Annotated in this window: 43 protein-coding genes and 1 pseudogene (1 of these 44 running past the window's edge); 16 read left to right on the top strand and 28 right to left on the bottom strand. The window is 42.9% G+C overall.

From position 1 onward, the window contains the following. Nucleotides 1-99: 99 nt before the first annotated feature. Nucleotides 100-456 carry a hypothetical protein gene (locus VEZ01S_RS07600; protein ID WP_021713437.1) on the bottom strand — a complete coding sequence of 119 codons (357 nt, stop codon included), beginning with the start codon at nt 454-456 and terminating at the stop codon, nt 100-102. A gap of 550 nt (nt 457-1,006) precedes the next feature. Between VEZ01S_RS07600 and VEZ01S_RS07595 the strand changes: the two genes are divergently transcribed. Together VEZ01S_RS07595 and VEZ01S_RS07590 are read left to right on the top strand one after the other, a co-directional pair. Continuing rightward, complete coding sequence (locus VEZ01S_RS07595; RefSeq protein ID WP_021713436.1) at nt 1,007-2,239, top strand: L-lactate MFS transporter; 1,233 nt, start codon at nt 1,007-1,009, stop codon at nt 2,237-2,239. A gap of 311 nt (nt 2,240-2,550) precedes the next feature. After that, complete coding sequence (locus VEZ01S_RS07590) at nt 2,551-2,787, top strand: hypothetical protein (protein WP_021713435.1); 237 nt, start codon at nt 2,551-2,553, stop codon at nt 2,785-2,787. A gap of 117 nt (nt 2,788-2,904) precedes the next feature. Here VEZ01S_RS07590 and VEZ01S_RS16890 read toward each other — a convergent pair whose 3' ends face one another. Continuing rightward, a complete protein-coding gene (locus VEZ01S_RS16890; protein WP_174371949.1) occupies nt 2,905-3,372 on the bottom strand; it encodes a zinc ribbon domain-containing protein in 468 nt (155 codons plus the stop codon). A gap of 317 nt (nt 3,373-3,689) precedes the next feature. Between VEZ01S_RS16890 and VEZ01S_RS07580 the strand changes: the two genes are divergently transcribed. Further along, the gene (locus VEZ01S_RS07580; protein ID WP_021713433.1) at nt 3,690-5,093 is read left to right on the top strand and encodes a hypothetical protein; all 1,404 of its coding nucleotides are present in this window, start codon (nt 3,690-3,692) and stop codon (nt 5,091-5,093) included. Between the two features lie 235 nt (nt 5,094-5,328). On the opposite strand, the gene dbpA is transcribed toward VEZ01S_RS07580, so the two are convergent. Further along, nucleotides 5,329-6,708 carry an ATP-dependent RNA helicase DbpA gene (dbpA, locus tag VEZ01S_RS07575; protein WP_021713432.1) on the bottom strand — a complete coding sequence of 460 codons (1,380 nt, stop codon included), beginning with the start codon at nt 6,706-6,708 and terminating at the stop codon, nt 5,329-5,331. Between the two features lie 728 nt (nt 6,709-7,436). On the opposite strand from dbpA, the gene VEZ01S_RS07565 reads away from it, so the two are divergent. Together VEZ01S_RS07565 and VEZ01S_RS07560 are read left to right on the top strand one after the other, a co-directional pair. After that, nucleotides 7,437-8,360: a porin gene (locus VEZ01S_RS07565; RefSeq protein WP_021713430.1), complete on the top strand. Its 924-nt coding sequence runs from the start codon at nt 7,437-7,439 to the stop codon at nt 8,358-8,360. Between the two features lie 192 nt (nt 8,361-8,552). Further along, nucleotides 8,553-9,173 carry a glutaredoxin domain-containing protein gene (locus VEZ01S_RS07560; RefSeq protein ID WP_021713429.1) on the top strand — a complete coding sequence of 207 codons (621 nt, stop codon included), beginning with the start codon at nt 8,553-8,555 and terminating at the stop codon, nt 9,171-9,173. A 74-nt stretch (nt 9,174-9,247) separates the two neighbouring features. On the opposite strand, the gene VEZ01S_RS07555 is transcribed toward VEZ01S_RS07560, so the two are convergent. The 3 genes from VEZ01S_RS07555 to VEZ01S_RS07545 all read right to left on the bottom strand — a co-directional run bounded on the left by VEZ01S_RS07555 (nt 9,248) and on the right by VEZ01S_RS07545 (nt 11,736). After that, nucleotides 9,248-9,595, bottom strand: coding sequence for a hypothetical protein (locus tag VEZ01S_RS07555; RefSeq protein ID WP_021713428.1), 348 nt, complete (start codon nt 9,593-9,595; stop codon nt 9,248-9,250). A gap of 16 nt (nt 9,596-9,611) precedes the next feature. Next, complete coding sequence (locus tag VEZ01S_RS07550) at nt 9,612-10,934, bottom strand: peptidoglycan DD-metalloendopeptidase family protein (protein ID WP_021713427.1); 1,323 nt, start codon at nt 10,932-10,934, stop codon at nt 9,612-9,614. 172 nt (nt 10,935-11,106) lie between these two features. Continuing rightward, entirely contained in the window at nt 11,107-11,736 is a 630-nt protein-coding gene (locus VEZ01S_RS07545; RefSeq protein WP_040890404.1) for a hypothetical protein, read from the bottom strand. Nucleotides 11,737-12,216: 480 nt separating this feature from the next. Between VEZ01S_RS07545 and VEZ01S_RS07540 the strand changes: the two genes are divergently transcribed. Next, a complete protein-coding gene (locus tag VEZ01S_RS07540) occupies nt 12,217-12,459 on the top strand; it encodes a hypothetical protein (protein WP_021713425.1) in 243 nt (80 codons plus the stop codon). Nucleotides 12,460-12,777: 318 nt separating this feature from the next. Here the strand turns inward: VEZ01S_RS07540 and VEZ01S_RS07535 are convergent, their stop codons facing one another. From VEZ01S_RS07535 to malE, 4 genes are all read right to left on the bottom strand, one after another. Then, the gene (locus VEZ01S_RS07535) at nt 12,778-13,440 is read right to left on the bottom strand and encodes a hypothetical protein (protein ID WP_021713424.1); all 663 of its coding nucleotides are present in this window, start codon (nt 13,438-13,440) and stop codon (nt 12,778-12,780) included. A gap of 585 nt (nt 13,441-14,025) precedes the next feature. Then, the gene (gene malG / locus VEZ01S_RS07530) at nt 14,026-14,916 is read right to left on the bottom strand and encodes a maltose ABC transporter permease MalG (RefSeq protein ID WP_021713423.1); all 891 of its coding nucleotides are present in this window, start codon (nt 14,914-14,916) and stop codon (nt 14,026-14,028) included. A 12-nt stretch (nt 14,917-14,928) separates the two neighbouring features. After that, the gene (gene malF, locus VEZ01S_RS07525; RefSeq protein ID WP_021713422.1) at nt 14,929-16,521 is read right to left on the bottom strand and encodes a maltose ABC transporter permease MalF; all 1,593 of its coding nucleotides are present in this window, start codon (nt 16,519-16,521) and stop codon (nt 14,929-14,931) included. Between the two features lie 67 nt (nt 16,522-16,588). After that, nucleotides 16,589-17,767, bottom strand: a complete 1,179-nt coding sequence (gene malE, locus VEZ01S_RS07520) for a maltose/maltodextrin ABC transporter substrate-binding protein MalE (RefSeq protein ID WP_021713421.1) — start codon at nt 17,765-17,767, stop codon at nt 16,589-16,591. Between the two features lie 667 nt (nt 17,768-18,434). On the opposite strand from malE, the gene malK reads away from it, so the two are divergent. Next, complete coding sequence (gene malK / locus VEZ01S_RS07515) at nt 18,435-19,559, top strand: maltose/maltodextrin ABC transporter ATP-binding protein MalK (protein ID WP_021713420.1); 1,125 nt, start codon at nt 18,435-18,437, stop codon at nt 19,557-19,559. A gap of 62 nt (nt 19,560-19,621) precedes the next feature. On the opposite strand, the gene VEZ01S_RS07510 is transcribed toward malK, so the two are convergent. The 6 genes from VEZ01S_RS07510 to VEZ01S_RS07485 all read right to left on the bottom strand — a co-directional run bounded on the left by VEZ01S_RS07510 (nt 19,622) and on the right by VEZ01S_RS07485 (nt 25,473). Beyond that, nucleotides 19,622-19,822, bottom strand: coding sequence for a hypothetical protein (locus tag VEZ01S_RS07510; RefSeq protein ID WP_021713419.1), 201 nt, complete (start codon nt 19,820-19,822; stop codon nt 19,622-19,624). Between the two features lie 309 nt (nt 19,823-20,131). Then, nucleotides 20,132-20,881 (bottom strand): phosphate ABC transporter ATP-binding protein PstB, encoded by a 750-nt coding sequence (gene pstB, locus VEZ01S_RS07505; protein ID WP_021713418.1) that lies wholly within the window; start codon nt 20,879-20,881, stop codon nt 20,132-20,134. 41 nt (nt 20,882-20,922) lie between these two features. Further along, nucleotides 20,923-21,786 carry a phosphate ABC transporter permease PstA gene (gene pstA / locus VEZ01S_RS07500; protein WP_021713417.1) on the bottom strand — a complete coding sequence of 288 codons (864 nt, stop codon included), beginning with the start codon at nt 21,784-21,786 and terminating at the stop codon, nt 20,923-20,925. Between the two features lie 5 nt (nt 21,787-21,791). Further along, entirely contained in the window at nt 21,792-22,703 is a 912-nt protein-coding gene (gene pstC, locus VEZ01S_RS07495; protein WP_021713416.1) for a phosphate ABC transporter permease subunit PstC, read from the bottom strand. A 102-nt stretch (nt 22,704-22,805) separates the two neighbouring features. Then, complete coding sequence (locus tag VEZ01S_RS07490; protein ID WP_021713415.1) at nt 22,806-23,627, bottom strand: phosphate ABC transporter substrate-binding protein; 822 nt, start codon at nt 23,625-23,627, stop codon at nt 22,806-22,808. A gap of 517 nt (nt 23,628-24,144) precedes the next feature. After that, on the bottom strand, nt 24,145-25,473 hold the full coding sequence (locus VEZ01S_RS07485) for a DEAD/DEAH box helicase (RefSeq protein WP_021713414.1): 1,329 nt from the start codon (nt 25,471-25,473) through the stop codon (nt 24,145-24,147). 265 nt (nt 25,474-25,738) lie between these two features. On the opposite strand from VEZ01S_RS07485, the gene VEZ01S_RS07480 reads away from it, so the two are divergent. Then, complete coding sequence (locus tag VEZ01S_RS07480; RefSeq protein WP_021713413.1) at nt 25,739-26,023, top strand: Lpp/OprI family alanine-zipper lipoprotein; 285 nt, start codon at nt 25,739-25,741, stop codon at nt 26,021-26,023. 69 nt (nt 26,024-26,092) lie between these two features. Here the strand turns inward: VEZ01S_RS07480 and VEZ01S_RS07475 are convergent, their stop codons facing one another. From VEZ01S_RS07475 to VEZ01S_RS07465, 3 genes are read right to left on the bottom strand one after another with little or no spacing between them, the layout of a single operon-like run. Next, complete coding sequence (locus VEZ01S_RS07475) at nt 26,093-27,043, bottom strand: L,D-transpeptidase family protein (protein WP_021713412.1); 951 nt, start codon at nt 27,041-27,043, stop codon at nt 26,093-26,095. After that, nucleotides 27,033-28,487, bottom strand: coding sequence for a deoxyribodipyrimidine photo-lyase (gene phrB / locus VEZ01S_RS07470; protein ID WP_021713411.1), 1,455 nt, complete (start codon nt 28,485-28,487; stop codon nt 27,033-27,035). The genes VEZ01S_RS07475 and phrB overlap by 11 nt, the downstream gene beginning before the upstream one ends. Nucleotides 28,488-28,499: 12 nt before the next feature. Continuing rightward, a complete protein-coding gene (locus VEZ01S_RS07465; RefSeq protein WP_021713410.1) occupies nt 28,500-29,474 on the bottom strand; it encodes a YbgA family protein in 975 nt (324 codons plus the stop codon). Between the two features lie 146 nt (nt 29,475-29,620). Here VEZ01S_RS07465 and VEZ01S_RS07460 point away from each other — a divergent pair, with 146 nt between their 5' ends. Further along, on the top strand, nt 29,621-31,066 hold the full coding sequence (locus tag VEZ01S_RS07460) for a hypothetical protein (protein ID WP_040890403.1): 1,446 nt from the start codon (nt 29,621-29,623) through the stop codon (nt 31,064-31,066). Nucleotides 31,067-31,125: 59 nt separating this feature from the next. Here the strand turns inward: VEZ01S_RS07460 and VEZ01S_RS07455 are convergent, their stop codons facing one another. Continuing rightward, a complete protein-coding gene (locus VEZ01S_RS07455) occupies nt 31,126-32,016 on the bottom strand; it encodes an EamA family transporter (RefSeq protein ID WP_021713408.1) in 891 nt (296 codons plus the stop codon). 266 nt (nt 32,017-32,282) lie between these two features. Between VEZ01S_RS07455 and VEZ01S_RS07450 the strand changes: the two genes are divergently transcribed. Then, complete coding sequence (locus VEZ01S_RS07450) at nt 32,283-32,684, top strand: DUF3302 domain-containing protein (RefSeq protein WP_021713407.1); 402 nt, start codon at nt 32,283-32,285, stop codon at nt 32,682-32,684. Further along, a complete protein-coding gene (locus tag VEZ01S_RS07445) occupies nt 32,684-33,814 on the top strand; it encodes an HlyD family secretion protein (RefSeq protein ID WP_021713406.1) in 1,131 nt (376 codons plus the stop codon). The genes VEZ01S_RS07450 and VEZ01S_RS07445 overlap by 1 nt, the downstream gene beginning before the upstream one ends. Nucleotides 33,815-34,003: 189 nt before the next feature. Here the strand turns inward: VEZ01S_RS07445 and VEZ01S_RS07440 are convergent, their stop codons facing one another. Both VEZ01S_RS07440 and VEZ01S_RS07435 read right to left on the bottom strand, forming a co-directional pair. Then, nucleotides 34,004-34,735 carry a DUF3307 domain-containing protein gene (locus VEZ01S_RS07440; protein ID WP_021713405.1) on the bottom strand — a complete coding sequence of 244 codons (732 nt, stop codon included), beginning with the start codon at nt 34,733-34,735 and terminating at the stop codon, nt 34,004-34,006. Next, nucleotides 34,732-35,394, bottom strand: coding sequence for a MarR family transcriptional regulator (locus VEZ01S_RS07435; protein ID WP_021713404.1), 663 nt, complete (start codon nt 35,392-35,394; stop codon nt 34,732-34,734). The genes VEZ01S_RS07440 and VEZ01S_RS07435 overlap by 4 nt, the downstream gene beginning before the upstream one ends. A gap of 993 nt (nt 35,395-36,387) precedes the next feature. Here VEZ01S_RS07435 and VEZ01S_RS07430 point away from each other — a divergent pair. From VEZ01S_RS07430 to VEZ01S_RS07420, 3 genes and pseudogenes are all read left to right on the top strand, one after another. Next, a complete protein-coding gene (locus tag VEZ01S_RS07430; RefSeq protein ID WP_021713403.1) occupies nt 36,388-36,849 on the top strand; it encodes a hypothetical protein in 462 nt (153 codons plus the stop codon). Nucleotides 36,850-37,030: 181 nt separating this feature from the next. Beyond that, nucleotides 37,031-37,288, top strand: a complete 258-nt coding sequence (locus VEZ01S_RS07425) for a type II toxin-antitoxin system Phd/YefM family antitoxin (RefSeq protein ID WP_021713402.1) — start codon at nt 37,031-37,033, stop codon at nt 37,286-37,288. Further along, nucleotides 37,276-37,577, top strand: a pseudogene (locus VEZ01S_RS07420) (type II toxin-antitoxin system RelE/ParE family toxin). The gene VEZ01S_RS07425 and the pseudogene VEZ01S_RS07420 overlap by 13 nt, the downstream one beginning before the upstream one ends. A 118-nt stretch (nt 37,578-37,695) precedes the next feature. Here VEZ01S_RS07420 and VEZ01S_RS07415 read toward each other — a convergent pair. The 3 genes from VEZ01S_RS07415 to VEZ01S_RS07405 are packed head-to-tail and all read right to left on the bottom strand — an operon-like array spanning nt 37,696 to nt 41,485. After that, nucleotides 37,696-38,880: an MFS transporter gene (locus VEZ01S_RS07415; protein WP_021713401.1), complete on the bottom strand. Its 1,185-nt coding sequence runs from the start codon at nt 38,878-38,880 to the stop codon at nt 37,696-37,698. Further along, nucleotides 38,877-40,802, bottom strand: a complete 1,926-nt coding sequence (locus tag VEZ01S_RS07410) for a monovalent cation:proton antiporter-2 (CPA2) family protein (RefSeq protein ID WP_021713400.1) — start codon at nt 40,800-40,802, stop codon at nt 38,877-38,879. The genes VEZ01S_RS07415 and VEZ01S_RS07410 overlap by 4 nt, the downstream gene beginning before the upstream one ends. Continuing rightward, complete coding sequence (locus VEZ01S_RS07405; protein WP_021713399.1) at nt 40,802-41,485, bottom strand: NAD(P)H-dependent oxidoreductase; 684 nt, start codon at nt 41,483-41,485, stop codon at nt 40,802-40,804. Before VEZ01S_RS07405 ends, VEZ01S_RS07410 begins: the two co-directional genes overlap by 1 nt. Before the next feature lie 339 nt (nt 41,486-41,824). Here VEZ01S_RS07405 and nhaD point away from each other — a divergent pair, with 339 nt between their 5' ends. Next, on the top strand, nt 41,825-43,237 hold the full coding sequence (gene nhaD, locus VEZ01S_RS07400) for a sodium:proton antiporter NhaD (protein WP_439654005.1): 1,413 nt from the start codon (nt 41,825-41,827) through the stop codon (nt 43,235-43,237). A gap of 88 nt (nt 43,238-43,325) precedes the next feature. Beyond that, a complete protein-coding gene (locus VEZ01S_RS07395; RefSeq protein WP_021713397.1) occupies nt 43,326-44,432 on the top strand; it encodes a M20/M25/M40 family metallo-hydrolase in 1,107 nt (368 codons plus the stop codon). A 73-nt stretch (nt 44,433-44,505) separates the two neighbouring features. On the opposite strand, the gene VEZ01S_RS07390 is transcribed toward VEZ01S_RS07395, so the two are convergent. The 3 genes in view from VEZ01S_RS07390 to VEZ01S_RS07380 are tightly spaced (at most 9 nt apart) and all read right to left on the bottom strand, a layout consistent with a single transcriptional unit that may run on beyond the window. Continuing rightward, complete coding sequence (locus VEZ01S_RS07390) at nt 44,506-45,648, bottom strand: ABC transporter ATP-binding protein (protein ID WP_021713396.1); 1,143 nt, start codon at nt 45,646-45,648, stop codon at nt 44,506-44,508. Between the two features lie 9 nt (nt 45,649-45,657). Continuing rightward, nucleotides 45,658-46,395, bottom strand: coding sequence for an HAD family hydrolase (locus VEZ01S_RS07385; RefSeq protein WP_021713395.1), 738 nt, complete (start codon nt 46,393-46,395; stop codon nt 45,658-45,660). Then, nucleotides 46,382-46,789, bottom strand: partial view of a CehA/McbA family metallohydrolase gene (locus VEZ01S_RS07380; protein ID WP_021713394.1) — the 3' portion only. 1,110 nt of this gene lie beyond the right edge of the window; the window shows 408 of its 1,518 coding nt (coding positions 1,111-1,518); the start codon falls outside the window, past its right edge — the gene reads right to left on this strand; the stop codon is at nt 46,382-46,384. Before VEZ01S_RS07380 ends, VEZ01S_RS07385 begins: the two co-directional genes overlap by 14 nt.

The raw sequence follows: 46,789 nt of genomic DNA, 5'->3' as shown, positions 1-46,789 counted from the left end.
TCAACTCATGTCATTTTTGGATCAAAAAAACCGCTAGTGCTGAATTGCATTAGCGGCTTCCATGTTAAGTCGACAACTATATTGAAAATAGACGTGCGGTTACTTTTGCCCAAGACCTAACTTTCGGTTGGTGCTCTTATCTTTGAAATAGAAATAAACGTACGTCGTTGCGATAGCAAAAAAGAGGTATGAAAGAGAGAAAATTAACGGAGAGGTAATCAGACCCGCTTTAACACCCATAATCGTTGAAACGACTGTTATGGTCAATTTGCACAACATTCCCATGAGTAGCAAAAACACCGCCAGTTGTGGCCAACGTGATGAACGAAATGCAAGCCAAAAGCAAACGCCCACAGCCAATGATGCGGTACTCAAACCATACAAAAATGATGTTAAGTGCTCAGCCGAGGCAGCACCTGCCGAAACAGAAATAAAAAGTAGTAAAAATATTTTCATACAAACCCTCACTCAACCTTAGCAAAGCGACCTTTCATATATGGAATCTAAGTTTTCAGTGTATTTTGACGGAAAAACAGTCGATTGCAACGGTTTATTTCTTGGCAAATTGTGTTCAACTCTCTGAAATATACGGTTATTTTACAATTCATTAACATACAGGCTTTGTCCTAAATCAAAAAAACACCTAACTCAAACAAAAACCGCTAGCTAGCCAAAGAAAATGACGTGGGATGTTAGTGTTTTGTTACTAAAAACAATTTCCAATAAATACCTCTTACCTCACATTCCGGGTGAATTTCAAGCCTACTAATGCGCACTAGATCAATAAAACGTAAGCAAATCTTTCTGTAATTGATGGAAATACAACGACAAAAATTGGATTGAAAAATAATTTTCCATTTTTGGTAAAAAGAGATTTAAATCAAAAATAACTTGTGTACAATTCGCGCATCTCATACTTGGGAATTTTGATAAAGCCAAAGTATTTTTTAATATTTCCAATTATTCACCTACATTGACCCAGCCATAAGGCACAGAGAAAAAAACGATGAAAAAGATCGATAAAGCGATGCGCATCCTGATAGCAGGATTCTGTATCAACCTTTGTTTAGGCATTCTTTATGCTTGGAGTATTTTCAACAAGGCTCTGGTAACAGATCATGGATGGAATGCAGCTGATGCATCACAACCGTATGCAATTGCAACGATCACTTTCTCTATCGCCCTTTTAGTTGCAGGCATATTGCAAGATAGAATGGGCCCAAGAAACATTCTAATGTTAGGGGCAACCTTAACGGGTTTAGGTATGATTGGCTCAAGCTTTGCAAGCACTCCAGCCATGCTAAGTATGACATTTGGCGTTGTTGCGGGCGCGGGTATCGGTTTTGGCTATGCGTGTCTTTCACCTGCCGCAATGAAGTGGTTCCACTCATCGAAAAAAGGGCTAGTTAATGGTCTTATTGCTGCTGGATTTGGTCTTGCAGCTGTTTATCTCGCCCCTTTAACCTCAGCATTAATTACCCATTACGGCATTGACCAAAGCTTTATGATCTTAGGGATTGCGGTTCTTGTCATTGCTGTGCCACTGGCAGCAACAATCAATAACCCACCTGCTGACTATGTACCACAGGCACCGAAGGTAAAAGCAGGTAAGGCTCCAGTAGAAGCGAAGAAAAACAACGATATTTCATGGAAAGTGATGCTGAAAACGCCACAATTCTACTCTTTGTGGATCATGTACGCGTTTGCATCGGCGACCGGTCTTATGATCATCGGCAACATCACGACCATTGCTAGTGTGCAAGCTAACCTACCCAACGCAGTCTACCTAGCCTCTATTTTGGCTATATTTAACTCAGGTGGCCGTATTGGTGCGGGTATTTTATCTGACAAGATTGGCGGCCTACGCACTTTATTCATCGCTTTTGCACTGCAAGGCATCAATATGGCTATGTTCGCAACGTTCAAATCTGAAGCCGCACTTATTGTAGGCACTGCAATTGCTGCCGTTGGCTACGGTACGCTGCTTGCGGTGTTCCCATCCATTACGGCTGAATTTTATGGTCTGAAAAACTACGGTACAAACTACGGCGTACTTTATACCGCATGGGGTATTGGTGGTGCGATTGGCGCAGCGATTGTTGGCTTCTCAATGACACATGGAGAAGGCTATACGTTGGCCTACACTATCACCGCGGTCATGATGGCAGCGTGTGTTGTTCTCTCTCTGGTCACTCGCCCTATTTCAGAAGAGAAGTCTCTTCAACTGGCTGCGGCTTAATAGATTAATTTGAAAAATACGAAAGGCTCGCAAATGCGAGCCTTTCGTCTATTGGCTGTGTAATACCGCTATTTTTATCACGTTTACCGCCTCATCGATCGTAAGCTTTCGGAAAATCTCACTTTTTCTTTCAGTCTCCTACAACAAATATTGACTTACCTCACAAACAATAAGTGCATTTGCTTGCGTATATTGATCGCGATCAAAGATGCATTCATTAAACGTAAGTATGTGATTTTAATCTATAAAAAACCTAAAAATATCAGCCATAGTAAAGGCAGGAAATCGTTGCAATTCTTCAAGGAGTGAAGATGGAAGTTATTATTTACAATTGCAATCGGGGTGACGAAATAGACAGATTTCAGCTATCCCCTTATAAAATGGAAATGTTTTTGGAGCAAATGCATTGCGAAAGTCAGTGTGATATTTGCGATAACGGTGTATTAATCGAACTCTATTATGCTGGACGTTTAACGGTCGCGAAAAAAACACGTTTCTCTGATTCTTTAAAACGTATGCTTAATGCCAATAAGGAGGCATTTGCATAGTGATGATGGTATTTAGTCTATAGAAGAGAGCTCTCTCTCCCTTCTATAGACTGATGATGTACGATGTATTGTCACTCGCTATAGCCTACTGGCTCATTAATATACTTAGCGGTGATTTTACGATGCTGAATATATTTTAATGGCGTCGATTGCGTTATCAGCAAATACAACGCCTTTTTCTGCAAAACCTTTTCTTTTGGCACTTTCTATATTATCTGGCGTACTCGATTTTGCGGTATCAAATGCGATAACGTCATCACCATTCGACATTATTTGAAACTGGTATCCTGCCTCTTCATCATCATCATTATTGATAGAACCCAGCTTTGAACCGCAGTGTTTACACAACTTTGCTTCGTATTTAACCAACTCAGCACACATCGGGCACTTCCGTAAATCTCCGCTGTTGATAGCCTGCTGCTCTATTTTGCTCTGAATAGGAGCCGCAATTAATGCTCCAATAAAACCAATGATAGGAGAAAGTAAAAACGCCAAGAAAAAGAAGCCAAAGCCTGAACGGCCTTTGCTTGAAGCATAGACACCGCAGAACACAGAAAGAACAAACCACCCTATAATTGTAAACACGACACCGCTCTCATAACTCATTAAATAAATGCTGATTCTATCAAAACATCTGACAATAGATCTTATTTTTATATCAATCACTCGTGAATGAGCACCACCTTTAGCACGTCTTCCTAGGTATTATTGTGACCACAATCAAATATGAGAACATAGCTTCAACCGCTCCCTATGCCCCTAGTTTTATTTATAATCTGTAGCAAATTATCCGCCTAAACGATTCCTTTTCCTGAAATAGCATTGCTACAACGGATGAATATCAATCACATAGGAATATACAAAGCGTCAGTTAGGCGGTTTTCATTATTTACGGGGTGTATATGAATCTATTCAAGACAACAGCAATCGTATCAAGTCTATTAATGTTGAGTGCGTGTAACAGCAGTAGCGATATTAAAGTAGACAAAACGGTAGCTAACTTATCGGCAAAAGAACAAAGCCAAATTAATCACTATGTCGATGGACACAATGCCAACCATCAACAGGTTGATACACAAGCTGGCTTCGAGTTCAATAACAACTCACCTCTATACACCGCTCTAGACAGCCTTTACGCGCTTTCAACTCAAAGTAAAGTAACGATACAAGACATCAATCCAGGTATCACGAACGGCCTAACCAAAGCACTGAAACCGGGTGCGTTTGCGCAATTACCGACGAAAGGGAGCCAAACAAGCCTAACATTCAACCCATCACGTGCGATTACATTGTCAGCTACCGGTGCACCAACAGTCGATCAAAATGAATGGCACTGCTACGGTTCGACACCAATGACGATTGACGTTGATAACCAAGGTATGACCATCAACGGTTCACTCACCGAATATGAATATCAAGGTGGCTGTAGTGCGAGTAATAAGCAAATCATCTCATACAACTTTAAAAACGCGCACCTAAATTCAAACTTTATCTTTGATGCAGGAAGCGTTGACGATCTTCTTACGCACAAAACACTTGCTGGGAATCAACTACTACTGACCAGCATCGAAAACAGTATTGCGCAAACCTTCGGTAAAGCTTGGCTTGCACAATGGCAAGCGGGGGCTTCTAGCTCAAGTAATGACTTCTTAAAACTGGTGAATGGTCGTATTCAATACCAGAACGTTCCTAGTAGCATGGTCGACTACCGTACGCTCGATAACGCTAAGTTACTAGCGGGTACCGTATTTGGCGGTCAACCAGGAAATGGCGCCGTAGCGAGCGCTAAATGGTGTCGTATTGTGAACATACCAAAGGGTTTAGATCTAGACAGCCAAAAAGTACAGACTATGATTGCGGTTAACTGTGCACGTTCAGTTAAGCGATACTGTGAAGGACACGACGCAAGTTTCCCAGCAGGAATGCAAGCGGCAACCTCCCCTGTTGCTTGGAGTGATGACGTGTATAACTTAGCGATGGACAACACCAAACTTCAGCAAAGTCACAACCAACAAGGTCACTTTGAAATACACGGTCAAGTTCAAAATGCCTTTACCATCACTCCACAAGGTGCCGACCCATTCACTGGTACACTAAAAGCCGTTTATGGTTATACTGATGTGAAAAATGCAGACACCACCAGCCCTTACTTCAATAATGCTGGTGCGAACAGCTTTACTGGTCACGCTGGACACTGCCAAAATGAAATGGCAAGCTGGGCAACAAAAACTGGCTTATCATTCATTAAACTTACCAATAACCAGGTCACTGGAATCGATTTCTTAACTCAGAACTTTTCTAAATAAGCCAACGGCTTAAAGACATCAAACCCCAATAACGTACTTGCCGTTATTGGGGTTTTTATTTGGGCGTTAATGATCACATTGACTTCATACCAATAACACTCAGTAAGCAATCAGAAATAGCGTAGCAGAAATGCTTGAAAACAAATGCATGGAAAGTAACAGCGTTAAACAAAAAAACGTCTGATGAAATACATCAGACGTTTTTAACACCATTGATTTATCGCCGTGAAGAACGCTAAGAAAGAATTCGAGCTCGGAACTTACGGCCTTTCATTTTGCCATTTTCCAATTTCTTATGCGCCATTTTCGCCACAGATTTATCTACTGCAACGTAAGCACGCATATCGAACAAATTAATTTTGCCCACTTTTTTACCATCGATGCCATCACCACCGGTCAACGCACCTAGAATGTCCCCAGCTCTGACCTTTTGCTTTTTACCACCAGAGATCTCTATAGTCACCATTGTTGGTTGTACAGCGCTAGTCACGCTAACTTGAGGTAAGGCTTCTGGCTTAATTTCAATGTCCATATACTCATCGATCACCGCCACACGGTAGTGCTCTTTATCACTAAAGAGGCTGCACGCGACTCCTTTACTACCCGCACGACCCGTACGACCAATGCGGTGTACGTGAACTTCTGGATCGCGTGATAGCTGATAGTTAATTACAGCATCAAGGTTTTCCACATCCAAACCGCGAGCGGCAACATCCGTCGCCACTAAGATAGAGATACTTTTGTTCGCAAACTGCACTAAGGTTTGGTTGCGCTCTCTTTGCTCCAGATCGCCGTGTAAATCAATCACACTAAAACCTTTATAGTGCAGCTCATCTGCCACTTCTTGAACTTCACGCTTAGTATTACAAAAAATCACGGCAGACTCTGGTTGGTAAGCCAATAAAAGAGTCTCTAAAGCTTGTAAGCGTTGATCGTTATTATCTACTTTATAAAAATGCTGAGTAATGCTGCTTTTATCATGGGTAGATTCAACTTTAACCAACTGTGGCTGTTGCATGATGCGAGACGCCACTTGTTGAATTTTTTCTGGGAACGTTGCACTAAATAGCAAAGTTTGACGCTGTTTCGGCGCTTCAGCGATGATCGCGTCTAACGCATCTTGGAAACCCATATCTAGCATGCGATCGGCTTCATCTAATACCAAAGTATTCAGCTCAGATAAATTGATGCGCCCTCTTTCTAAATGATCGAGAATACGGCCTGGAGTGCCCACCAAAATATGAGCGCCGTGCTCAAGCGAGCCAATTTGTGGTCCCATTGGCACGCCACCACATAAAGTTAGCACTTTAATATTATGGATAGTGCGGGCTAATCTACGGATCTCTTTCGCCACTTGGTCAGCCAGTTCACGTGTGGGGCATAACACTAAAGACTGAACACGAAATCGTTTCACGTTTAGGTTCGTCAATAAGCTCAAGCCAAAGGCGGCTGTTTTACCCGATCCCGTCTTACCCTGACCAATCACGTCTTTGCCCTTTAGCATCAGTGGTAGGCTTTGTGCTTGGATTTCGGTCATCTCGGAATACTCCATCGACGCCAAATTATCGAGCAAAGGCTGAGATAAAGGTAACTTAGAAAATTTATTGTCGCTCAAGGGAGATTCCTTTTGTAGATTAGAGGTTGGCACGTGTTGCAAGGTTGATGACCCTAAAGGGTAGCCCCATTAATTGCAAGGGAAAAGTACTCAGTAGAGCCCAAATTAAACCAAACCAGTTTAATCCCTCCAAGCATAAAGAAACACTGCCAATTTTGCTTTTCGGCAATACATTCAATAAATGCACTCAATAAACACAGTCTTGGTGCAAAAGTATCACCTCATCACACACTCGGCTACGTGCTCGGTTGCACCTTTGATTGCACACTTGGTTGCATAGAGTGTTTTGCATTTCATGGATACGTTAAATTCAATGAACTCAAAGAGGCCGATCCAGATCACACTTTCTATTAAAAAATTGAGCCAGATCGCAATCCATTTTGCTAGCCCCGATACCACACAATCGTTCTGACAAATCCATTCTTTACCAGGGCTATTCAAGAATCACACTTATTTACAAGCAGCACATAGCGACTATTTTTCAATAACTTACACAGTAAAAATGCCATTTCACATCACGTACCGCCCTAATTAACCCCTTATAAATCATATGGTTATTAACTTATCCCATTCATCATTTCGTCATCAAAGCGTCACTTCTCATTCATATATGAGTCATTAGACATTCATATTTCAACTCTAAATTAGCGGCAAATCAAACGGGCATGAGCTCGAAAAAATAACTCCTGAGTAAAAACTCATACTTTTATAAAATAGGAAATTTCAAAATGAAAAAGGCAGCACTAACTACCGCAATTTTAGCTGTAATGGCTTCAGGTTCTGCAGCAGCGGCAACAGTATACAAAGATGATGCTTCTGAGCTGAAAATTGGCGGTCGTGCGGAAGCTCGTTTCAACATTTCTGACAACAACGAATCAGTAGATAACAGCACTTTCAAAGATGAGTCTCGTGCTCGTTTAAACATCGTTGGCAAAACTCAAATCAATGAAGATTTTTATGGTTTTGGTAAATATGAAGCTCAGTTTGATACTGATGCAAAGATCACTAACCGCTACGTTTTCGCAGGTATCGGCACTAACATCGGTGATTTCTCTTACGGCAAGCAAGACACAGCTCAAGTTATGCTAACTGACATTACGGACGTAATGGCTACATTCGGTGGAGACGCAGCTGATATCGTTGTGGGTAACGAAGACAAGCTTACTAACAACTTCCTATACGCTGGTGAGTTCGGTGGCTTTGACATCCAAGCTAACTACCTAGCAAACGACGAAAAAGACACTGACAGCTACGGCGCTGCAGCAATGTACTCTTTTGACTTCGGTCTAGCTCTTGGCCTTGGTTACGTTGCTCAAGCAAACGGCAACGATGACAACAGCCAAATCAACTTTGCAGCTGAGTACTCAATTGCTGACTTCACTCTAGGCGGTTTCTACGCACTAGGCTCTGTTGCAGACCAAGACGTTAACGCATTTGAAGTATCTGCAGTTTACAAGCTAGACAAGTGGACATTCGCAGCGGTTTACAACTACCAAGACGTTGAAAATGTTGACGATGCTACTGTTGATAACGCAGCTATCGAAGCCGTTTACAAGTTCAACGGCAACCTTCGCACTTACGCTGGCTACAAGTTCGAGCAAGTTGAAGGTGAAGACGACCAAATCCAAGCGGGTATCCGTTACGATTTCTAATTTGGGATAATGGCTAATCCTTAGATTAGACACATTCCTTATTTGGAAGACCAAGTAGAAGACCGAGCCTATGCTCGGTCTTTTTGTTTCTGTCTAACGACTGATTTTTCAAACTAAATTTCATAAATATTGAAAGGTTTTTGCTGTAAGCATGTTCTACTCTATTAATAGGTGCACAAAAGGAATGGCAACATGAGCAAACCCATAAAAATCACACTGTATCGCTGGAGAGGAAGCTGGGGACCTTTTAAGGTTAATATCCCTTGTGGTGAATGTACTCTCACTAAAGATATCCTAAAAGATACCTTCGAAAATGAACTCAAAGATGTGCCTATCGAGCTCGAGATCAAAGACTGGTTATCTCACTGGTGGGAGCCACTAAAACTGGGCGCATGGCATGCTCCAATCTTAGTGGTCGAAGGCAAAGTCGTCAGTCAAGGGGAAGCACTTAATCGAGGTGTATTGGTGCAATCGGTGATTGCTCAATGGACTAAGATTGACGAGCTAAAAGGCAATATCGTTTTTGGCAAAGCCACCTGCCCTTATTGCGTCAAAGCGAAAGCGATGCTCGATAAAGCGGGAGTGTCGTACACCTATTTTGATGTGGTCAAAGACAGCGCCGCGTTGTACCGAATGATCCCAGAAGTAAAAGCACACATAGGCCAAAAAACACCGGTGACTGTGCCACAAATTTGGATGAACGGTAACTATATTGGGGGCGCCGATAATCTAGAAAAATGGCTACCTAGTGAGCACAATACCGTTGTGCCCGATAACGTTGTCGACATTCCAGCACGAACAGGCAGTGCTTAGCCTATGTCTGCCCTAAAACAAAAAAATCCGCCACAAAGGCGGATTTTTTCTGACGGTCAAATAAGCGAATACGCTTATTTTCTTTTTGGCTGTTGGTACGTTTTGCCTGCCATTTTATAGGTATCACTTTGCTTTACGTCAAAGTAGGCATCAAAGAACCACGCCACAAAACGAATAACATGCTCGTCAGTATTCATTATGTGTTCAACAAACTCCTGAAGATCATCGCCTTCTTGCTGAGTCGTCACGTGGTATACACGTTGCTCGCCTTCCACTTCAGCAACCGCAAATTGTCCTTTTAAAGACAGGGCCACTTCCGATACTTCTTCATACTCGCACTCTTGCAGTAATTGCAGGGCTTGTGGAAGATCGTCACACTGGCTTGCTAGCACGACTAATTGAGTAAATTCGCTTTGGTTCATTGACTCTATACCTAAATTAAAGAGATTCTTGAGGCTTATTATTCTGCGAATGATGCTGACTCGCAAGTAATACTTCCTCTTCTTTCATCATCTGAATCAAATTGTCACGACGAGTGGCAAACTTTGCCATCTCATTTTTAGGCACCGATTCCGCCATTGGAATATTTGCGGTCATTGGGTTGACCGGACGGTTACGAATCAAGAGTTCATAGTGTAAATGCGGCCCGGTAATACGTCCTGTCGCACCTGACAATGCGATACGTTGACCACGTTTCACTTGTTGTCCCTTCTTCACCAAAATACGGCTCAAGTGCAAATAACGCGTTTTATAAATAGAGCCATGCTCTAACACAACGTACTTACCTGCATAGGGGTGATTACGAATCATGATCACTTTACCATCACCGGTTGCCATAACCGGTGTTCCCACTGGCGCACGGAAATCGGTGCCGTTGTGAGGAGAAAGACGACCGGTTACTGGGTGACGTCGATTTGGGTTAAACGGCGAAGTCACATAGTGATTTTCTTCAGGGTAACGCATAAATGCACGTTGTAGGCTTTCCCCGTTTTCGTCATAAAACTGTCCATCAGTGTGTAAGAAAGCACTGATTGTGCGCCCGCGATTAAAGATTTTAACGGCTTCAATCTCGCGACTGCCTGTTTCAACACCATCAACCGATTGAACCTTATGGACAACTGAGAATTTATCCCCTGCACGTAAATCACGAGTGAAATTTAATTTGTCTTTCATCAAGGTAGTAATGGTGCGAATTTCATTGATGCTCAAGCCCAGTTTATGTGCTGATTTAGAAAAACTGCCATGCACCGAACCCACTAAAGCGCTGGTATCCCACTGTCCTTTTATTGAAATATCTTTAAATGCATAGCCGCCATGTTCAACACGAGAATATTGCACAATATCCGCTGGGTTAAACTTCAACTGCATTTTTTCGAGCACGCCCGATTGTTCATTAATCCAAAACAACAGTCTATTGCCCGGACGCAAAGTATCTAAAGAAAGGTGGTTCAAATCTTCTTCCATAATGCTTAATAAGCTTTTATATGAAATGCCTAACTTAGAAAAAATAACGCTCAAGCTATCACCATTTTTGATGGTGTAGCTGTAAGTGGGAACAGAAACAGACACAAGGTGAGTGACTTTAGCATCCGCGTCATCGGCAACAGCGGCACTTGAGGTTTCAATATTCAGTGGTACAAACTTTCGTTCATCTTTATTGTGCGATAACACAACAATGGCAATTAACACTAAAGGTAAAATCAACAAGCCTTTTTTTATTTTGGAGCGCGATTGTTGACTAAGTTGATTTAACTTTAACACCGAAATACCTACTAAAATGTATAACACGCCATTAAAATCATGCAGTTACGCATATTTTGGCCTGATAGTTTAAAAATTAATGAGCTAAAACAAGCTCGCGTTTACAGAATAACGTCCTTGAATGCTAGTGGCTGAAAAATGGTCGACAAGCCAAATAAGGCGCAGTCAACACTTAACGAGCACTTTCAACTAGTTGATTCCCTGAAAGGGTAAACCTTCTGGTTATTAATTGGTTGGGCTGTTCAGCCAAAGACTGGCTTAACGCATGCTGTTTAAAGCTCAGCTCAACGGTGTTATTTTTATAGATTAGCGACTCAATTTCAATGCGATCACCTAAAAACAGCTCTTGTGAGATGGAATAATGGCCATTTTCTTTTTGGTTTACATCTAAATAGTAAAATGCACCGCTGCCTGAGGTTCTAACAATAGAAGGAATCAACCATACCGCAGCGCGTGATTGCTGATTTCGCTGCTGAATTTCGCATAACCAATGGGTATTAAGTAACAGTTTACTCTTTACTTGATTGTAGACGTAGTCTGATTCATACAGATAAGGATCTACCCTGCCACGACGAAATTGTACGCTAGATTGGATAATCACATCTGTGAGTGCGCCCGGTTTTACGACTAAAGATGCTGGTAAATCAAATTGAGTCTGATCACAGTGACTGTCTAGAGAGACCGTAAGAGGCTCATTCAAGCTCGCCCCCTTTTTGAAACCATGCTTGGTATACGAACCTGCGTGTGCAACTCCAATCACCAATACGAAACTCATCAACATGATTTTCAAAATATTCAACATATGACTTAACCAACTTTTATTCTAAGCCATATGCATCTAGGCAAGGCTTTCGCGGCGCTTATTCTAACAAGCTATATCTATTTTTATAACAGAGTTTTGTCAATCTTTGATTGCATATACAACCAAATGAAATGCTGACGTGAATGTATTTATTTAACCTTTTGATTAATCAACAAATATTATCCCCTTCTCTCAGCGCCTCGTTAAATCGACAGATTCTCTTTCCCTCATTTACTGCCTACTATTCCGCCAAATTAACAATGCTACCCCGTGCATAGAAAAATAATCATATGAAAACACAGGAATGAAACTTAACTGTAATCATATTTTCATTTAAATCTGTTTAAATCTTCGGTCAGCATGGAAGTCAGTGAATTATCGTCCGTCGCTCAAGGCTAAAAAACACCGTCTTTGAGTGGCAGCAACACGCATTCATACCTCATCGATGACTTCCAACAAAGACATAAGCAAAGAGATAACATGCAAGAAGTAAAACTAGGAATTGATGTCATTAAGGATAAAAAGGCCGTCGAGTATCAGTGGGTCAGAACCATGTACGTCGAGGGGTATTCTGAAGAACGCATTGATCATTACATTAATGAATGCTTTGGGGGCGACCCTGTGTTCTCTCATTTATTTCGAAGAGTCGCTTTGCATCAAGAAAGTGTCTACGTGTTAATGCAGCACTTAGGACATGCACCTTCTAATATTGAAAATATCTAACTAATAAAAAAGGAAGCATCAGTGCTCAAGCCATCGCGCTTTCCTGTTGCTTTACCCTAGCAAATGCACTCAAACGCCTTAATGTATAGTCACTCCAGACACATTGAGGTGTTTTTTTTGGGACAGAAATTGGTTCTGTGACGTACTCTTCGGTACAAAGAGCCAACATGTTATTTGACAAAATCTTGTTTGTTATATTACTTAATTAGGATGTAACGGATTAGCCAATATATGGGAAAGTAACGGGCTAAAACGCTTGGCACAAAATTTCGCTTCAAAGCGATAATGCCGAACGTTTTAGTCCCTATTTAATTGTTTTCATGTCGTTTTTTCGTATGAACCAACAACAACTCTCGACCAGTATTTATCATCATTTTCCATGTTACATTGCAAATGCGTACTTTCACCTTCTAGCTGGAAAGGAATAATACGACCATCAGATGTATAAAAACCCTTTTCATTTAAGGGGTAAAAGATAGCGATTCTATACTCTGCTTCTGGTAAAAATAATTCTGGTTTATAAAATACTACTTGCTCTGAACTAACCCCAAGCAAATCATCATATTTAGCGTAATATGTTATTTCTGAATGCTGAAAAACAAGCCCTCGAATTTCATGTCCGAAAGTAGATTTAAGTGATTCTATAAGTATTGGAATATCAATGGCTAAACAGTAGTCAGCATTAAACCTTTCAAATAATTCATTGCTATTTTTCTTTGAAGATAAGCACAAGCAGTAACAATGTCTTGGTGGAACTTTCCAAATAGGATCAGATGCCAAAGATTCTCTTGATATGTGATGACCATTAATGAAAAGTTCACCTACATTTTTATCCCAAAGAAATTCTTTCTCGGTTTCTTTATCCCTCATAAGAGCATTTTCAAGTCGGCTATAATGACCCAAGTCACTAAATCTAGGACTTATTTCCCCTTTAGCTATAGGTTCAAGAAACTCTTTTTTTCCATATAAATACTTAATCATTGCAGCCTATTTCACCTAACGACATAATATTCTTAATAACAGGCCCACTCGTTTTCCGCTTGCCTAACTTTCATTCAAGCTATCATAAATCAATGAATTCAATGCATGTATTTCACATTTCGCATTCTGTCTTTACGTAAAAACGAGCGAGCGCGTCACCTTAGGTAAGGTAAACAATAATTCTTTGATTAACAATTACTTATTAAATTTTCCATCAGTAAAACGATGCTGGGTTCTCGGCAAAACAAGCAATTTTCATACTCAAACCGAGTTCAACCCCAATAAACTGTATAAATTCACAAGAGTTGTATTCTAGATCGCCTAGCAAATTTGGTCATATAGTTGGATGGTTTGGCATAAGAAAAAGTAAGTCAATTGCCAACTAGAATGTTGTGCAAAAAAACTAACTTAAAACATAAAGGGACAGAAGTAAGCCTGCCAACACTTCCTATCTGCAAATAATAACTACAAACTTTAAACCTAAGCCCTATGAAAAAGGAGCTCATAAGAGCCCCTTCAGTAATAGCACCACCAAAGCACAATGCCTTGGCTGCCGCCTTCATTTATAACAAGCGATAAATCTACTTACCCTTTCACACCACCGGATGTTAAACCGCCCACTAGCCAACGTTGCGCTAATAAGAACACAATCGTAATCGGCAGTGCTGACAATACCGCTGCTGCGGCAAAATCACCCCATAAGTAGTTTTGCGGATACAGATACTGCTGCATGCCCACCGCTAGGGTGTATGAGTTCACATCTGACAGTAACAAAGACGCCACAGGCACTTCACCCACAACGCCGATGAAAGATAAGATAAACACCACCGCTAAAATAGGCACCGACAATGGCAACAACACCAAACGGAATGCTTGCCAAGGGGTTGCGCCATCCAATGCCGCCGCCTCTTCCAAGGAGTTATCGATGGTTTCAAAGTAGCCTTTAATGGTCCATACGTGCAGCGCTATACCGCCAAGATAGGAGAAAATAAGACCGCCATGGGTATTTAGCCCCAAGAATGGGATGTACTGACCTAATTTATCAAACAGCGCATAGATAGCCACCAGCGCCAATACCGCTGGGAACATTTGGAAAATCATCATCGCTTTTAAGATGGTGTTTTTGCCTTTAAAGCGCATGCGAGCAAACGCGTACGCTGAGGTCGTAGACAGCGCCACAATCAAAATAGAGGTGATGCCTGCCACTTTCACTGAATTCCACAGCCATAACAACACAGGGAACGGAGGCGGCGTGACACTGCCATCCGCATGGGTCACCGATAAGCCAAGGGCTAACTTCCAATGCTCTAAGGAAGGATTGTCAGGAATCAAGCTACCTGTGGCAAAGTTACCTTCTCGAAATGAAATGGCGATCACCATCAACAAAGGGAAGATAATCAACGACAAGAAGATCCACAGCGCAATATGCGTTGCCCAAACACGGTATTTAAGGTTTTTGCCTTGTACCATAGCCATTGTTATTGCTCCTTAATCTTGAGATAGCTTAGTGAAACGAAGGTTCAGTAGCGCCATACCACCCACTAATAGGAAGATAAGCGTTGCGATAGCACTTGCTAGGCCAAAGTCTTGACCACCACTGCCCTCAAAGGCGATGCGGTAGGTGTAGCTCACCAACAAGTCGGTGTAACCGGCAGGCTCTGAGGTGCCTATCATGTTTGGACCGCCGTTGGTTAATAGCTGAATCATGACAAAGTTATTGAAGTTAAACGCAAAGCTGGCAATTAACAGCGGCGTCATGGGTTTAATCATTAAAGGTACGGTAATGTGGAAAAAGTTCTTAAATGGCCCTGCGCCATCAATTGCTGATGCCTCATACAAATCATCAGGGATGGCTTTTAATAGCCCCATACACAAGATCATCATGTATGGGAAACCAAGCCAAGTGTTTACTATCAACACCATGGTTTTGGCTAAGAAGGGATCAGAGAACCAGTTTGGTGAAATGCCAAATAGCTGACTGAGCACTAAGTTAATTTCACCAAAACTTTGGTTAAACAAACCTTTGAATATCAAGATAGAAATAAAAGCGGGGACGGCATAAGGCAAGATAAGCAACACACGGTAAATCGCGCGCCCTTTTAGCTCTTCCCATTGCACCACGCTTGCCAATACCAAGCCAATCACGAGTGTAAAGATAATCGTTAAGACCGAAAAAACCACCGTCCAGATAAAAATGGAGATAAATGGCTCTTTGATGCCGTCGTCTTTCCAAACACGTTCAAAGTTAGCCCCCCCAATACCGACAATAAAACCGGGCGAGACAGTCTGACCAACAAAATCACCATTGGCATCCACAGCTTGATAAAAACCCACGTCCATATTTGGCATGAAAGTTTCACCCGTTTCGTTATTAAGCAGGGTCTTCCCGTCTCCTTGCAATGTAAATAACGGCTCTACACCCGCAAATTTACGTAACCCGCTCATACGAACCGCTTCACCACTTGGCTTAATAAGATCAATCTTACTTAATACCGGGCGAGCTTTAATGATGCTTTTTATCGGTTCCTTGTCACCTTGTATTGAATTGGCATCCACCACCATCAATGACAAATCTTTGCCTGAGCTCTCTTTACCGAAGCTGTCTTTACTTAGATTAAATTCTCGCGTCACTAAAGTCTGCTCGCCATCTTGCAGGGCAATGATGTGTCCACCAGCGGTTTTTAGCAGTTGAAACGGATAGCTGTCGCCGCTTTGAAAAGTGCGATTCACCAACACTGACTGTGCTCGGTCAAGGGTCAGTTGATTCTTAGCGCTGTAATTGGTAAAGGCGAGGTTCACGGTATACGCGAGCGGAAAGAGAATGAATAGGATCATTCCCGCGATACCTGGGTAAATATAGCGATGCGCGTAGGTTTTCTTACTGCCAAAGATATACAGCGCTAACGCCGTTAAAATCAGCGTCAGAAGCGCAAATGCTACCTCTCCACGAGAGTACATTAATACGGTCGCATAACCGTTTATAATTCCGACTAAGCCAAGGGTTGCCCACTTCAATACTGATTTAGTATTTCCGGCAACGGAAGGAGTCTCAACAGAACCAGAAGATTGAACTGTCTGCATAAAAAGAACCTACTAGCGAATAATAAATAGAGAAAAGTAAGGAGGGGTTACCCCCTCCTTAAAGGGTTTACTTAAGCATTTGTTTTTTAGCGTCTTCTAGAGCGGCATCCACCGATTGACGACCATCAACCACATTGATGATGGCATTCTTCGCAGAGCTCCAATAAGTGTTCATTTGTGGAATGTTCGGCATAATTTCACCGTGCTCGGCGCTGGCCATTGTCGCGGCAATGCGAGGATCAGCAGCCAATTCTTTTTGGAACGATTTTAATGCAACTGCGCCCAGTGGCTTATCGTTATTCACATCGCGTAAGCCTTCGTTAGTCAGCAAGTAATTCTCTAGGAACTCAACCGCAAGATCTTTGTTTGGTGACGCAGTGCTGATACCCGCGGTTAGTACACCTACAAACGGTGAAGAAGCCTGACCTTTGAAGGTAGGTAGTGTTGTGACGCCATAGTTCACTTTGTTGTCATAGCCGCCCCATGCCCAAGGACCATTAATCGTCAGTGCCACATCACCCTTAGCAAAAGAAGAATCTGCGATAGAATAATCCATGTCCGCAGAAATCACTTTGCTGTCCACCAATGACTTGATGAAATTCATCGCGTCTTTCACGCCCGCCTTATCAATGCCCACGTTTTTAACATCATAACCAGCATCAGTGTGCTTGAACGCATAACCACCATCAGCAGCCATTAGTGGCCATGTGAAGTACGGTTCTTTTAGGTTCCACATGATCGCTTTTTTGCCTTCTTTGGCTAACTTAGCGTCAAGAGCCGCCACTTCTTCCCAAGTTTTAGGTGGGTTTGGCACAAGATCTTTATTGTAGATAAGAGCCAGAGCTTCGATAGCCACAGGGTAACCGATGGTTTTGCCTTGGAAGTTCACTGCATCCCATGCAAAATCTACGATACCGTCTTTGATTTCTTTAGACGGTTTAATTTCAGCGAGCAAACCTGCTTCGGCGTAACCCCCAAAACGATCGTGCGCCCAAAAGATAATATCAGGACCGTCACCTGTCGCGGCAACTTGAGGGAAGCGAGACTCTAAGCCATCAGGGTGCGCTACTGTCACTTTAATGCCAGTATCTTCCTCAAAGCGTTTACCTACTTCAGCAAGGCCGTTGTAACCTTTATCGCCATTGATCCAAATAGTCAGCTGACCTTCTTGAATTGCGGCGTGAGCCCCAAAAGAACCAAGCGCAACGAGTGTCCCAAGTGCAACTGTACTTAGAGCTTTTTTCATGTGTGTTATCCTTTTTTATTATTAGTGTAGGGCTATCAAAGTGTTCCCTGAAGCCAAATTTCAGGCTCTATCATCCGCTACTCCCTATGAATCATCATCATCCTGTTTACTACGCCCTATCATGACGACATCATTTTCGTGATCCGCCTCTCCCAGCGCCAGTGATCGGCTTCACAAAAACACCATTGTTGTGATTCAAATCATTAGAAAACCCCAGATAAAAGAGATATTGATCCATTTAACACTTGCCTTGCGACTGGCTACTCCTCCCCTGCTACTCCCCCTACAAAAAATCGAACCAGGAGGATGTTTAAGGTCATGAAATTGCACAAACTAACACCATCCGAGATATGGATAGTAAGAGCCCTTTCTAACTTAATGGTTAGAATTACATTTCAAACCTAGCCAGTAGTTACTTTGTCGGTAAGCTGATTAAAGTGCGGGGGATATTGGTTAGAATTGGAAATGGTCAGGTGATGTGACCAAAACAGTCTAAATTATTGACTCTTAGGGTGAGTGATTAATATTAGTGTTTTGTGTTCATCACCTTTTTTCTTTCCTGTTCTCTATACATTATATTGCACGATTTCTAATTGAACGTTCATGGCATAATTCATAACCATAAATGGGCGTTAATGGGTAAAATTAATATTGAGGATCCACTCAAATGACCAGTGTCACGTTAAAAAATGTATGTAAATCCTATGGTGACGTAAAGATCTCAAAGAACGTCGACCTAGAGATTAAAGAAGGTGAGTTTGTTGTCTTCGTTGGTCCATCGGGTTGTGGTAAGTCCACGCTGTTGCGTTGTATTGCTGGCCTAGAAGATATTACCTCTGGCGATCTTTACATTGGTGATCAACGAATGAACGATGTGGAACCATCCAAACGTGGCGTTGGCATGGTATTCCAGTCGTACGCGCTTTATCCGCATCTAAATTTATACGACAACATGTCTTTTGGCATGAAGCTAGCTAAAGCAGACAAAGCGGAAACTGAAAAGCGTGTTAAGCACGCCGCCGATATCTTACAACTGACACACCTTTTAGACCGACAACCTAAAGCCCTATCTGGCGGTCAACGTCAGCGCGTCGCCATTGGCCGAACGTTAGTCTCACAGCCACAAGTCTTCTTGCTCGATGAACCACTGTCGAATCTAGATGCAGCACTGCGCGTACAAATGCGCAGTGAAATCACCAAACTGCAACGCCAGCTGGGCTGCACTATGATCTACGTCACTCACGATCAAGTGGAAGCCATGACCATGGCCGATAAAATTGTGGTCTTAGATGGTGGTTATGTCTCTCAAGTTGGCCGACCACTGGATTTATATCACTATCCACAAAACCGCTTTGTTGCCGGTTTTATTGGCTCACCAAAAATGAACTTCATTAGCGTACACGCCATTGAGGCCTCTTCAACACAAGTCAAAGTTGAGCTAGAAAATAAGGTGGCGTTTACTATTCCAGTGGATGGCACCACTGTTGTTGTTGGTGAGCGTATGTCACTGGGCATTCGCCCTGAACATCTATTAATGTCGGATTCATCTGAAGCCACCATTGAAGGTGAAGTCACTATCGTTGAAAAACTCGGCCAAGAAACCCAAGTGTACCTATCGGTAGACAGTGCCGACACGGATATCAACTTTAGACAGCCAGATACCCTAGAAGTTGAACCTGGCGATCACTACGCGATCGGTATTGATCCTAAGCGCTGTCACCTATTCCACGATGACGGACGCGCATGTCGCCGTTTACATCAAGAAGTAGGAGCCACTATTTCACAGGCGTAAAACATCACGCATAAAAAAGCCGAGCTATTTAAGCTCGGCTTTTGTTTATCATCGTATTTTACTTAATGAACTGGCGTTTCTGATTCGGAGTAGAACTTACCAAAATACTGCTCTAGTATTTCTGGTGTCAGTTCCCCAGCTTCTTCCAGTTTTTTTAATTCTGCCGCTATCTTCTTTTGCTCTTCTATTGAAGGCAACTTCTGTTCTGGCTGATCTTCGGCCTCTTTGGCCATTGCTTCTAGCTCTTTTTCCAAATCACTCACGACTAATACCTCATATCGAATCTCAATTGAGTGTACTTAGACCTGAATAGAAGATCAATCTTACGCTCTTTGCTTATACCAATCGTACTAAATAATTGGTATTAGATCTGATGCCATGGATGCGACGTAATACCAATCCACATAAGTCATGCATATAAGTTAATTACTTAAATATATGATTATGAGTACCTATCCGGGTTGGTATAACGAAAAACTACCATTGCGTTGAATAAAAAAGCCCCTCAAAAATCGAGGGGCAATAGTCCATCGCTTTTTATTATAGTTAATTTTTCAGATTGAAACGGCGGGTTAACCAAAGTCGCCGTTCACGTAACCTTGAGTACGATCATCTCGTGGGTTACTAAATATTACAGGTGTTTCATCATGTTCAACCAACTCGCCCATCAAGAAGAAAGCGGTACGGTCTGAAATACGACGCGCTTGCTGCATTGAGTGAGTTACGATAACAATGGTGTAATCCTTTTTCAGATCTTCCATCAGTTCTTCGATCTTGTGCGTCGCAATAGGATCAAGTGCTGATGTTGGTTCATCCATCAAAATGACATCCGGTTCCATCGCGATAGTACGCGCAATACACAAACGTTGCTGCTGACCACCAGAAAGACCAAATGCGTGTGATTTTAAGCGATCTTTCACTTCATCCCACAACGCTGCACCGCGCAGTGATTTTTCAACCACTTTATCGATGTGCTTCTTGTCTTTGATACCTTGAGCACGCAGACCGTAAGCCACGTTTTCATAGATGCTCATCGGGAATGGGTTTGGCTTTTGGAATACCATACCCACTTTGATGCGCAGGTCAGCAACGTCGATGTTGCTATAGATATCTTGACCATCCATTTCCACAAGGCCAGTAATTTTTACGCCTTCAATCAAATCGTTCATGCGGTTTAGGCAGCGCAATAGCGTTGATTTACCACAACCCGAAGGGCCGATAAGCGCCGTTACTTGGCGAAGAGGAATTGGCAGATTGATGCTTTTTAGCGCTTTATTGTCGCCGTAGTAAAGATCTAGGTTTTCGATATTAAATTTGTTCATGTTCAGTATCTCTTAAATTCTTTGTGTCTATCTAACAACAATTAGTAAGTCGCTTTGTTGAAACGGCTAGCAATCAATTTGGTTAACATATTAATCAGAAGTACCACTACAATCAGCACCGTTGCGGTACCGTAGGCTTGGTTCCACTCATCGATAGTAAATAGCTCTGTTGTTAACTTATATAGGTGAACGGTTAGCGTACGGCCTGAATCAAGAAGCGTATCAGGAATACGTGCCACCATACCTGCTGTCAAAAATACCGGCGCTGATTCACCAATTACGCGACCAATACTCAAGATAACAGACGTCAAAATACCTGGCATTGCGCTTGGTAGGATTAAGCGCCAAATGGTGTAGATTTTTGACGAGCCTAAAGCATAAGAACCTTCACGGAAAGTTTGAGGAACCGCAATCAATGCTTCTTCCGTTGCACGGATAATCACTGGCAGAATCAAAATACTTAACGTTAGTGCACCCGATAGGATAGAGAAACCGAATCCCATAATGGTCACAAAGAAGGTCATACCAAATAGACCAAAGATAATCGACGGGATACCCGCCAGTGATTCAGTACAAAAACGAATCACTTTTACGAACTTACTACCTACTTGAGCATATTCAGTAAGGTAGATAGCCGTCATAATCCCCAATGGAGCCGCGACAGAAATCGACGCGATTACCATGTAGATCGTAGATACGATCATAGGGAAAATACCTTGAGAGTCTCCTGTGCGGCTATAGTCGCCTGTCACGAAGTCCCAGTTTACGAATTGCAAACCGTTCGACAAAATGTACCAGATAATCCAGAACAAAAAGCCGACAGTCAGTGCAGCTGACAGCCACACAAATGCGTTAAGCATGTTGTCTTTACGCAGACGAGCTTGTTTTAATTTTACTGTATCCATTACTCTTATCTCGCTTTCTGACGGTTAAGATACAAAAGAGCACCGTTTAGCATCATAATGAAGATCAACAGAACCACACCGGTCGCGTACAATGCATTGGCGTGAAGCCCACTTGCGTACGACATTTCAATCGCGATGTTGGCGGTCAGTGTACGCGCCGCGTCCAATAGTCCTTCAGGCATTGCCGGAGCATTACCCATAACCATGATGATCGCCATGGTTTCGCCAAGCGCACGACCAATCCCCAAAATAACGCCGGTCATAATGCCCGAACGAGCAGCGGGAACAAGAAGCTTAAATATGGTGTAAATCTTTGAAGCGCCTAACGCTAAAGAACCTTCTTTGTAAGTGCGTGGTACTGCGCGAATAGAGGTTTCAGATACGGTAATAACCGTCGGCAAAATCATAACGCCAAGTACAATAATACCGGCTAAGATAGTGTTACCAGCAGGTACATTAAAGATGTCTTGGATAAGCGGTACGATAATAACCAGGCCGAAGAAGCCGTATACCACCGAAGGAATACCCGCTAATAATTCGATAGCCGGGCGAATGATATTGCCCACGCGCTTTGGCGCGATTTCAGCAATAAAGATGGCAGTTAATACGCCAACAGGAACACCAAATAAGACCGCACCCAGTGTCGACACCAGTGAGGCAACAATCATAGTTGCAACACCGTACAACGCTGGTGGTAGCCAGTTTTGGCCTAGTACAATTCCGCCAAAACCAGCGGCTTGGAATGCTGGGATACTTTCTCTAACGATGAAATAAGCGATTATGGCTAGAGAAACAATACCGATAATGGCACTGGATAAGAACAATCCATGAAAGATTCTCTCTCTCCAGTCTATGCCACGGTCTTCCCTTAATGAAGAGCTAGGGAGCACCGAAGCTTGAACATTGTCATTTTTCATTGAAAAATTCACTATTAATTGCGATGGGAAAATCAAATACGCAAACAAAATGCGCAGAAAAAGCTCAGCCTTCACAGGCTGAGCAAAATAACTTATTAATTATTACTTAGCTGAGATGTAGCCTTTGCTTGCTACTAGCTTTTGTGCAGCTGAAGATTGCATCCACTCAAGGAATTTCTTAGTTTCAGCAGAAGTGTTTGCTTCTTTGTAAAGAACTAGGAAAGGACGAGCAACGTTGTAAGAACCGTTCTGAACGTTTGCTACAGAAGCAGCAGCGCCGTCGATTGCTACAGCGTGTACACTGCTGTCTACAGTACCAAGAGAGATGTAACCGATAGCGTATGGGTTAGAAGCAACTTGAGTTTTAAGTGCGCCGTTACCGTTTGCTACTTGAGCACGTTGAGAGATAGCAGATACTGTTACGTCGTTTACTTTCATTTTAAGACCCATGATGTCTTCGAAAGCGCCACGAGTACCAGAAGCTGTGTCACGTGTAACAGTTACGATTGGCTTGTCTGCGCCGCCAACTTGTTTCCAGTTTGAGATTTCGCCTTTGTAGATAGATTGAACTTGTGCAGAAGTTAGACCTTCTACAGAGTTCGCTGGGTTAACAACAACTGCGATACCGTCAAGTGCGATAGTCAATTCTGTAAGAGCTGGCTCTTTCTCAGAATCTTTAAGGTCACGAGAAGACATACCTAGGTTTGCAGTGCCAGATTTAGCAGCACGAACACCTGCAGAAGAACCAGGGCCTTGAACTTCGATAAATACGTTATTGTTCGACTTCATGTAAGTTTCAGAGAAAACTTCCATAAGAGGAGTAACGCTGCTTGAACCAACTGCTGAGATAGTCTCTTTTGCAACTGCAGGAGTCATTGTTAGTGCGCCTAGAAGTGCAACGGCACCGATTACTGTCTTTTTCATCTGTTTGTCCTTAATGGGAATAACGTTCACAACATTTACTATGCTGTGGGTTTGTTTAGTTGACGAGGGACACTTTAAGCGTGTTTTATGACACTTATGTTTCAGAACTTTGAAAGGTAAATGACAATTTACTCAGAATTGGCTCCTGATTTGAACAACAGAAACTCAGTGACGTACAAGAGAAAAGAATGAAAAGTCGCATAGACTCAGGACAGATAACGATAAGAATAAATGGCAAAAAGAAAACCAAATAACTGAAAAAACAACAACTTAAGTGGAGGCACTAGGAATAACATTCATTTAGAATGTAAAAATACCGTATAAATAACACGCTACTCCGCCACCTCAAACCTTCACTCATGCATCGAAAAACCGCTATTTTTAGCCTGATAAAAACGGTCATAATTAACTGTAATATTTCACAGAAAAAGTGAATTTTTTTGCTACGGCAATAAAAAAGCGAAGATAATTATCTTCGCTTTTATGCACCAAGATGCGCAGTGATATTTAAAATGAATTAGTCATCAATTTTAGGTGGTGTTTTCTTCTTCGGAATAAACACGGCATCACCCACAGCCACATTAGTGTGAAAGGTCTTATCACGCTTAACCGGCTTCTTAGCCACTTTTTTCGCTGCGGTTGGCTTCTTATTTGTTTTATTGGCTTTACCACGGAAAGCCGGCTTCTTAGGCTTAATGCCCTTGAACTTCCCTTTTAAGCCTTCTAAAACATCAAAGGTTAAATCTTGCTGCAAGAAGCTCTCTACGCGCTTAAAGCTATCCCAGTCTTTAGGACCGACTAAAGAAAGTGCCATACCCTTATTACCTGCACGACCAGTACGACCTACGCGGTGTACATATTCTTCAGTGTGCTTTGGCATATCAAAGTTGATAACGTGAGAAACATTCGCGATATCAATACCGCGTGAGGCGATATCAGTGGTCACCAAGATTTTGAATACCGTACGCTCAAACTGGCTCATAATCGTATTACGCTGAGTTTGCGTCAGACCACCACTTAGTGCGACTGCTTTTAAATTCAGTTTATTGAGCTCAACGGTTAAACGTTCAGTGTCTGAGCGCGTCGCCGTGAAAATCATAATCTGATTGTAATCAGCATCGGCGATGATGCGATGTAGCAATGCTTCTTTATGATCTAAGTGATCACAAAGATAAAATTTCTGGTCGATATCCGTATGGTGCGCGTTACCACTTTCAATAGAGATACGTTTTGGAGCGTTTAACATCTCCATTGCCATATCGTGCACTTCGGCGTGATCAAGCGTTGCAGAGAACATCAATGTTTGACGGCGGCGGTGTTTAGCCAGTTTGTGAATGCGCATCAGCTCAGGAGCAAAGCCCAAATCTAACATTCGGTCCGCTTCATCAAGCACTAAAGTATCTAAACCATCTAAAAATAGAGAGCGATGCTCAAGGTGATCGGCTAAACGTCCTGGCGTTGCCACGATAAAACGTGGGTATTTGCGCAGTGCTTTCACTTGGTCGTTGAAGTTTTCACCGCCGACAATCAAGGTGGCGGTATAAGAAAGTCCGCCTAACATAGTACGTAGCTCACCATAAACTTGGCGCGCTAGCTCACGCGTCGGCGCTAAAATAACACCACGTGGATCTTTGGCTGAAAAGGCTTTACTTTTTAATGCTTTGTGCAGCATAGGCAAAACAAACGCTAAAGTCTTGCCCGAACCGGTTTTAGACGAGGCAAGCAAATCTTTACCTGCAAGTGCTACAGGGATTGCCTGTTGCTGAATTTCGGTCGCATTCTTAAACGAATAGTGATCCAAATTCTTCATTAAACGATTGTCTAAACCTAATTCTTTAAACTTCAAAGTACTCTCCAATAAAAAGGGGGATGTTGCTTTCTATCTACCCAAATTACCTATAGAGAAAGCAAGCCATACAAAAATCTGGCTAATAGTACCTTAGTTAACGACTCAGATCACAAAAATATCCGTCATTTCGGGGACGATTGATGCTGGTTTTCGTGATAATTACCTAATTTCTATTAATTATTCGAACATATTTTATTCTACGTCTACACTATTTAAGCCATCAGAAATAAGTGGCATAACTAAAAGAAATCAGGGAGTTCGTATGAATAAAAAAATTATACTTGTAGCAGGAGTTAGCTCAGTATTATTGTTGGCAGGCTGTGCCTCAGGCCCAGACGACGCAACGAAAGCACAAATGGCTGATACTGACTCTAGAGTATCTCAACTAGAGAAAGATCTCGCAGCGCTAAAAGCGGAGCATGAAAAAGACTCAGCGGAGAACAAAGCAACGGCAATGCAAGCTAAAGAAGCTGCTATGGCCGCTCAGGACGAATCAGCTCGTGCAAACGAACGCCTAGATAACGTCGCACAATCCTATACTAAGTAGTCTCACTACTGTCTAAATTTCAAAGCCAGCGTTTACGCTGGCTTTTTTATTCATTGATACCCCTCAACCTCAATCATAACTGCCGTCATGCACCATAATCGGCATACCTGTCTGAATTTGAATCACACCGTTAACCTTAGAATAGGTCTGGGAATAATTTGCCAACTGATCGCTGTCTAGCCATATTTGCAGCTCTAGCGGCCAATCAAAGGTTTGTTTAGTGCCATTTTTTGCGGTTAAAGGTTCATGAGACTCGATGAACACACTGCTATCGGGCTCAACCGCCATTTTGATCGGTTGATTGACGATTTGCACTCGAGTGCCGCGCCCTACTCGTTCAAATAACCATTGAATATCATCCGGCTCCATCCGAATACAACCACTACTGACTCTCAAGCCAATGCCAAAGTCTTTGTTCGTGCCATGAATCAAATATTGCCCGGAGCCATAGCGCAGACGCATGGCGTATTCACCCAAAGGGTTATCTGGGCCAGCAGGAACGACATCAGGTAACTCAATACCGTCTTCTTCATAGGCCATACGAATGGATTGCGGAGGCGTCCAAGTCGGCGCTTCTATCATGGCGCTAATTGAAGTGACCATTTGCGGTGTTTCTCGACCAATGCGACCGATACCCACTGGAAATACATGCACATGTTCACCGTCAGGATCGTAATAATAGAGGCGCAGCTCGGCAAGGTTGACCACAATGCCTTCTTGCTTCGCCGACGGTAAGATAAACCGATTTGGGATCGTCAATACTTCCCCTTCATCGGGAAGAAAAGGATCCACGCCTCGATTTGCCGCAATCAGGCTGAGTAGCCCCACATCATATTCTTTTGCCAGCAACGCAAATGTTTCACCCGCTTGCACTTGGTGACGCTGTAACTTACCCGCTACATGACTGCCATCAACAGGCAACCGGTACGTTGCGGCAAAGGCACCCTGCCCACACAGCGATACAAACAGAACCAATGACCACAACACGTCTAAACGCTTAATACTAGACTTAGCATTCATTATTCTTCGCTTCCTTATACATCTGCAAAGCTCGCACCCTTTGCGTTTTATGATCCACAATAGGAAAAGGATAGTCCAAACTGGCAAATTCATCCCATAGCCAAGGGCAATGAATGTATTTGTCTGGCACAGAGCTCAGCTCGGGAAGCCAGTGCCGAACAAACTCTCCTTGAGGATCGCACTTCTGCCCCTGAGTCACCGGATTAAAAACCCGAAAATAGGGCTGCGCGTCGCATCCTGTCGAGGCAGACCATTGCCATCCGCCATTATTCGCTGCGAAATCTCCATCCACCAACTGATTCATAAAGTAACGCTCACCATAACGCCAGTCTAAAAGCAGATCTTTGCTTAAAAAGCTGGCAACGATCATACGCAGTCTATTGTGCATCCAACCAGTTTGGTTCAACTGCTTCATTGCTGCATCAACGATGGGATACCCGGTGGTGCCTTGCTGCCAATGGATCAGATGCGCTATGTCTCCTTGCCAGCGAATGTGATCGCACCACACTAAGAAATTAGCGCCTTTACATAACTTGGGCTGGAAATAAATAAGGTGTTGATAAAACTCTCGCCATATCAATTCAGCGAGCCAAGTTTGCTCACCTAAATTTAATTGCTCTGGGTTACGACCGTTGAGCAAACGAGCAATACATTGGCGGACGGATAACATCCCTAGGGCAAGGTAAGGAGAAAGCTGACTGGTGCCATTAACGGACGGCACATCTCGGTTGTCGTGATAAAAATTGGCTTTTTGTAAGGAAAATAAACGTAATGCGCCTAAAAGGGCTGGAGTATCAACCGGCCAACAATCACTATTAACGTTCGTTGCGGCTTTGAATTTCTTGACCTCTCTAGGAAGTTCAAAGGTATGCTCAGCGTAAAATAGCGCATTTAGGGTAAGCGCAACGGGTTTTCGTACCACCAATCGTGCAGCGTCAAAGCGTTGTAACCAACTGTTTTTAAAGGGCGTGAACACTTTAAAATGACGACCTTGTTTGGTTAAAATACCTCCGGGAGCAAACACACACTTATCTGAATATAACGAAAAAGGAATGTCGCTACGCTCAAGGCTGCATTTAACCAGCGCATCTCGGCGTAATTCATTCACTTCATAATCGGCATTCGCAAACACTTGCTCTATCGCAAAACGGGTACATAACTCCGATATTAAGGCGCCACATTCTTGGTAGCTATCTACGACCTCTATGCGCAAATGAATGCGTAACTGCGCCAACTCCGTAGACAATGCCTCTAAGCGACGAACCACAAGTTGTTGCCGCCGCTCAGAAACGCCGTGCTCTTGCCATTGCTTTGGCGTTACTGTGAATAGCGCTATCAGCCCTTTATCCGGCGCCTCTGAGCTGGCCACTTTATCCATTGCGCGAATAAGCGCCGTATTATCTATCGTTCTAAGATCGCGTCGAAACCAGACTAAAGTGCGCATGAATCCTCTCCTTTATAAGCTGTAACGCAGGCGAAGCTCTTGGGGATGAGGGGTGAGAAACTTTTGACTCTGTAAATAGGTATCGGGATACAAAGATAGATAATGTCGAATTAAAGTAAGTGGGCTCAACAATGGCAACAATCCCTGCCGATATTCATCAATAATCGCTCTTAGCTCTTGTCTTTCTTGAGCCGTAAGCCATTTTTTAAAATAGCCTTGAATGTGCATCAATACGTTTGAATTATTTTTTCGGCTGGCGCGGTGAGTCAAGGCCTGCATGAATTTTAATCGATAGAGCGAATAAAATGCGTCACTGTCATAGTCGGCAACCCGAGCGACTAATTGCCCTAAGACTTTATAAGAAGAAGGGTCATGCGCCATCAATGTCAGTTTATAACGAGAATGAAACGCCACGACCTTCCCACTTGTCGGCTTATCACCTAAGCAATCGTATAAATCTTTGAGGCTAAAGATTCGGGAAATGAAGTTCTCTTTTAAGACTGGATCATTTAAGCGCCCATCTTCTTCCACCGGTAACCATGGCATCTTCTTCATCAACACTTCCGTGTAAAGCCCTACTCCAGCATTGCTTGCACCTGCCTTTGTATACACTTTAACGCGCTCCATACCGCAAGTCGGTGATTTCGCACAGACGATATAGCCACACAGCTCACTGTGTATGAGTTCGTCAACCTTGTGGTTCGAATAGTCCGTCATCGCTTTAGTATGGTCTTTAGAGGGATCTTTCGTTTCAAGTAATGCTATGCGCTCTTCATTTGAGACTAACCGAATGGTTGGACGTGGCACCGTCATGCCAACCCCAACTTCAGGGCAAACTGGTATAAATTCAAAAAATGGGGAGAGCTCTTGGGTCACAAATTTACTTGGTTTACTTCCACTATCAAAACGCACATTCTCACCTAGCACACAAGAGCTGATACCGATTTGAATTGCGTTATTTACAGTAGAGCGAGAGAGTGTATTCATCCTATTTCAATCCTTATCCATGTCTGCGTATCTGTTGTGCATTTGTACGCAGAAAAACGGATAAAGGGTCACAATAATATTTTAAAGGTGTGTGTTGCGCTGAATTTAGGTAAAATCGATGATGTATTCACCAACAAAACGTCGCCGTGCCAGAGAAAGTAACCCAACAGATCATTAACCTGAACTTTTGCAGAAATCCACTGTGTGCGGACTTTGGATCGTTGAACATTGCCAACTATTCTATTCTCAGCGAACGTAAAAACCCGCAAATAGCCTGCGCCAGTTGTCACAATATCGCTCCTATTCTTTGGCCTGACGAACTGCAAAGCGAACTCATTTCACAACGTGAATACTTACAAGCTAGCTTGACGGCATGCATCAATCACAGCTGTGAAAACCTAGGCTGTAACGTGCAACTTTTCCCTGAAAAGTATTACTCTTTTGGCTTTAGTGGAGACAAACAGCGTTACCGTTGTAAAGCGTGCCAAAAAACCGTTGTCGACAAGTTTTCAGTGACCAACCCCCACTTAAAAACCCATGTCACCATTTTGGCGCTACTGCTCACGGGGTTTAGCTTAAAAGAGATTTCGACCAAGCTGGCAATGCAAGCCAAAACCCTTAATGACCACATCAAGGCGATGGCGGCCATTTGCCGTCACAAATCCTCGGTGTTTGATCATCACTGGCAAAATCAATCCAAACAATTCTTATTGGGGAGTGACTATCACTACTTGCAACCCAATAGTGACAACGGCGTATTGTGGATATGCACGCTAGATTTACACTCTCATTATGTAGCGCACCAAACGGTCAATGTCACCAATCAGTCCAATGTCTCAGGCAATCGTATTATCGCAAAAGAATATCTCGCCAGTATCAATACGCCGCCTACTGATCCTGTTAGCAATAAAGTCACCGACCTCATAATATCTCGATTACATGATCATCAAAATCGAAGCCATAGCAACAACCCATTGCACAACCAAACCCAGTTAAATTATCCGGTGAAAACAGCTTTGGTGACGCCGATATACAGTGCAACCGCTCACTACCACCAATTAAATCAATGGCTTCAACATGCTGACACACTGACACTCACTCTTGGCTTTGAGCCTATGCTGGCCGAGGCGGCCGTTACTAGCTTAAATAGCATGCGTCAAAAACAATCCTTGGATCTTCTATACCAAATAGATGATCCTAACTGGGTCGAAGGCAAAGTTGGCAGTAAACCACAACCACTCATTTTTGCGCATAATAAGGTCAACTGGTCGCTCTCAGAGCAATGGCACATCAGAGCCGACGCTGATCAGCGCGCTATCTGCCAAATAATAGAAAGCAACCTTACACAGAAACAAGCTCATCAACTGCCTAAACACACCCCTATTTCCCACTATATGCAGCGTTTTCATGCCATGTTTAAAAGCAGTGTTGATGAACCTCGTCGTAAACGTCGTCCAGAAGGCTTACTCCCCCTACTCGATATATACAAAGCATGGAATAATCTTTGCCACCAAACTAATCCCGGAGAAACACCGGCGGTCAATGCTGGTATTTCAGAAAAGCCCCTATCGTTAGACCAATTATTGCAATAACGAATACAGCAACGGGTACATCGAAATAAAATGATTTCGAATGCTTTTTACAGAGCAACCTAACCCATTAATAGCATTGCCACACCTAAAATTGCCACCAGCGTCCCCCATATAGAGCGTTTAGATAATTGCATTCCCTTTATCTTGTAGATCACTAACATGAATAATGGACTGGTTGCGATGAGAGTTTGTGCAATGGCAGGATTGGCATGTTTAAGGGCAATTTGCTGTAGCCATAAGGCCAGAAACGTCCCCACAGCAATAGCGACAAGCAGATAATAACGGTCGTAATGCGCCATCTGTTTTGATTTAAGTAACAAGTCTGAAAATGGCTTAGGTTGTAGCCAAGAAATGATCATCGCTACCGTAAGCGTACCCAGAGAAAGCCGAAGCAAGGCGCCTAGCAGCGGATTAATATCCCCAGCTACTAACGCAAAATGAGAAATAACCACACCACTGGCTTGGCACACACTGGCGAGCAGGCCATAAGCAATGCCAGACTTTGAATGACCACTCTTAGACCCTGAAGGCTGCATCACCACCAACACAACCGCAACGGTCGTAACCAGTATCCCTAGCCAGTTAAACAGGCTCAGCCCTAAACCTAAAAAGAGCAAAGCCAACACACCAGACAAAGGCGGCGCAAGGGACTCTAATAGCAATGTATGATTAGGGCCTATGCGTTTTAGGGCCGCAAAATAGGCGCTATCGCCAATCGCAATACCAATGACGCCAGATATCCCCAATATAAGTGCGTGTTGCTGAGAAATTTCAATATTCGCTTTAGGCAGTAAGGGAAACACCAACATCATCATTGCTGAGCCGATAATGCCTTTGATCATATTTAGCTGCAACGCACTAAAGCGATGACTAAACTGGCCATAGATCCATGTGGCGATGGCCCAAACTATTGCCGCACCAATGGCCGCAACTTCTCCGATAACGCTCACATTACACCCTCATACTGCAAGTAATAAAGTCGACTCAACGACAAGTACATTTGATGATAACATCACGACCAAACGAAGGATTGCGATTGTGCTATTAAGCTGGGTATTTCTACGATTTTTAGGTGATAAAGAAGCGCCGTTGTCATCTGTACCTCTTACTTATCCATCATATAAATACTCATATAATCAATAAAGTAGTTGTATTCACTTAGATAAAGGTTAAAAATAAAGTAACAATATTAGAACAAGCATTACAAGGATGAAACATGCTTCTCGATTATGTTGCTTTAGGATTATTAGTCTTCGTTGCTCTGGTCCTTTTTTACGGGGTGATCGTTATTCATGATATCCCCTACGAAATCGCCAAAAAACGAAACCACCCTCACCAAGATGCCATTCACGTTACCGGTTGGATCAGCCTTTTTACCCTACATGCCCTTTGGCCATTTCTTTGGATATGGGCCACGCTATGGCGTGAAGACCGTGGATGGGGAATGACGCAAATCAAGCAAGAACAGTCAGATTTGCATCATGACATTACTCAACTCAACCAGCAACTTAATGACTTAACTCAACAAGTGGCGCAACTGAAAGAGGCGCAACAACAGCAAACGCAGCCTCAAACTACAGCAAAAGCCACAACCGAACACAGTGAAGGAGAAGCGTAATGGATTTACTGCTGATACTGACCTACACCGCATTTTGTGTTGCTATTTTTAAGATTTTTAAGATCCCATTGAATAAATGGAGTGTCCCTACCGCTGTATTAGGAGGCGTGGTTTTAATTGGCACTTTAATACTGCTGATGAACTACAACCACCCATTTACCCAAATCGGCCGTCAAGTTTACAACACCACCCCTATTGTACCGACAGTAAAAGGTCGTGTGGTTGAAGTAAATGTGAAACCCGATACCTTCATCGTAAAGGGTGAGCCACTGTTCACCATCGAATCCGAACCTTATGAAGCGGCGCTAATGAGTAAGCAAGCGGATTTAGCGGCGGCCATACAAGACGTCTACCAATTGGAATCGGATTATAAAGCCGCTCAAGCTGAAGTGATTCGCTCTATTGCGGAACGTGATCGAATTCGTCAAGAATTTAACCGTTATTACGCAGGTTACAAAAAAGGCGCATTTACAGCGCAACAAGTGGACACTCGTCGTCAAAACCTAAAAGGAGCACAAGCAACTTTAGAGGCTAAAATTGCCTTAGAAAACAGTGCTCGTGTCGCCTTTGAATCAGAGATTGAAGGAGAGAACACCACCGTCGCTCGCCTGCAAGCTGAGGTTCGCCAAGCCGAGTTTAACCTAAATGAAACGGTCGTCAGAGCGCCAACCAATGGTTTTGTTACGCAATTGATCTTACGTCCCGGACAAATGGCGGTACCATTACCACTCGCCCCTTCCATGGTATTTATTCATGCTGAAGAGTTTGATTACGTTGGCGCCTTTCGTCAAAACTCATTACAACGCCTAGAGCCAGGGTTTGAAGCAGAATTTATGTTCCCAAGTTTACCGGGCAAAGTCTTCTCTGGTGAAGTCGTGAATGTCATACCCGCAATGGCAGAAGGTGAAGTGCAAGCATCGGGTCGACTACTTGGGACTCAGTCTCTAAATGTATCTGGTCGCGCACTGGTAAAACTGCACCTAAATGATGATATATCCCAATACCAGTTACCATTAGGCACATCGGTCGAAATCGCCGTGTACTCTGATAGTTTCCACCATGTCTCTATCATGCGTAAAATCCTCATTCGCATGAAGAGCTGGCAGAACTACCTGTATTTGGATCACTAATCGTCCATTGAGTCGATGTATTAAAAACCCCGCTACGGAGGGATCTGTAGCGGGGTTTTCCCTAAAACTTGCTATCACAAGCTCACAGATCATATGTCATTTGCAATGCTAGAGATGCAGGAAACATTTTTCCCTTTGCAGAATTCAAGACCTGACCCCATTGGACCCCATTGATACGTGTTAGGCTTTCTAAATAAAGTTCTTTACGGCCAATCCAATAATCGATGTAATCACTACTGAAAGTAATGAACCTAATAAAACGTATTCTGTTAGTTTATGATTTTTTGCATTATTTAGTTCACCAAACCTGAAGATCGACTTAGCAGCTAATACGAATCCAATGACAGAAAATTGCCCGGCAATAGTAAAAGTTAAAATTAGTGTTCGCTCTAAATATCCGATAATAACCCCTCCTGAAATCAAACCTTCATTTTCCTCATTCGAATCTGGCGTATATTTAGATAAAATAGAACCAATGATAACCGAAGTGGGCTTAAAAATTACAATATAAGCAAGTGCGATTGCTAATGTGCTTTTAGTAAAAATAATATCCTTCATTGCTGATAAAGGCAGTTCTAATTGGGATATATGTAAAGCGATTCCAAACAAGACAGCTACGTGTAGTATTTGATCAAGAATGAAGTAACGTAAGTTTTTTCCTAAGTATGTCTTTGCAAGATCGATTAAGCAGTGAGAAACTCCAATAATAATTAACATACAACTAATGGAACGCCAATCTGTAGTGATAAATAATACTGGGATGCAGGAAACTAAAGCCTGTATTGCCGAATGTATATATAGCTTGTGAGACTTTCTTTTATTATCATTTTTGTCTCGAACCCATGATGCGGGTTGAAAGTAGAAGTCGGCCATTACATGTAAAATAACAAGAAGTAGAAATAAGATTATAAATGCATTCAAAGAAAAAACTCCCTTACTTTTTGCGCGAATAGTTGAGTGTATTCAGTTATTAAATTTAGGTTTGCTGAATTTATTGAGCGGTTTACTGATACTCTATTCACACCCAATAACTCTGCTATTTCTTTCTGTGTAAGGGAGTGTTGATTTTTAAGGATAATATATGTGATTGCGCATTGGCGCTCTGTCATTTCTGATACCTGACGATCCAAGTATTTAGTTAGTAGGCCAAAATGTTCATTGAACGGTTGTACTAGAGTCGATACTTTCAATGTATCTGTGCTCATATTGTCTAGTGCTCTTCCTGATAAAGTGAAAGCATCACCTGTTGAACTACCTATTGTATGTCGTATAGATACATCATTCCCTATAGCAAGACTTATTCTGCAATCATAATTGCTATTCGTACTTTTTAAACTGGTTCTCAGTAGTAGTGCGTATGTGGCGGCATTTTCAACATCTAGAACTAGAACTTGAAAAGAGTCGCCTCTAGTAACTTCGAACTTGTTGTTTGAATTTAGAGAACGAATCAATGATAGCTGATTATGCAATGTATAGAGTAAGTCTTCATACATACTGTGCTCTAGTTCAGTAGAGCGTACAATATCTCCACTTATTACTGCTATAGGCCTGACTCGTTCTTCTTGCTCTATTTCTTCCATATCTAAGCTCTCATATGCATAAGTAGTGCTGTATTGCTACTCACCCTCAATAGTAACGCATTTACGTTACTTCTTCTAGTAGTAATGCATTTACGTTACTATTTCGATTAGTAACGTCTTTACGTTACTTATTCTAGTGAATACATGTTTGAATTATCTTCTTTAGTAGTTACATTTTGTTAGCCACTATCTAATTACGGTAATGTTCAGCTTCTTAAATGGGAGGGGTATCAAATTTGGGGCTACTACCACTTTATCTCCCACTCAAGGGGAGCGACTACAATTTCAAAGTCTCATAGCTTTCTATAAATTAAGCCCTGCCACTGCTGTGCCAATCACAGATACCAACAGCGGTGAAATAGCTGAATTTACTTGACCACACATATAGCTTATTGGGGTTGAATTTGGTTTGAGTATGAAAAATGGCTTGTTTTGCTAAGGATCCAGTCTCGTTTTGTCGATAAGAGATTTAATACGTTATTGTTGTTCATAGGGGTAGCACTACTCTTCCTAAGATAACGTGCATTGTTAAAAAGGGATAGCACACACTCTTTATCAAGTAAATTCATAACACAAAATGTGAAGTATATACATTATATTTCAATTACTTATGATAGGTTAAACAAAAATTAGACAAACAACATAACGAGCAAGCCAGTTACTAATAATATTAGGCATTCACAATGAAATTGGATAATGAAGATGGACTTTGAGGTTATTAGCAGTTCAGAATAAATCTTTTGAACGTCAGGTTTTTGAAAGTAACTATGAGGTTACTGTTCAGGTGAGATCTGCCGATTTCACAAAACCACTTGGTGAGCAATGAGCAGCCTTTACCGTAATAGTTGCAGAATAAATACCTAACAAAAATTAAATATGAAATAAAACACTCGGTATTTGTCCTTTATTGTAATAATTTTATACCAACTGTTCTAGCCCGCTACCTGGACGTTAGTTTTCATTAAACAAACAGTAAAATTAAGAGGGAAGATTATGAACATAAAGGGAGCGCCACTGTTTTTACTGATTTGCATGTCGGCTTCAACTGCGTCAGCAAATTCAAGCATGTTAACTGGTGCTTGGAAATGTAGTTCCATATTACCAGTATCATGGCTTGAGTCTGTGAGTATCTATTCTCCTGATGGAAGCATCCAAGCCTTCGCTAATTCAATAACTCAGGCAGATCACAGAGCACTTGAATATGATTTTTTCTTAGAAGGCACTTGGAAGCTAGAAGGTAAAGTTTTGACAACTAATGTTGAGATTGTTGAGGCTGTCGCTAAAAATGCAGACGCTAAAAACGATATAGACAAAATTAAATCACTTGAAAGCATTAGCTCTAAGGAAGAAATCATATTGTTAAATAGTACACAGCTAAAAACTAAGAGCGAGAGTGGCAAAGTTTCTGATTGTACCAGAGTGGTTTCTGCTCACGCTTTAAAGAACAAAAGCTAACGGTTTATCAAAGAGGGTTAAGTTCCGCTTCGCTACATATTATAGCCCACTATTTTAGTCTGCTTGGTGCGACGTTATCTGAATTCAGGGGTATTGTGATTGGGTTACCCACCTGAATGCGCGTTAGCGGTCACAGAACTTACGAAGCTCAAAGTGATAGAATACTTTTGGAGTGACAACTATGAAAGTTGAACTGGTAACTTCACTTAAGCGTCAAGCTACGAAGATCCTTACTGAGCTACATGATAGCAAAGAGCCTGTATTAATCACCGAACACGGTAAACCTTCTGCTTACTTAGTTGACGTAGACCACTATGAGTTTTTGCAGAATCGTTTAGCTATCTTAGAGGGAATTGCTAGAGGTGAATGTGCTATCGCTGATAGTAGAGTTACATCCCACTCTGAAGCGAAGAGCAAGATGGCAAAATGGCTGAAGTAATTTGCACTGACCCAGCGTTATCTGATTTAAACGATATTGCAGAGTATATAGCTTTGGAGAATATGGTTGCAGCAAAGCTGCTCGTACAATCCGTTTTCGAGAAAGTTAAAAGGCTAGAGTTGCTCCCAAAATCAGGTCGTGTACCACCCGAGCTCAGCCATTTGAATTACCGTGAAGTAGTGGCTAATCCTTGTTTTGTTTCTACAAACAGGAGCTTGATAAAATCTATATTTTGTATTTTATGGGTGAGGAGCGAGATTTATGTAAGTTCTTGTTAAGCAAGCAATAGGTAAAGTAAGCAACTATCAAACACACGACAGTATCTTTTCTAGCAATACGTCTATATTCAATGCTCCCCCGTCCAGAGGGAGCGACTACAACTTCAAAGCACCATGTCTTTCTATGAATTAAGCCTTACCCCAATGAAGAAATCTCACTTCATTTCCCTCTGTTGGATGGGCTGGAATATTCAAGGACAATAGCAAAGAAACCCCTGCCATTGCTGCGCCAATCACAAATACTAGCGATGGTGAAGTTAGCCAAATGATGCCAAAGGTCACCGGAATAACAACCGCAGCGATATGATTTATGGTGAAGCTGACTCCGGCTGTCGAGGCCATGTCTGCAGGGTCGGCAATTTTCTGGAAATAAGTTTTGATGGCTAACGCTAAGGCAAAAAAGAGATGATCAACCACGTATAAAGCGGCAGCCCAGTGTGCTTCTTTTACAACTGCGTAACCAATGAAGACGCAAATCAAGCCAACATATTCAAACATCATGGATTTTCGCTCACCGATTTTACCGATCAAACGACCAATTTTCTTGGCGAACAAAAAGTTAAACGAGTAATTAATCAAAAACAGTAGGGCTATATCCGCAGCCGAATAGCCAAACTTCTCTACCATTAAGAAGCCCGCGAATACGGTAAATATCTGACGACGCGCTCCGCTCATAAAGGTAAGCGCGTAGTAAAGCCAATAGCGTTTTCTTAGAATTAGCTTTTTATTTTGCACGGTATCGGTTTTAAATTGAGGGAAGCAACAGGCCATTACTGCAACTAATATAACAGTAATGCCACCCGTAATGGCGTAGACCGTAGCGTAATCCAATTTAAGCACTTGCAACATCACCCACAATGCGCCGTAAGTGATCAATGAAGCCAGTGCTCCAATAGAGATCATCTTGCCGAGCATTTCTGGCGCTTCTTCTTTGGACAGCCATTGCAATGACAGTGATTGCTTTAGCGTTTCAAAATAGTGAAAGCCGCTCGACATTAATAATGTGGTCAGCAGTAACCCAGTGACACTAGGAAAAAAGCCTGTTAACAATGTGCCAAGGCCAAGCATCACCAAGGCCAGTAACATGAATTTTTGCTCGCGAATAAACAACAGCACAAATACAACACTAAAGGCTAAAAAGCCCGGGATCTCACGAACGCTTTGTAGCAAACCAATATCTGCACCGTTAAAATGGGCTTTTTCAATCACAAAGTTATTTAACAGTGCCATCCAGCTTGAAAATGCCACTGGCACAATAATCGAGATTAGAATTAAGAAATTCTTTGGTGTTTGCCACGATTTGTTATTTATCACTCAAGCTTATCCTCAAATTGGTCTGCATAGCCTTTTGGTGGTGGCGTCCACCCTCTTTCAGCGCGCGAATCACCGTCATGACGATCTGAGCCCATGGCATCACGTATTTTATCTTCAAGCTCAATAAACAGCTTGATGAAGTTATTGTCGTAACGCTCACCCTCAGAATCATCCAACCAAGCATTATATAATTCATCTGAGCTCTGTTTCTCTACGTAAATATAAGAATGACGTTGTTGTTCTATTTGAAAAGGGTGAAAACCCATACAACGCAACGCGACGGTGCCTACTTCTAGCGCAGAGTGGAAGGTTTCACTTTCGATATGATGAGCGCCCGCTTGACGCAGTTGATAAAAGTGCCCACGGTCAAAGGCTCGGGCAATAACTTTAACTTGCGGATAGGTGTGCCGAACATATTTCACCAATTGTACTGACGACTCCTGATTGTCAATGGCAACCACTAACGCTCTGGCCTGCTCTATGCCTGCGGTGTGTAGCAGATCCGGTTTAGTGGCATCGCCAAAGAAGGTTTTAGTGCCTATTTTACGTAAGTTACTGACCTGCGTTGCTTGATGATCCAGCACTACCGTTTCAACACCATTATTGACTAGCAGTCGGTTCACTATCTGGCCGAAGCGCCCGACCCCTGCAATAATCACTTTGCCTTGTTCATCAATCACATCTTGTTCGCCTTGATTGGTTTGCTTTTCAAATCGCGGCACAATGATTTTTTCATAAACAATGAATAAGCCAGGCGTAAAGAACATCGACAGCGCCACAACCAAGGACAAGGTACTCGCAATATCGCTAGGCAGTACATTGTTTTGCACAGTAAAGCTAAGCAGTACAAACCCAAACTCCCCAGCTTGCGCAAGACTTAGTGCAAACAGCCAGCGATTAACCCCTTTTATTTTAAAGACAACTGCGAGACACCATAAAACAACGCCTTTAAGCAGCATTAAGCCCAGTGTTAACCCCAAAATAAGCAAGAAATCATCGAACAAAATAGCAAAGTTGATGCCCGCACCGACGGTAATAAAAAACAGCCCTAACAATAAGCCTTTAAACGGCTCGATATTGGACTCTAATTCATGCCTAAACTCACTGTTTGCCAGCACTACCCCAGCTAAAAATGTACCTAGCGCAGGTGACAAACCGACTAATCCCATAAGCGCGGCTATGCCAATCACTAGCATCAGTGCTGTAGCGGTAAAAATCTCGCGCAAGCCGGATGAAGCCACAAAACGAAACAGTGGACGGCTAATAAAGTGCCCTCCTACGACGACCGCCACAATAGAAGCGGTGATCACTAATCCATACGCCCAACCCGGAAGTCCGGCAACTAAACTCAGTTCAGGGTGATGGTTTGCGCTTTCGACCACTGCCGATTGCGCGGCAGTAATCAGTTCAGGCAAGGCAAGTAACGGAATAAACGCCAACATAGGAATCACGGCGATATCTTGAAACAGCAATACCGAGAAAGCGTTTTGCCCGCCTTGAGTTTTACTCAATCCTTTTTCGCTAAAGGTTTGCAGCACAATAGCAGTAGATGAGAGGCAGAAAATAAGACCGATCGCCAGCGCAATCGACCACTGCACCTCTAACATCAACGCAATAGCCATTACTATGCCCGCAGTGCCCGCCACTTGAATCCCGCCAAGCCCCACTAGGCGATTGCGCATGTTCCACAGCATCTTAGGTTCTAGCTCTAGCCCGACCAAAAACAGCATCATAACGACGCCAAATTCCGCGAAGTGCTGAATAGTTGCCGTCTCTGCGCCCACCAGACCGGTAATAGGCCCAATTACGACCCCTGCAATTAAGTAACCCAACACCGAACCTAAACCAAGACGCTTAGCAATCGGCACTGCAATGACAGCCGCAATTAGATAGATAAATGCCTGTAAGAAATATCCAGTCATTACACCTCTCCCTTTGTTTGTGGCTCTGCATCAACGCTAGATAACAATGCTGATTCTAATAAATGCCCACTTAATTGAGGTAACCGACCCGCTTTTTCAAGATCCACCTTGTCTTCAACGATGGCATGTAGCAGTAATTGCCACTGCTGTAAATGCTCGCTCACCCGCCCTTCTTCAACCGCGGTTCTTGCGCCAAACAATACAAACGGCGCCCAATATTGCATGCCAATTAATGAGGCAGTTTGCTCTATAGGGTGCAGCAGTTCTCGAATGGTGTAATGGATGTAGCCATCACATTGATATGCCTGTTCTTTGCCACCTGCGGTAATGGCGCACAACAAACGCTTACCGTGTAACGCAGTCCCTTTAGGGCCGTAGGCAAAGTTGTATTCTAAAACCAAATCTTGCCACTCTTTAAGAATTGAGGGGGTTGAATACCAATATAAAGGGAACTGAAAGATCACCACATCATGCTCTCGCAGTCGCTGTTGTTCTCGCTCAATATCGATGTCGTATTTAGGATAGTCTCGATATAAATCAACGCACGTCACACCAGTAATGGTGTTAGCGAGTTTAAACAATTCGACATTCACTTCTGAGCGCCCTTGCGAAGGATGCGCAAATAGCAATAAAACGCGTTTTTTTGACGCTTCTGCATTATAGCTATCGACTGGTTGATTCATAAAATCCCTTATTCTTTATCCATTCAAATCACTGAAATAAAACACAAACACTTTTCAATAAACCGCACTTTGCATCAATCAAAGCAACACTTAGCATTAACCAAATAAAAACCAAAGGTTAACCAAGTTATTTCATTTGAGTTCGTAAAAAGTGATCCACCGCAAGCTATTGTTTTGGTTTCAGGTTTAGGCTATGTGAAACTTGTTGCTTTTGTTAATTACTGTTACACGTGACTATTACAGCATAGTCAATCAAAAGCCACTATCAATACTGATTTATTGTCCGCAAGGTATTGTCTGCAAGGAGTCGCAGTGAAGTCTTATTCGTCCATATTATTTCTGGCATTTCTATCCCTATTCTTTTCTCCATTAAGCTTTGCGGCCACCAGCCATAGCACGCCCGATCTCACTCAATCTGGCGTCGGCTATCTGGCACTGTTTATTTTTGCCATTGCTTATTGTTTGGTAATGGGTGAAGAGGTGCTAAAGCTGAGAAAATCAAAGCCCGTGTTATTGGCAGCCGGACTGATTTGGATTTTAATTGGCTTCACTTTTTTAAGGCTCGGAGAGATTGATATTGCCAAGAGTGCACTTGACCACAATTTATTAGAGTATTCCGAGCTGCTGCTATTCTTACTGGTCGCCATGACCTACATCAGCGCAATGGAAGAGCGTCGCCTGTTTGACTCACTGCAATCATGGATGGTCAGCAAAGGCTTTAACTTGCGTTCTCTATTTTGGCTGACCGGGATCTTGTCCTTCTTTATCTCCCCCATCGCCGATAACCTCACCACCGCGCTATTAATGTGCGCTGTGGTCATGAAGGTTGGTGGGACGAACTATAAATTCATTAACATTGCCTGCGTTAATATCGTGATTGCCGCCAATGCCGGCGGGGCATTTAGTCCCTTTGGCGATATTACAACACTGATGGTATGGCAGGCAGGCCACGTCAATTTTGAACAGTTCTTAACCTTGTTTGTGCCATCGGTGGTGAACTACATCATCCCTGCCGTCATCATGTCTTTATTTGTGCCGACTACTCAGCCCGATACTGTGCATGAACATGTGGAATTAAAGCGTGGCGCGCGCCGCATCGTGTGCTTGTTTATTTTAACCATTGCCACTGCGGTTGCCTTTCACGGATTATTCCACTTCCCTCCTGTTATTGGCATGATGATGGGACTGGCCTATTTGCAATTCTTCGGCTTTTTCTTACGCAAAACTCTGCCAAGTTCGCTGGCGAAGAAAAGAGCATTAGCAGAAGCTCGCCATGATGAAGCGGCACTACAACGTTTAGGTTCGGTAGTGCCATTTGATGTATTTCGACGTGTGTCGCACGCTGAGTGGGACACGCTACTCTTTTTCTACGGCGTAGTTATGTGTGTCGGTGGATTGAGCTTGCTAGGCTATTTAGGGCTAGTATCTGAAATCATGTATACCCAATGGGACCCTATTTGGGCGAACGTAATGGTTGGCGTGTTATCCGCTATTGTCGATAACATTCCGGTGATGTTTGCCATATTAACCATGCAACCAGAGCTTTCTATGGGTAACTGGTTGTTAGTAACTTTAACCGCAGGTGTAGGAGGAAGCTTGCTCTCCATCGGCTCTGCGGCGGGAGTGGCATTAATGGGCGCCGCGCACGGCAAATATACTTTCTTTGGTCATTTAAAATGGATGCCCGTAATTGCCTTAGGTTACGCTGCTAGCATCGTCACACATTTATGGATTAACGGGCATCTGTTTTAAAATCGGAATTGAAATTGATCTAAATCAAGAATGAGCGCTACGCAATATGGGTAACTAGGCGCTCATGAATAGATATAGAAGTAATTCAATGACACAAGTAGATCAAAACCGTTTAGTAGATAACTTTCTGCATTTAGTAAAAATTGATAGTGAATCAGGTAACGAAAAAGAAGTTGCCCTTGATATTGAATCACAACTGCAAGGGTTGGGATTTTGCGTAGAGCGCCTTGCCGTGCCTGAAACGCTATCCAATGGCTTCAACATTTATGCAAAATTACCGGGCACACTAGACGGCAGCATCGTACTTAGCTGTCATATGGATACGGTTACTCCAGGTAACGGTATTCAGCCAATCATCGAAGATGGCATCATTCGCTCAAATGGCGAAACCATTTTAGGTGGTGATGATAAATCAGGCATTGCCGCTATTTTAGAAGCAGTAAAAACCCTGCAAGAGAATAACCTTGCGCATAAAACCATTGAAATCGCGTTCACTGTGTATGAAGAAGGTGGCCTACGTGGCTCACAAGAATTTGATTGCGCTAAGATTGAATCAGAAGTGGGCATCGTTTTAGATTCAGGCGGCCCTATCGGCACTATCATTGCCGTTGCCCCGGGTCAGCAAAACTTAAAAGTGACTATTACTGGTAAACCGGCTCACGCAGGGCTTGCTCCTGAGCAAGGCATCAATGCGCTCACTGTTGCCTCTGATGCTATCAGCAACATGAACCTCTCTCGCATTGATGAAGAAACCACGGCTAACATCGGCGTAGTCTCTGGCGGACAGGCGACCAACATCGTGATGCCAAGCCTATATCTAGAAGCAGAAGCTCGCTCTTTGGATGAAGGTAAACTGGCGAAGCAAGTGTCGCACATGGTCGAGACTTTTGAAGCGGCAGCAACTAAGCATGGCGCAAAAATTGATATCGTTTCGAGTCGCGCCTACAACCCGTTCCAAATCCCTGAATCGCACCCGCATATTCAGTCAGTCAAAGAAGTGTTCACTCAACTGGACATTGAGCCTATCGTCACTTCTACGGGTGGCGGTAGCGATGCGAATATCTTTGCGGAAAAAGGCTTAACCATTGTGAACCTATCTACAGGTATGGCAAAAGTACACACCACTGAAGAGTATATTGCTATTGAAGACATGCGTAAGATTTCGCAGTTCTTAATGGCGTATTTAACCAAATAAGACCATTTAGCCAAATAAAAACAGAGTAATAGGGCTCACCTAGGCGCATGTAAGCGTAGGTGAGCCATGCAAGCTAGTCTGCATTCAAGGCTAGACTTTGCTCGGTATGTAAATCAAATAAATGACACTGAGCAGTATTGAAATGCAATAAGGCTTCATCGCCACTTTTTGCAATATGCTGACCATCAAACGGCACGCGCGCCACCAATTTGTCATCACCGACTGTGAAGTACAAATACAGCTCGTTACCCATAGATTCCACCACATCGACTGGATGGGTTTGCGTGTTAACGGCTACTGCCAAATCATCGTCTTGATGCGCCAATTGAATATGCTCTGGACGCACCCCAAACCACACCCACTGACCGATTTTATCTCGCGCAATGGCTTGCTTATCTTGCGGTAATTGCCAACAAACCCCACTTTCAGACTCGACGCTCATCACCCCGTCAATCTCAATAATTTTGCTTTTAATTAGGTTCATTGCCGGAGAGCCAATAAAGCCTGCCACAAACTTATTCGCAGGGTATTGATACAGGTTCATCGGCGTATCCACCTGCATGATTTTGCCTTGATTTAACACGCAAATACGATCGCCGAGTGTCATCGCTTCCACCTGATCATGGGTCACATAGATCATGGTGGCATTTTGCCCTTCTCGCTTTAAATCACTGTGCAGCTGTGAAATGCTCACTCGCGTAGACACGCGTAATTTAGCGTCTAAATTCGACAATGGCTCATCAAACAAAAATACATCCGGCTTGCGCACCATAGCGCGTCCTAGTGCTACGCGCTGTCTTTGCCCGCCGGACATTTCGCCGGGTTTATTATCCAATAAATGTTCAATATCTAAGGTTTTAGCCGCCACTGCGATACGCTCTTGTATCTCGTCTTTAGGCAGTTTTTGCTGTTTTAAGCCAAACGCCATATTGTCGTAAACAGACATGTGCGGATACAACGCATAGTTTTGGAACACCATAGAGATGCCACGATCTTTTGGAGGCAGATCATTTACCCGCTTATCGCCAATATAAATGTCGCCGCCTGAAATATCTTCCAGCCCTGCAATCATACGTAAAGTAGTAGATTTGGCACAGCCAGACGGACCTACAAACACCATAAACTCACCTTCACGAATATTAAGGTTGATGCCGTGCACCGCTTTAAAGCCATTTGGGTAGGTTTTCTCTACCCCTTTTAGTGTTACTTCAGCCATGGTCTACCCTTAAATCAATTCGTTAAATTCGGTCGGGTTAAAATCCGCCACCGAAGCAATCACAATATCCGCCATCGGCTCTAGCTCATGTTGCTGCGCCGTACCGGTTAATACACCGACGTTTTTTGCGCCCGCATTGCGACCAAATTCCATGTCCGATACCGTATCGCCAAACATAATCACTTCGTGAGGCTTTATTCCGCACTGCTCGCAAAACGCATTGAGCAGTGCTGGAGCCGGTTTTGGTTCAATATCACCATCGGAATAGCCGACATAGTCAAACAGCCCCTCTAACCCCGATTGCTGTAAGGTATAAAGAGTGGAATCTTTAGTGTCTGCTGTGGCCACGCCAAGCAACATACCTTGCTGTTTTAACTGGCTCAGCTTGTCACCAATGCCCGGCAAAGCCTCGATCCACTGCGGGTTTTGTTCCACTTGCTCATTAAAGGCCAGTTTAGTGATCTGGGTAAATTCTACTAACGTCACTTTAGGTTTCAGCAGTTCAAACCACACCAGTGCGGTATCTTCCACAGGGTTTGAGGCCAATAATCCATAGTTATCAACCACATCCCCTTCAACGCCAATCGCTAATAAAAGCTCACTACTGGTCACATCTGAGTTGGCATTGTGCTGCTCGCTATACGCTTTAACTTGCTCACAGGCGGCGCGCGCAACATTGAGCCACATGTTATGAAATTCGAGTAAGGTACCGTCTTTGTCAAATAACAGTGCTTTATACTTCGTCACTATTTATTCGCTCCATTAGTTCTCCCCAAGTATCGACTAGGGGTTGGTTAAATTGTGGTTTTGAGCCATCAAATACTGCGTTAATGCATCCTTCAAACTCATTTTGTTCAGCGGCGATGTTCCCGCTATCGGGCATATGTCCGCGGCGGATATCTACGCGGCACCAAGCGTATCCCTTGGCAATATCTACCGCTTGCGGCTGCTCGCTCAGCACAATACGCGCTACGACAACACCATCGACAATACATTCTGCGTAATAGGGATGATGGCTATCGGTTACCGATAACTGATAAGTTAACGCCTGCCCTTTTGAGTCTTGTCCCGGCTGTAATTGGGTCGCGCTATCGCCTGAGTAAATAGCAAACTGCAAACCGCAACGACGCTCGATATAAAC

Source organism: Vibrio ezurae NBRC 102218, from assembly GCF_000467185.1.
GTDB classification, from domain to species: Bacteria; Pseudomonadota; Gammaproteobacteria; order Enterobacterales; family Vibrionaceae; genus Vibrio; species Vibrio ezurae.
The sequence above is the reverse complement of the archived record's forward strand: the minus strand, read 5'-3'. Positions and strand labels throughout refer to the sequence as shown.

Coding starts and splice junctions, on each gene's coding strand:
- VEZ01S_RS07600 (WP_021713437.1), bottom strand. CDS start 456: ATGAAAATATTTTTACTACTTTTTATTTCTGTTTCGGCAGGTGCTGCC.
- VEZ01S_RS07595 (WP_021713436.1), top strand. CDS start 1,007: ATGAAAAAGATCGATAAAGCGATGCGCATCCTGATAGCAGGATTCTGT.
- VEZ01S_RS07590 (WP_021713435.1), top strand. CDS start 2,551: ATGGAAGTTATTATTTACAATTGCAATCGGGGTGACGAAATAGACAGA.
- VEZ01S_RS07580 (WP_021713433.1), top strand. CDS start 3,690: ATGAATCTATTCAAGACAACAGCAATCGTATCAAGTCTATTAATGTTG.
- VEZ01S_RS07565 (WP_021713430.1), top strand. CDS start 7,437: ATGAAAAAGGCAGCACTAACTACCGCAATTTTAGCTGTAATGGCTTCA.
- VEZ01S_RS07560 (WP_021713429.1), top strand. CDS start 8,553: ATGAGCAAACCCATAAAAATCACACTGTATCGCTGGAGAGGAAGCTGG.
- VEZ01S_RS07555 (WP_021713428.1), bottom strand. CDS start 9,595: ATGAACCAAAGCGAATTTACTCAATTAGTCGTGCTAGCAAGCCAGTGT.
- VEZ01S_RS07545 (WP_040890404.1), bottom strand. CDS start 11,736: ATGTTGAATATTTTGAAAATCATGTTGATGAGTTTCGTATTGGTGATT.
- VEZ01S_RS07540 (WP_021713425.1), top strand. CDS start 12,217: ATGCAAGAAGTAAAACTAGGAATTGATGTCATTAAGGATAAAAAGGCC.
- VEZ01S_RS07535 (WP_021713424.1), bottom strand. CDS start 13,440: ATGATTAAGTATTTATATGGAAAAAAAGAGTTTCTTGAACCTATAGCT.
- malG (WP_021713423.1), bottom strand. CDS start 14,916: ATGGCTATGGTACAAGGCAAAAACCTTAAATACCGTGTTTGGGCAACG.
- malF (WP_021713422.1), bottom strand. CDS start 16,521: ATGCAGACAGTTCAATCTTCTGGTTCTGTTGAGACTCCTTCCGTTGCC.
- malE (WP_021713421.1), bottom strand. CDS start 17,767: ATGAAAAAAGCTCTAAGTACAGTTGCACTTGGGACACTCGTTGCGCTT.
- malK (WP_021713420.1), top strand. CDS start 18,435: ATGACCAGTGTCACGTTAAAAAATGTATGTAAATCCTATGGTGACGTA.
- pstB (WP_021713418.1), bottom strand. CDS start 20,881: ATGAACAAATTTAATATCGAAAACCTAGATCTTTACTACGGCGACAAT.
- pstA (WP_021713417.1), bottom strand. CDS start 21,786: ATGGATACAGTAAAATTAAAACAAGCTCGTCTGCGTAAAGACAACATG.
- pstC (WP_021713416.1), bottom strand. CDS start 22,703: ATGAAAAATGACAATGTTCAAGCTTCGGTGCTCCCTAGCTCTTCATTA.
- VEZ01S_RS07490 (WP_021713415.1), bottom strand. CDS start 23,627: ATGAAAAAGACAGTAATCGGTGCCGTTGCACTTCTAGGCGCACTAACA.
- VEZ01S_RS07480 (WP_021713413.1), top strand. CDS start 25,739: ATGAATAAAAAAATTATACTTGTAGCAGGAGTTAGCTCAGTATTATTG.
- VEZ01S_RS07475 (WP_021713412.1), bottom strand. CDS start 27,043: ATGAATGCTAAGTCTAGTATTAAGCGTTTAGACGTGTTGTGGTCATTG.
- phrB (WP_021713411.1), bottom strand. CDS start 28,487: ATGCGCACTTTAGTCTGGTTTCGACGCGATCTTAGAACGATAGATAAT.
- VEZ01S_RS07465 (WP_021713410.1), bottom strand. CDS start 29,474: ATGAATACACTCTCTCGCTCTACTGTAAATAACGCAATTCAAATCGGT.
- VEZ01S_RS07450 (WP_021713407.1), top strand. CDS start 32,283: ATGCTTCTCGATTATGTTGCTTTAGGATTATTAGTCTTCGTTGCTCTG.
- VEZ01S_RS07445 (WP_021713406.1), top strand. CDS start 32,684: ATGGATTTACTGCTGATACTGACCTACACCGCATTTTGTGTTGCTATT.
- VEZ01S_RS07435 (WP_021713404.1), bottom strand. CDS start 35,394: ATGGAAGAAATAGAGCAAGAAGAACGAGTCAGGCCTATAGCAGTAATA.
- VEZ01S_RS07430 (WP_021713403.1), top strand. CDS start 36,388: ATGAACATAAAGGGAGCGCCACTGTTTTTACTGATTTGCATGTCGGCT.
- VEZ01S_RS07425 (WP_021713402.1), top strand. CDS start 37,031: ATGAAAGTTGAACTGGTAACTTCACTTAAGCGTCAAGCTACGAAGATC.
- VEZ01S_RS07410 (WP_021713400.1), bottom strand. CDS start 40,802: ATGACTGGATATTTCTTACAGGCATTTATCTATCTAATTGCGGCTGTC.
- VEZ01S_RS07405 (WP_021713399.1), bottom strand. CDS start 41,485: ATGAATCAACCAGTCGATAGCTATAATGCAGAAGCGTCAAAAAAACGC.
- VEZ01S_RS07395 (WP_021713397.1), top strand. CDS start 43,326: ATGACACAAGTAGATCAAAACCGTTTAGTAGATAACTTTCTGCATTTA.
- VEZ01S_RS07390 (WP_021713396.1), bottom strand. CDS start 45,648: ATGGCTGAAGTAACACTAAAAGGGGTAGAGAAAACCTACCCAAATGGC.